This window comes from Marinobacter sp. X15-166B, assembly GCF_001752365.1.
Lineage (GTDB): Bacteria > Pseudomonadota > Gammaproteobacteria > Pseudomonadales > Oleiphilaceae > Marinobacter.
In genome coordinates this window covers 819,673-876,419 of record NZ_MEIY01000001.1, presented here as the reverse complement: position 1 = coordinate 876,419, position 56,747 = coordinate 819,673, and the positions used below count along the sequence as shown (strand labels likewise).

Sequence of the window (56,747 nt, the reverse complement as noted above, 5' to 3'; positions counted from 1 at the left end):
GGGTTGCGGCTGACGCGGCCGGGTTATGAAACCCTGACTCTGGCTCCCTATAAGATTGTCGCAACCTCCGCCAGCGGCTCGACCGTGGTGGCCGAAACGGAGGCCGGGCGCCTGCAGCTGGAGGTGGCGCGCCAGGTGTGTAAAGACACCATGACCGGTATGAACTTCCCGTTTCAGGTACGGCTGACCCTGGATGACACCGGGATGGCGGGCTGCGGCGGTGATCCCGTGCGCTTGCTGCAGGGGGTGGAGTGGGTGGTCGAAGCTATCGGTGGAGCCGGTATCATTGACTCGTCCCGGGTCACCTTGAATTTTCTGCCGGAGGGCCGGGTGGCCGGGCGCGCTACCTGCAACCAGTTCATGGGCACCTATGCTGTGGGTGGCGAAGGGCTGGTCATCGAGCAGCCGGCGACTACCCTGATGGCGTGTGCGCCGGCGCTGATGCACCAGGAGCGCCGCTTTCTGGAGTTGCTGACCCGGGTGTCGGGCTTTGACATTGACCCGCAGGGGGCGCTGCAGCTGTACACCGATGATGGCACTGCCCTGAGGGCGGTGATGCATTAACCGCCATCGGTCGCAATCAGCGGACCGGAGGCCACCCGGTTGCGACCCGCAGCTTTGGCCCGGTACATGGCGTGGTCGGCTTCTGCCACCAGCTGTTCCAGAGTAAGCTGGCGGCCGTGGAAGGTGCTGATGCCAAAACTGGCGGTGCACTGCAGGCTGTGGGCGCCGGTGGTGACACGGTAATTTTCCACAGCCTGGCGCAGGCGCTCGGCCAGCCGCCGGGCGTCGTCCAGACCGGCGTTGTGCAGCAGAACGGCAAATTCCTCCCCGCCCAGGCGGGCAATAATGTCCGCATCACGGATCAGCGCGCGGGTAGCCCGGGCGATACCGGCCAGCACCTTGTCGCCGGACGCATGGCTGTACCGGTCGTTAATGCGCTTGAAACGGTCAATGTCGAACAGGATGACCGCCAGGGAATGGCCGGAACGGTGTGCCTGTTTGACCGTCTGTTCGCCCAGTGCAAAGAACGCCCGACGGTTGTTAAGTTGGGTGAGATCGTCGGTATTGGCGCGATTTTCGGCCAGCTGCACGGCCTGGCGTAGCTGCTCTTCCATGGCCTTGCGCTCGGTAATGTCCGTCGCCACTTCCAGACGCACCAGGCGACCGTCGGGCCAGAGAATGGCCTGATCGCGACACTGCAGCCAGCGGTTGGTCAGGGTGTTCTGAAACTCCCACACCTGTACGCCGGTGGGCATGCCCTCCGCATCCACCAGGTCGTGGTTGTTGCAAAAGCTGCAGGGGCCGCTCTGATTGGCCTGCAATACCTGCCAGCATTTTCTTCCCCGTGGCTCGCCCCAGTACTTGCGACCGTAAGCGTTGATATAAAGCAGTTCGTGGGTGTCCATGTCGGCGACGTAAACCAGCGCATCCAGGCTGTCGAGTATCTGCCCGATGGCTTCCAGGTACTGGCCCGTTGCTTCGATGGTCGTGTCATCCCCCATATGCGCCTATCCCGTCCGTGGCTGCTGAAGGCTTGCAGTATACGCGGGGGTGCGACATGTCGCCACCGTGGTCACACCTGGCGCCGCCGGGCTCGCCGGGTGCTTGACCTGCCCCCCCGGAATGGTCAGGCTTTGGACTTCCGGATTCGTCATGCCACCCACTCTCGACAACGAGGCAGTACCATGAAGCTCTACGAAACCCGCACCGCACCCAACCCTCGCCGCGTCAGAATGTTTCTGGCGGAAAAAGGCCTGCTCGACCAGGTGGAACTGGTGGAAATTGATCTGCAGAAGGGGGACAACCTGACCCCGGAATTTACCGCCATGAACCCCATGAAAAAGGTGCCGGTGCTGCAACTGGACGACGGCACCTGCATCGCCGAGACCATGGCCATCTGCCGCTATTTTGAAGAAGTTTTTCCGCAGCCGCCGCTGCTGGGCCGCACGCCCCTCGAAAAAGCCGGAATTGAACAGTGGCTGCGCTGGATCGATTATTATTTCATGATGCCGACCGGCATGTGTTTTCAGCACACCAGCGGCTACTTCGCAGACCGGATGACGCCAGTGCCCGCATGGGGCGAAGAGTGCCGCACCGATATTCAGAAGTTCCTGGGGTTCCTTGACCGGCATCTCGAGGGCCGTGAGTTTATTTACGGCGACCAGCTCACCGCGGCCGATCTCAATGCGTTTGCAACGGTCGAGTTCAATAAGGTCAATAAAATCCGTGTGGCCCCCGAGCAGGTCCACTTGCAGGCCTGGTACGAACGCATGAAGGCGCGGCCGTCGGCGGCGGTGTAACGCCGTCAGCGGGCCAACCGGGAGACCGGCGACGGCCGGGCTGGCGTATGATCCGCCAGGCCGTCGGGTTGTGGGGATCAGTCAAACAGCTCTTGCAGTTTTTGCCCCGGACTGGCGGCCCGCATAAAGGATTCGCCGATCAGAAACCCGAAGATGCCCCGATCCGTCATGCTGTCCACATCGGCGCGGCTGACAATGCCGCTTTCGGTGACGGTCAGGCGATCCGCCGGAATTTGCTGGTGCAGCTCAAAGGTGGTGTTCAGCGACACCTCAAAGGTGTGCAGGTTGCGGTTGTTGATGCCCACCAGGGGCGTGGACAGGGTCAGCGCATCCTCCAGTTCCTCGCCGTTGTGCACTTCCACCAGCACGTCCAGCCCGGTTTCGTGGGCGATGCCTTCCAGTTCCTGCATCTGGTCTCTGCTCAGGCAGGCGGCGATCAGCAGAATGCAGTCGGCATTGAGGGCGCGGCTCTCATAGATCTGGTAAGGCGCCACCATGAAATCCTTGCGAATCACCGGCAGCTCGCAGGCGTTGCGGGCGGCGGTCAGGAAGTCTTCATGACCCTGGAAAAAATCCCTGTCGGTCAATACCGACAGGCAGGCCGCACCGGCCCCGGCGTAGCTTTCGGCAATGGCCGCAGGCTCGAACGGGTCGCGCAGGATGCCTTTGCTGGGCGACGCCTTTTTGATTTCGGCAATCACTGCAGGCTGGCGCTGCTCAATACGCTGGCGCATGGCCTCGGCAAAGCCACGTGCGGGCGGCTGGTCGCCGGCACGGGCTTTCAGATCCGCCAGTGTTGCGGTGCGCTGGCGTTCATCAACTTCCTGCCATTTGCGGTCAACGATGTTGCGCAAGATGGTCGGAGTACGGTCGTTATGGGGGTTGCTCATACTATGGGTTCACAGGCAATAAATGGGGTTAGTCGAAACAGCGGCTGAAGTCGGACAGCTCCGACATCTTGCCGGCGGCCAGGCCGCTGCCGATGGCGTCCAGTGCGCGCTCGACGCCTTCACTCAGGGTGTCCGCCAGACCGGCGACATAAATGGCCGCACCGGCGTTCAGGGCGATCAGGTCGCGGGCTTTTTCCGCCATGTCATCGTGACCACGGCCAAAGGCGGCCTGGATCAGTTTGAGGGATTCCCCGGACGACGTCACGTCCAGACCGACCAGAGACTGGCTTTTGAGGCCGACATCTTCGGGCTTGATGGTGTACTCGCTGATTTCACCGTTTTTAAGTTCGGCCACATAGGTTTCGCTGGCCAGACTGATTTCGTCAAGACCGTCCTTGGAATGCACCACCATGATGTGTTCGCTACCCAGTCGAGAGAGTACTTCCGCCATCGGTCGGCACAGTTCCCGGGTGAACACTCCGATCAGCTGGCGTTTGACGCCGGCCGGGTTGGTCATGGGGCCGAGAATGTTGAACAGGGTGCGCATACCCAGTTCCCGGCGTGGCCCAACGGCGTGTTTCATGGCGCCATGATGGGCGGGCGCAAACATGAAACCGACTCCGATCTGCTCCACGCAGCGGGCCACCTGTTCCGGGGACAGGTTCAGGTTGATGCCGGCGTTTTCCAGTAAATCGGCACTGCCGCTTTTCGAAGACACCGCGCGATTGCCGTGCTTGGCGACATAGCCCCCCGCGGCCGCCACTACAAACGACGCGGCCGATGACACGTTGAACAGGTTGGCGCCGTCACCGCCGGTACCCACGATGTCGACCAGGGGTTCAGCGTCAATGCTGACGCCCGTTGCCAGCTCGCGCATCACTTCGGTGGCCCCGGTGATTTCATCGATGGTTTCGCTTTTGATGCGCAGCCCCATCAGCAAGGCACCAATCTGGGCATCGGTGGCCTCGCCGTTCATGACGATGCGCATCACGTCTTTCATTTCGTCGCGGGACAGATCCAGATTGGCGACGATCCGGTTGAGAGCTTGTTTGATGTCCATATACAGCCTATCGCGTCAAGAAGTTGCGGAACAGTTCATGGCCCTGTTCGGTCATGATGGATTCGGGATGAAACTGCACCCCCTCGATGTCGAGGGTTTTGTGACGGATCCCCATAATTTCTTCCACTGAGCCGTCGTCGTTGCAGGTCCAGGCGGTGATTTCCAGCTCGTCCGGGAGGGTGGCCTTGTCGATCGCCAGGCTGTGGTAGCGGGTGGCTTGCAAGGGGTTGTTGAGCCCGCTGAACACGCCGCCGTCTCGGTGATACACCGGCGATACCTTGCCATGCATGACGCGGCCGGCGCGGACGATGTGGCCGCCGTACACCTGAGCGATGGCCTGGTGGCCAAGGCACACCCCAAAATGGGGTAACCTGCCGGCGAAGTGACGTATGGCCGCCATGGAAATGCCGGCTTCGTTGGGGGTGCAGGGCCCGGGGGAAATCACCAAACGCTCCGGGTTCAGGGCCTCAATCTGCTCCACAGTAATTTCGTCATTGCGAAACACCTGCACCTGGGCACCCAGCTCCGCCAGATATTGCACGACGTTCCAGGTGAATGAGTCATAGTTGTCGATCATCAGTAACATGGGCGGCTCCGCGGTGTTTCCTGTAGGTCAGTGGTCAAAGTCGTTCAACGTCATGGCAACGGCTCTGAAGATGGCCCGGCCCTTGTTCATGGTTTCTTCCCACTCCAGGTGGGGAACCGAGTCGGCGACTATGCCGGCCCCGGCCTGAATGTGCAGGGTGTGGTTCTGGATGACCGCGGTGCGGATGGCGATCGCGGTGTCCATGTTGCCGTTCCACGACAGGTAACCGACCGCACCGCCGTACACACCGCGCTTCACCGGCTCCAGTTCGTCAATGATCTCCATGGCGCGGATTTTCGGCGCCCCGCTGAGGGTGCCGGCCGGCAGGGTGGCCCGTAACACATCGAGGCAGGACACCCCGGCCTTCAGTTGGCCGGTGACGTTGGACACGATGTGCATGACGTGGGAGTAACGCTCCACGATCATCTTGTCTGTCAGGGTGACGGAGCCCGTTTCCGACACCCGTCCGGCATCGTTGCGACCCAGGTCTATCAGCATCAGGTGCTCGGCGATTTCTTTGGGGTCGGCCAGCAGTTCTGCCTCCAGCGCCTGGTCTTCGGCTTCGCTGGCGCCGCGTTTGCGGGTCCCCGCGATGGGCCGTACGGTGACTTCGTTGTCTTCCACCCGGGCCAGAATCTCTGGCGAAGAGCCCACGATCTGAAAGTCGTCCAGGTTGAGAAAATACATGTAAGGCGATGGGTTGAGCACCCGCAGGGAGCGGTACAGGTTCAACGGGGGCGCTGCGAAGGGAATCGACATGCGCTGGGAAATCACCGTCTGCATGACGTCGCCGTCGAGCACGTATTGCTTGATCTTGCCAACGGCCGCTTCAAACTTCTCCTGGCTGAACCCGGAAACGAAATCCTCTTCGTTCACAGCCTGGCCGCTCAGGTGTGCGGGCGTCGTCGGGGCTCCGGCGGTGTGGTGATGCAGCTGCCGTTCGAGTTCGTCCAGACGCCGGTGGGCATAGGCCAGTGCGCCTTCGCTGGCGGGGTCCACGTGTACAATCAGGTGCAGTTTGCCGCGCAAGTTGTCGAACACCACCACTTCATCGGACACCATCAGCAGGATATCCGGGGTGCCGATCAGATCGGGCGGGCAGCTGTTGTTCAGCCGCGGCTCGATATAGCGCACCGTGTCGTAACCGAAATACCCCACCAGGCCACCGTTGAAACGCGGCAGCTCGGCGAGATCCGGCGCGTTAAAGCGGGCCTGATACTGTTCGACAAAGGTCAGCGGATCATCGTGACGGTGCTGTTCGATCAGTTCGCCGCCGCGGCGGATGCGAATCTCCTGGCCGTGAACGGTGAGGATTTCGCGGCTGGGCAGACCGATGATGGAATAACGGCCCCATTTTTCCCCCCCTTGCACCGACTCGAACAGATAGGTGTAGGGCCCGTTGGCCAGTTTGAGGTAGGTGCTCAGAGGCGTGTCCAGATCGGCCAATACTTCCCGGGAAACGGGAATACGGTTATAGCCGGAGCGGGCAAGCGCGGCAAACTGCTCGGGGGTCATGGGCATCATCCTGCGGTGATTAACGAACGGCTGATCTGCGTACCGATGCCCCGGAGGGGCATCGTCGGCGACGGTTTTAGAGGTGGCTCAACCGGTGCGCCATCGCCACCAGCGGGAGGCGCGGCAAGTCAGAACGCGGGGTGCGGCAGTCAGATTCCGTTCCTGCACGGCAGGAATCTCCCTAAAACAGGTAATTTGAATGTTATTAGTCACGAGGTTACAAAAGCTCTGCCAGCGAATCAACCACAATTTCGGCGCCCAGCGAATCGATGGGGGCACCAAAATTATACCCGTATCGGACCGCAACCACTGGCATGCCAGCGTTGCGGGCGGCAGTGATGTCGGTGACCGAGTCGCCCACCATGAGGGTGGTGGCGAGGCTGCCCCCCAGCTGCTCCATGGCGTGCAACAGGGGCTCCGGGGCGGGTTTTTTAACCGCCAGGGTGTCGCCACTGACGCTGACGTCGAACCAGTGCGCCAGCCCCATCTGTTCCAGCAGCGGGCCGGTAAACGCGCCCGGTTTGTTGGTGACCACGCCCATGCGGCAGCCCTGGTCGCTGAGGGCGTGCAGCAACGTCTCCACGCCGGGGTAAACGGTGGCGTACTGGCCGTTGATGTCGGTGTAAATACTCAAAAACAGCGACAGTGCCCGGGTAAACTCGGTCTCGTCAACGGCCGCATGGCTGAAATCGTGGTCCCCGGCCAACGCACGGCGCACCAGCACCGGCGTTCCGTTGCCCACCCATTGCCGCACCCGGGTTTCACCGGCGGGGGGGCGGCCCAAGGCGGTCAGCATCTGGTCGGTGGCTATGGTCAGATCCAGCGCACTGTCCACCAGGGTGCCGTCGAGATCAAACAGCACGGTGTGCGGGAATTGCTGCGCGAACAACTGGGTCAGTTTCATCGGACTTTGGCCAGCTCGGCTCGCATCTGGGCGATGGTAGCCTGGTAATCGTCGGTGTTGAAAATGGCGGAGCCGGCCACAAAGGTGTCGGCACCGGCGGCAGCGATCTCACGGATGTTGTCAATTTTGACCCCGCCGTCAATTTCCAGCCGGATGTTGTGTCCGCTGGCATCGATGCGCTGACGGGCCGCCCGCAGTTTGTCGAGGGTGCCGGGAATGAACTTCTGTCCCCCAAACCCGGGGTTGACCGACATCAGCAAAATCATGTCGAGCCGGTCCATGACATGGTCCAGGTGGTGCAGGGGGGTGGCCGGATTAAACACCAGCCCGGCCTTGCAGCCACCGTCCCGGATCAGCTGCAGGGAACGGTCAATATGCTGGGAGGCCTCCGGGTGAAAAGTGATATAAGTGGCGCCGGCGTCGATGAACATCCTGATCAGGTCGTCCACCGGTGACACCATCAGATGCACATCGATAGGGGCGGTGACGCCGTGCTTGCGCAAGGCTTCGCAGACCATTGGGCCAATGGTCAGGTTGGGGACGTAATGGTTATCCATCACGTCAAAGTGGACCATGTCCGCGCCGGCGGCCAGCACATTGTCGACTTCCTCGCCAAGGCGGGCAAAATCGGCAGACAGAATGGAGGGCGCAATCTGGAAAGGGTTCATGACAGCTCTCTCGTGGGTGCAATTATCAGGGGGCCATGCCCCTCAGGGTAACAGAGAAGGAGGCATTCTAGCAGGTTGTGACGGTGCCGCGTTACCGGCGCGCCCGCTGATACTTCTTGATCACCTCCCAGGCCTGCTGGTAACGCAGCAAACGCTCTTTAGCCAGTTCCTGTTCGCGGCCACTGAGGTCGCGTGCCAGTTTGTCCGGATGACATTCGGACACCCGTTTGCGGTAGGCTTTCTTGATGGTGTCCAGGGAGTCACGTCGGGTGACCCCGATGACTTCGCACGCCTGTTGGTAGCTCGAGGGTGGGGACGGATGCCGGGCTGGCTGCACCCACACCTTGCGGGCGTAACTGTCGAGGATGTCGTCGGCAATGCCCAGATCGAGGCCCAGCTGATCGATGGCGTCTTCCACCCGGTGGCGGCGGGAGGTGTTCGGTTTGCCGTGCAATTGGGCCGCGTGACACAGGGCGAAGCTGACCTTCAACGCCGGCGCGGGCCGCAGCCGGCTCGTCAGGCGTAGTGGTAACCCCTTGAGAACCGGCAGGTTACGGGTGTCTTTGCCGTGCTGGAAGCGGCTGATGGCGCGTCTGCGATGGCGCGGGCTCAAACGCAGGCATTGGATCAGAGTTTCGGCGAAGCCGATGTCGGCTTCGGTGACCCGGCCGCCGGCTTTGCCGATGTAACCAAGAAAGAAAAACAGCGTGCTGTGGCACCAGCCGGGCAGGCCGTTGCGCGCGATCAGCTCGCTGGCGTTGTGGCCGCAGGCGTTGAGCTCGGCCAGCAGCTCATCGAAAAGTTTTTCTGTCCGTGGTGGCAGCTGCATATCACGCAGTGGTGGTGCCATGGTGTTCTCCCTGAACGCCCCGCAGTAGTTGATCCAGCGCCTCTAACCGTTGGGGTGTGCCAATATCCATCCAGTGCCCCCGATGGTGCATCCCCTTTACCTGGCCGCGCTGCATGGCTGCGCGCAACAGCGGCGCCAGTGGCTGGTGGCCAGGTTCGAGGCCGTCAAACAGGGATGCGTGCAGCAGGCTGATACCGGTAAACGTCAGTCTGGGCTGGCCCGTCGCGCCCACCCGGCCGCAGGCGGACAGGAAAAAGTCGCCCTCGGGATTGTGGCAGGGGTTGTCCGTCAGCACCAGGAGCGCGCGGGTATCGGCCGCAGTGGCCGGTGCCGGGGGTGGTGTCAGCAACTGGCGCAGGTCAAAGTCGCACCAGATATCGCCATTGATCACCACAAACCAGCCCCGGTCACCGCTGGCGGTGTGATCGGGGGCGCACAGCAGCGGCAGCGCCTGTTGGATGCCCCCGGCCGTTTCCAGCGGGGTGGTCTCGGCGGAATAGACAATGGGGATGCCGTAACTGGCGCCGCTGCCCAGGGCCTGTTCCAGTTGCTCCCCCAGCCAGGCGTGGTTGATCACGGCCTTGCGAAAGCCCGCCGCCGCCAACCGTTCCAGGTGATAGCCGATCAGGGGTTTGCCCGCCGCCGGCAGCAAGGGTTTGGGGGTGGTCAGGGTCAGTGGCCGCATGCGCTCCCCTTTTCCGGCGGCCAGAATCATCGCGTTCATGGGGTGGGCATGCGCTGGTCGATCGCCGGCATGACCCGCTCCTGCAGCCAGTGGTGGAAAGAGCGCAGCGCTGCCTGGCGGGCGCTGGCCTCCAGCAGGTAGCCAACGGTGCGGGGAATATCCTGCAGGTAGCCGGTTTTGCCATCGCGGATGGCCAGGCGGGCAAAGATGCCCGCCGCTTTCAGGTGGCGCTGCATGCCCATCAGCTCAAACCACAAGCGAAAGGTGTCGGCATCCGCGCGGTGCAGACCGGCGTTCTGGCTGAGGGCGCGATAGTGCTCAAGCCAGGCGGCCAGGCGGGGCTCGGGCCAGCTGATGTAACAGTCCTTGAGCAGGGACACCAGATCGTACGTGACCGGTCCCAGGACCGCGTCCTGAAAATCAATCACCCCCAGCGCCGGGGCCTCGGCCTCCGCCAGTACCAGCAGATTGCGCGAATGGTAATCCCGGTGTACCGGCACCTGAGGTTGCGCCAGGGCCGATTCCCGCAGAAACGCGAAGGTGGTGTCCAGCAGCGCGTGCTCGGTGGTGGACAGGGTCAGCCCCAGCTGCCGGGTGACCAGCCAGTCGGGGAACAGCGCCATTTCCCGGTTGAGCAGGGCGGCGTCGTAGGGGGGCAGCGGGTGGCTGGGGGTGTCGCTGACCTGCTGGATGCGGAGCAGCTCGTCGATGGCCAGGCGGTAGAGGGCATTCGCCGATTCGGGATGGAGCTGACGCAGCATCAGTTGATCCCCGAAATCTTCGAGCAACAGAAAACCCTGCGACAGATCCTGCTGCAACACGTCCGGTACGCGAATGCCTTCCTCGCGCCAGTGCCGCGCCAGGGCCACAAACGGCTGGCAGGTTTCTTTGTCCGGGGGCGCATCCATCAGGATCAGATCGCCGGTATCGGCGTGAATGCGGAAGTAGCGCCGGAAGCTGGCGTCGCCGAACACCGGCACCAGATCGGCGCGCTCCAGTCCGCTAAACTGGCGCACCCATTGCGTAGCACTCTTTAAACGAATGTCCATAGGTGTGTCGTTCTGTCACTCACAGGCGGTGGGTTAATAGGGGAAGTTAGCAGATGCGCAGTATAAGGGTAAAACGGTTTCCGTTAACAAGGTAGGGCGGGGTGTGTAAACTAAGCCGCTGTTGCATCCCCTAAGTTACTGGACAGGACCCCTGCCACCGTGCGCGTTGCCTTCGAAACTTTGCTCAACCTGATTGCAGCCCGTCGCGCCCGTCGCGGATTGCTGATGGCAGCGGCCGTGGGGCTGACCCTGGTGCCCTTTGGGCCGGCGCTTGCCCGGCCCGGGGCAACGACCGCCGCCGAGATGGACTGGCGTCCCCGAGCCGAACTGCCCGTTGAGGTGCGCAACCGGCTGCCGGCATTTTGCGAAGGGGGTTATCTGCCGCTGACCGGTGAGGATGACCAGGCGACCGGCGCTGATGGTACGGAGTCTCCCGGCGAATTACCGCTCAACGCGAGTGGTCTTTATGCCCGTTACGAGATTGACAGTGAGCTGGTGTTGCGGGGCGGGGTTGAGCTCAGCCAGGGCGCGGTCACCATGAGTGGTGAAGAGGCCCGGTATAACCAGCGTACCGGGCATGTCCGTCTGACGGGGCCGCTGGTCAGCCGGGGGCAAGGCTTTTTGCTGACGGGCGAAGAGGCGGATTACGACGTCCATAGCGGTCAGCTCAACATCAATACGGCGTCCTTTCTGATGCACAGTGCGGAAATGCGCGGCGTCGCGACGTCCTTGTCACGGGTGGGGCCGAGTCAGGTGGACATCCGTCAGGGGCGCCTGACAACCTGCGCGCCCGACCGTAACGACTGGATGGTGGTGGCAACGGACATTCATCTGGACCGGGCGGAAGGGTTCGGAACAGCCAAACACGTGCGTCTGGAAGTCCAGGATGTACCGGTGTTTTACTGGCCCTACATCAGTTTCCCCATCGATGAGCGACGCAAGAGCGGATTTTTATACCCGGCATTTGGTACCGCCAATACCGGCAGTGGTCTGTACCTTGCCGCACCGTATTACCTCAATCTGGCGCCCCACTATGACGCCACCGTGACCCCGCAATATATGCACGGCCGGGGTTTGCTTACCGAACTGGAGGGGCGCTACCTCAGTTCCCTCGGGCAGACCTCCCTGCAGTTGGGCTACATTGACCGCGACCGCGCGTACGCGCGGGCACACCCCGGTGACAACGGCCAGCGCTGGGCGCTGGATTTCGATACCCGGGCCCGGTTCGGCCACGGCTGGAGCGGCTACGGGGAGTACTCCGTGGTGTCTGACGGTGATTACCTGAGCGACCTCAACCGGTCTCTGGACATCAGTGAAGCGACCCACCTGCAACGCCGCGGCGGGGTACGTTATTTCGGCAATGGCCAGTATTTCGAATTGTACGCCAACGGCTATCAGACCCTTGCGGATCGCATTGCCGAGCGCAACAAACCCTACAGCCAGCTGCCGGAGGCCGTGTACGGCATTTCCAGGGAACTGGGGGCAGTGGAAACCTCGCTCACCGCCCAGTACACCCATTTCTACCGGGACAACGACACCCTGAGCGGGCGCGACCGGGCGAACGGGCAGCGGCTGAGGGTGTTGCCGCAGGTGGCGCTGCCCCTGCGCGCCCTGTGGGGCTACACGCGGCCGGCCGTTACCCTGGATCATACGGAATACCGGCTGACAGACTACACCCCCGAAAATCAGCGCATAGGGCGCACCGTGCCGGTGTTCGAATGGGATTCGGGGTTGTATTTCGATCGCCAGTCGAGCCTGTTTGCAGTGCCTTACAACCAAACGCTGGAGCCCCGGCTGTATTATGCCTGGGCCGACGCCGAGGCAGACCAGAACCGGATTCCGGTGTTCGACTCGGCGCTGCGCTCGTTCAGCTTTGATGAGTTGTTTCGCCGCAACCGCTTCAGTGGCGGCGACCGGGTGGGCGATGCCAATCAACTGACGGTGGCGCTGACCAGCCGTTACAATGACCTGCTCAGCGGGGCCGAACGGTTCCGGTGGAGTCTGGGGCAGGTTTATTATTACGCCGACCGTGAGGTAACGCTGGATGGTCTGGGGGCGGAAACGCGCAGTGATTCGCCGCTGGCGGGGGAGGCCGTTTTGCGGCCACTGGACGGGCTGGAGTTGCGGACCTCGTTGTTGTGGGATGCGCGCACCCGTCACACCGAAGAAAGCCGCAGCCAGCTGGTGTTCCATTCCCCCGGCTACCGGTACCTGGCCAGTCTTGGTCACACCTACAGTCGGGGCCAGTTTGAACAGTCCGATGTCGGTGCGGTGGTGCCGGTGACCGACAAAATCAGTCTGATCGGTCGCTGGGTGTACGACACCCAGCTGGACAGAACAGTCGGCACGCTGGCGGGATTTGAATACAATAACTGCTGCTGGAGTGTGCAGCTGGTCAGTCAGAACTACCTGACCAGCGCGCAACAGCTCGATAACCGCATTTTGTTTCAGATCCAGCTGAAAGGGCTGGGTGGAAGCGGCGGGGCCTCGAGTAAAATTGCTGAAGCCATTCATGGGTTCGAGGAACGGGAAAGTCTCCGCTACGGTACCCGCTAGAATTTTCCGGGTAACGCCGGTTACTGCCCAGCCAAACAGAGGTGAATATGAAGTCCAATCTGCGCCAGTGCGTAACCCTGATCCTGTTCACGTTGACGCTGATCGCAACGTCCCTTGCCAGCGCCGCGCGACAGCCCCTGGATCGAGTGGTGGCGATTGTCGATGACGGGGTCATCCTGCAAACCGAACTGGAGGCGCGGGTCCGCACCATTGTGGCGCGTCTGAGCGCTCAGGGAACCAGTCTGCCACCCCGAACTGTCCTCCAGGAACGGGTGCTGGAACAGCTGATTACCGACTCGATCCAGCTGCAAGCCGCCGAGAAGATGGGCATCCGGGTCAATGACAATGAGCTCAACGACACCATGCAGGCGATCGTCAGTCGCAATAACATGACCCTGGAACAGTTCGAACAGCAACTGCTGCAGGAAGGGCTTACCTATCGGGAAGCCCGTGAACAGATTCGCCAGGAAATGCTGATCAGCCGGGCCCAGCAGCGGCGCGTGGGCAGTCGCATCCGGGTTACCGAGCGTGAGGTGGAAAATTATCTGGAGGCGCAACACAGCCAGGGCGCGGACGGTGCCGAGTATGAGCTGGCGCATATCCTGATCGGGGTCGGTAACTTTAACGATCAGGCGCAGGTGGCTCAGGCGCGGGCCAGGGTCGAGCGTTTGCTGGAGGAGATTCGTGCCGGTCGTGATTTCCGCTCAGCAGCGGTGGCCGAGTCCGATGCCAGCAACGCCCTGGAGGGGGGCGTGCTGGGCTGGCGTCCGGAGGGTCAGTTGCCAGTACTGCTGGCCGATGTGGTGCCGGGGCTGGCGGTGGGAGAAACTTCCGGGATTCTCCAAAGTGGCAGTGGCTTCCATCTGGTGACCGTACTGGATAAACGCGGCAAGGGTGAACAGCTGGTCGAACAGTCCAGGGTCAGGCACATCCTGATCCGGCCCACCGCGGCGGTGAGTGAGGCCCAGGCCGAGGCCCGCATCCGGCAGATCTATCGGTCACTCCAGGACGGCGCTGATTTTGCTGAACTGGCGAAAACCGCGTCCGACGACGCGGTCTCCGGGTCGGACGGTGGCAATCTGGGTTGGGTCGGCCGCGGCGAGATGGTGCCGGAGTTTGAGCGCGCCATGCTGGCGGCCGACCTTGGTGAACTGGCGGGCCCGTTCCGCTCCCAGTTTGGCTGGCACATTCTGCAGGTGCAGGAACGCCGTCACAAAGACATCAGCAGCGAGCTGCAGGCGTCCGAAGCCCGGCAGGCGATATACAGCCGCAAGTTTGAGGTCGAGCTGCAAAACTGGTTGCGGGAAATCCGCGATGAAGCCTTTGTTGAAATCAAGACGGACGAGGTTGCCGGTGCCTGATCCCGTTGTATTGGCCCTGACCGCCGGTGAGCCGGCAGGCATCGGCCCTGATCTGTGTCTGCAGCTGGCGCGGCAACCCCGCACCGAACACCTGGTGGTGGTTGCCAGTAAGGCGCTGCTGGCGGCGCGGGCGCGCACCCTCGGGGTGCAGGTCGAGTTGCTGCCCTGGCAGCCGGGCGACACGCCGGTCACGGCTGCCGGACAACTGTCGGTGTGCGAGGTGAGCGGCGCTGAGCACGCGGTGGCGGGCACCCTTGACCCGGCCAACAGCCGCTACGTGGTAGACACCCTGAGCGCGGCCGCCAACGGCTGTCTGGAGGGACGCTTTGATGGCATGGTGACTGCTCCCGTCCACAAGGGCGTCATCAACGACGCCGGCATCGCCTTCAGCGGCCACACCGAGTTTTTTGCAGCAACTGTGTGGCGTCGAACGGGTGGTGATGATGCTTGCCACCGACGTCTTGCGCGTCGCGCTGGTGACCACGCACCTGCCGCTGAAAGACGTGGCTGCGGCGATCACCCCGGAGCGGTTGACCCAGGTGGCCCGGATTCTCCGCCAGGACCTGCACACTTTCTTTGGCTGCAGCAACCCGCGCATTCTGGTGGCGGGGCTGAACCCTCACGCCGGCGAAGGGGGGCATCTGGGACGGGAAGAAATTGAGGTCATTGAACCGACCCTGGCCACCTTGCGCGGCGAAGGCATGGATCTGATCGGTCCGCTGCCGGCGGATACCTTATTCACACCCCAGTGGCTGGACGGAGCCGATGCGGTCCTGGCGATGTACCACGATCAGGGGCTGCCGGTGCTGAAATACCAGGGGTTTGGCCGGGCCGTTAATGTTACTCTGGGACTGCCGATTGTCCGAACCTCCGTGGACCACGGCACCGCGCTCGATCTGGCCGGTACCGGCAAGGCCGATGCCGGCAGTCTGCACACCGCCATCACCGTTGGCGCACAAATGGCGCGCAGTCGCCGAATTCATCAGTCCGGAGACACCCCATGAGCCGTAAACCCGGACATCAGGCCCGCAAACGTTTTGGCCAGAATTTTTTGCACGACCCCGGGGTCATCGAGCGTATTGTCCGCTCGATCAACCCGCAACCCGATGACGCCATGGTGGAAATTGGCCCCGGCCTGGGAGCGTTAACAGAAGAATTGTTGGCGGCCACACCGAATCTGAGTGTCGTGGAACTCGACCGCGACCTGATCCCGGTACTGCGCACCAAGTTTTTCAACTACCCCGGTCTTACCATCCATGAGGCCGACGCCCTCCAGTTCGATTTCCGTCAACTGGTGACCGACGGGCGGCCGTTGCGGATCGTCGGTAATCTGCCCTATAACATCTCCACACCACTGATTTTCCACCTGCTGAGTCAGGCGGGGGTGGTGCAGGACATGCACTTCATGCTGCAAAAAGAAGTGGTGCAACGGCTGGCGGCCGTCAGTGGTGATAACCACTACGGCCGGCTGGGCATCATGACCCAGTATTTCTGCAAGGTGCAGCCGTTGTTTGAAGTCGGGCCCGGGGCCTTCCGGCCGGCGCCGAAAGTGGATTCGGCCATCGTCCGCCTGCTGCCCCACAAGGTGTTGCCACACCCGGCGAAGGACCTGATAACCCTGCAAACGGTGGTGCGCACCGCGTTCAATGCCCGCCGCAAGACCTTGCGTAAGGCACTGGGCGGGCTGGTGTCCGTGGCCCAGCTGCAACATCTGGGCATCGACGACAATTTGCGTCCGGAAAAACTGACCCTGGCCCAATATGTGGCGATAGCCGACCATCTGGTCGCGGAGGGTGCGGCGGGGTCCGGCGTTCCGGTGGCGGGTGGTGAGGGCTGATTATGGCTGATTACGCCATAGGGGACATACAGGGCTGTTTTGACCGATTGCAGGCGGTATTGGCGCAAGCGGGGTTTTCACCGTCCCGGGACTCCCTGTGGGTGGCGGGCGATCTGATCAACCGCGGTCCGGCGTCGCTGGCGACCCTGCGCTATCTTGCCAGTCTGCAGGGCTCGGTCACCACGGTGCTGGGCAACCACGATCTGCATCTGCTGGCGGTAGCGCTGGGTGGTCATCGGGTGAAGAAGAAGGATACCTTGAGCGATATCCTTGAGGCCCCGGATTGCGCCCACTTGATTGCCTGGCTGCAACACCAGAACATCAGCGTGTACGACGCCCGGCGCAATGTCTTCATGGCCCACGCCGGGCTGCCCCACATCTGGAGTGTTGCCCGTGCCCGGGAACTCAGCCGGGAGCTGGAAGCGGTCATACGCGGCCCCGACGCCGCGGAGTACTTTGCCGGCATGTACGGTAATGAACCGGCCTGTTGGCACGACGGGTTACAGGGTATGATGCGGTGGCGTGCGATTACTAACTACTTCACCCGTATGCGCTTTATTGCCCGGGACGGGGAATTGGAGTTAACCGCGAAAGCGTCGGCCAGCGACGCCCCGGAAGGATTTGCCCCCTGGTTCTGTTTCCCCCGCGGAGACGACGTGCAGGTGATATTCGGACACTGGGCGGCGCTGGAGGGGAGTACCGGCAGCGAGCGCTTTATCGGGCTGGACACAGGCTGTGTCTGGGGCGGGGCCCTGACGATGATGAATCTGGATACCGGTGAGAGAATTCATTGTGACTGTTAACCCGTCGCCTGTCCTGCGCCTGCCTCTGGCGCTGGGGGCCACGGCGGCCCTGTTGGCGGTGATGGCGGGCGCGTTTGGCGCGCACCGGCTCAGGGGCGTGCTTGATCCCCGCGGGCTGGAGGTGTTCCAGACGGCGGTCACTTATCAGATGTACCACGCCCTGGCATTGATATTGGTGGCGGTGCTGGCCGGTCTGGGGTGCTCACGGCGCCTGCTGTCCCTGGCAGCGGGGTGTTTCGTCCTCGGGATCCTGTTGTTCAGCGGCAGCCTGTATCTGCTGGTGCTTGCCAAACTCTTGGTGTTGGCCCCGGTCACGCCGCTGGGAGGACTCTGTCTGATGCTGGGGTGGGGGTTGCTGATCGCCGCCGGGCTGTACAAAGGGCCCGTAAACAGTCAATAAAGTGGATTGGAGGTCATTGTGTCACACACAGATGCAATCGAAGAAACCATGCAGGTTGTTGTTAACGGAGAGACCATGACGCTTGCGCGTCACACCCGTCTGACCGAGTTGCTGGCCTCACTGCAGCTCGCGGGCCAACGCCTGGCCGTGGAAATCAATGAGGATATTATTCCCCGCAGCCGGCATGGGGAGACCCGGCTCGAGGCCGGCGACCGCATCGAAGTGGTTCATGCCATTGGTGGTGGTTAAGTTCGCCAGCGAACCTGTGCATCCGCAGGTTTACGACACCCATCCATTTACACATTTACATTCAGGTACCCAATGACCGAGCAAGGCACACCCCGGATTACTGCAGACACGCCCCTGGAATTTGCGGGCCGTACATTTAACTCACGGTTGCTGGTGGGCACCGGACAGTACCGTGACCTGCAACAGACGGCCGAAGCGATTGAAGCCAGTGGGGCCGAAATTGTCACCGTGGCCGTGCGGCGCACCAATCTCGGGCAAAACCCCGACGAGCCCAATCTGCTGGACGTCATATCGCCGGAACGCTACACCATACTGCCCAATACCGCCGGCTGTTACACCGCCAAAGACTCGGTGCGCACCTGCCGGCTGGCCCGCGAGCTGCTGGACGGTCGTAATCTGGTGAAGCTGGAAGTGCTGAGCGATCACAAGACCCTGTACCCCAATATGCCGGAAACCATGATCGCCGCCGAGGCGCTGATCAACGACGGTTTTGACGTCATGGTGTATTGCTCCGATGATCCGTTGCTGGCCATGCGCCTGGAAGAAATGGGTTGTGTGGCGGTGATGCCGTTGGGGGCCCCCATTGGCTCCGGTCTGGGGATCCAGAACCGTTACAACATCCGTCTGATCGTTGAAAATGCCAAGGTTCCTATCCTGGTGGATGCCGGCGTCGGTACCGCCTCGGATGCGGCGATCGCCATGGAGCTGGGATGTGACGGGGTACTGATGAACACCGCCATTGCCCAGGCCGGCGACCCGTTGCGCATGGCGCGCGCCATGCGCCTGTCGGTGCAGGCCGGCCGTGATGCCTACCTGGCAGGCCGCATGCCCAAGCGCATGTACGCCAATGCGTCTTCACCTCTGGATGGATTGATTTTCTGACCCTGCTATGAGCACAAACAATACTCAGGTTCCCAGTCGGCAGGAGGCTATCCTGCTGGCGCTGGCGGGCTTGCTGGAAACGGACCCCGGCAGCAAAATCACCACGGCCAATCTGGCGCGCGCCGTCGGTGTGACCGAGGCCGCGTTGTACCGCCATTTTCCCAGCAAACGCAAAATGTTCGAAGGCTTGATCGACTTCGCCGAAGAGGCGGTCTTCAGCCGGTGCCAGCAAATACTGAACGAACAGGGGGATGCACGGGTGCGGCTGTCCCAACTGACCTCGCTGATGCTGGTGTTCGCGGACCGTAACCCCGGGCTGTGTCGGGTGCTGACCGGCGAGGCGCTAACCGGCGAAGATGATGTGCTGCGCCGGCGCGCCTCGCAGTTTTTCGAACGTCTGGAAACCCAGCTGCGTCAGGTCATCAAGGAGGGCGAAATCCGTCAGGGGTTGCGGGTCGGGACGAGTTCGACCCGTGCTGCGGCCTGGCTGATGGTGTTTGTGGAAGGGCGCATTCAGCGGTTTGTACGCTCCACGTTCAAGCATCGGCCGGCGCAGGATTTTGATGAAAGCTGGGCGTTGCTGACGGCCACCCTGTGGTCTGACCAGCCCGGCTGATCAGCCGGTGCTGGCCTGCCGCAGGATCTGCTGGATGGCAGAGAATAGCTGCGGTGTGGTCACCAGAATGTCCTGCCCCCAGAGGTCAACCGGATAGCCGGCGGGGGGCTCGCTGAAATGTCCCGCCTCAGCCCCCGCTTCGGTGGCAATCAGCCGGGCGGCGGCGAAGTCCCAGGGGCTGACGGTTTCATAGTAGATGTCCAGCCGGCCGCAGGCCACCCAGCAGATATCCAGGGCCGCTGAGCCAATACGGCGCAGGTCGCGGCACTGGTGGATCATGGCGTTTAGCCGATTCACCAGCGGCTCCAGTTGGTCCTTGGTGTAGGGGAAGCCGGTGGCGAACAGCGCTTCCCGGGGCACGCTGGCACCGCTGTGGCTGATGGGGGTGCCGTTGAGCGTGGCACCCTGGCCGCGCACCGCCTGGAAGGTCTCCCCGGCAAAGGGCGCATGCACCACGCCCGCCTGCACCTGGCCCTTTTCCGCGTACGCAATGGAGACCGCGACCTGGGGGTGGCCGTAGGCGTAGTTCACCGTGCCGTCAATGGGGTCCACCACCCACAGTGGAGTGTCCAGTTCTTCCGCCTGGGTCAGATCCGGCATCGACTCCTCTGATAAAATACGATGCTGCGGGTACCGCGCTCGTATGGCGTTGGTGATGAATTCATCGGCCATCAGGTCGGCGTGGGTGACCAGCTCGGTCTGGTGTTTGTAATCGGTCCGCAGGGTGTTGTTGTCCCGCTCCCGCTGGATGAGCTCCCCGGCGTCGCGGGCCAGTTGTTCGGTAAAGCGGGCAAGGTCTGAGATCGACAAGGTGCTTCTCCCTGTAAGTACGGTTACCGGCTCTGACAAAGGCGCGGTCTGGAGCACTTATGGAACCACCCCGCCAACGGCTCTGCAAGTGTGGCGCTGTCCAGGCGGGCCACCGGGCTGCGGCTCAGAGGTTGCCCAACCAGGTTTCCAGCTTGTCCATGGCCAGCACCAGGCGCGGGCAGGCTTGCTTGACGAACGCTTCATCCAGTTGCTGGTCGGCGTAGTCGTTGGCAGCCAGCTCCAGAGCGCCCGCGCCATCAAAGTCCACGAACGCCAGTCGGGCCGCCAGATGATCGGGCATAAAGCCGAAATCACTGGCGGGCAGCACCGCAATGCCGGTGTCTTCCAGCAACGCGGTGCACAGGGCGGCGCTGGTTTTGATGTCGTGTTTGGCCAGGGCGTCGCGGAATTTGGAGAACTCCGGAAACAGATAGAACGCACCTTCGGGCTGTTGGGCCGTGGCCCCGGCAAAGGTCAGACGCAGGTGCAGGTAGTCGCCAATGGCCTGCAGGATCCGGCGGGAATGGGTTAAATAGGCATCGATCTCCGCTCCGCCATCAAACGCGGTAATGGCGGCATATTGCGTCGGGGCACTGGTGGAGGTGTAGGTCTCGCTGGCGATGATGGCCATGGCATCCTGCAAGGGGCGCAATTCCGACGGGAAAATAAAGGTACCCAGCCGCCAGCCGCCGGCCCCGGCCCACTTGCTCAGGCCGGTGCTGATGATGGTGCCTTCGGGGTAATAGCGGGCAATCGATTTGTGCTGCCCCTTGAAGTGCATTTCGCCGTATATTTCATCCGACAACAAGATCAGTTTGTACTTGCGGGCCACATTGGCGATGGCCAGCAGCTGTTCGTCGGTGTAGGTGCAGCCGGTTGGGTTGGACGGGTAGTTCAGAATCAGGATGCGCGGCCGGGTGGCGTCGTCACGACAGACGATGTCCAGTTCTTCCGCCGTGAGCTGCCAGTTGTTTCTGGCGTGGGTTGGCAGCCAGTGGACGGAGCGGCCGATGATGCGCGCCTGTGGGGCGTAGGACACCCAGCTGGGACGCGGAATCAGCAGGTCCCCGTAATAGGCCAGCTGCAGAATAAACAACAGTTCTTTGGACCCCGGGCCAATCAGTACGTCTTCCCAGGTGCAGCGCATGCGCTCGCTGCGATTGATGTAGCCAGCGATGGATTCGCGCAGGGCGCGCAGCCCTTTGACCGGCAGATAGTCTTTCTCATGGGCGTGTTCCCGCATGGCGGCCACTATGCTCTCCGGGACTGGAAACGGCGATTGCCCCAGACCCAGTTTGATGATGTCCCGGCCTTCCCGGCGCAGCTGGTTGCTGAGCTCGTTGATGCGCAGGGTGGCGGAAGGCTGGATGCCGCGAACGTTCAGGTTGATTGCAACGTGGTGATCGTGGGGAATATTCATGGGGTCCATCTGCAGCTAGTGGTCAGTGTCCCCCGAGTATAGGAAACCCGCGGTGGCCGCGGGGTAGGCATTTGCCGAGGGGCGAGGCTCAGGGTTTCACCCAGACTTCAACCCGGCCGTTGCGGCTGGCACCGTTAACCCCGCCGGCACTGCCAACCGGCAGGTAGTGGCCGTAACCGGTGTATGCCACGGCGGTGGCGCCCTCCTGACGCAGCGCCTTGCTGACCGACAGGGCACGGAGTTCCGAGATCATCTGGGCCCGCAACTCGTCGTTCTGCTGGTCTGCAAAGCCAATCAGCAGCAGGTCTGCGCTGCTCTTGTTGTGTTGCTGAAGGTAATTTACCACCCGCCGCAGATCGCGCTTTGCCTTGTTGTCGAGTTGAGTGCGGCCGCGGGCGAAGCGGAAGTTCACGCTCAGGCGCAGGTAGTTGCGGGTCAGTGACTGAAAGGACGGGGGCACGCGGTCATCGTGAGTCGCAGGGAACGCGACCGGGGTCTGCGCAATAAAGCCGGACTGGGCCACCAGCCGCTGGCCGGCATCACTCTGGCTGAACTCGATGAAGTCCGTCACCAGTTTGTCCGGGTGCTGGCCGGAGGTGTACAAATACAGGCGCCGCGCCAGCGGGTAGTCTTCACTGGCCAGGGTGAGCTGGTTGGGGATCAGCGCCGGAGCCATGCCGTCAGACACTGCCGCCAGTTTGCTGTTGCCTACCGAAGCCAGTCCGACAAAACCAATGCCCGCAGGGTCGCGGCTGACGTCGTCGGACAACCGGTCATTGGCTGAATATCGCAATGCCTGCTCATGCAGCGCGTAGCGGTCGCCCAGCACCAGACTTTGGAAGGTGTCCCAGGTGCCGGAATGCTCGTCCCGGGCGTACAGCCGGATGGCACGGTCCGGTCCGCCCAGGCTGGCCCAGTTGCTGATCTGCCCGGAAAAAATCCGCGCCAGGGTGTCCATGCTGAACTGCGCTACGGGATTGGACGGGTGCACCACAATGGCCAGGCCATCAATGGCGAGTATGTGTTCGCTGACCGGCGAGGACAGGTCTGCCCTGTGGGCGAGTGCGGCAATTTCGCGGGCGTTGACCGGCCGGGAGGACGCCCAGACATCCGCGTCCTCTGCAGCGAGGGCGTGAAATCCGGTGCTGGAGCCGCGGGCGGCCACCAACACCGAGACCGGCTGACCGTCGATGCGGGTGGATAAGTGATGTTCGTTGCGGTGCGTCCGCGGCCGGCTGGTGACCGGCTGGCCGCCCCGGTGTTGCAGAAAAGCGCTCACCAGCCGGGGGGTCCAGCGTGGCACCGACGGTGTTGGAGCCATGAATGGTCAGGTCATGGGCGCCAGCAAGCCCGGGCAGCACAAGACTGAAGAGCCAGAAACGGCTGGCGCGACGGAATACGGATAGCATCGAGTGTCCTTACGAGTCGTCTGGGAGCATGCCGCCAGCATGCGACAGTTGTATGACAGTAAGGTTGCAGCCGGGTAATAAGTTACGGGTGGTCGCTGAAACGGTGGGGTTGCAGTTCCATGTGCTCGATGCGTTGCCCCAGCATGATGACCTGGCCGACGTAGCGCTCCTCGCCGGTGGAGGTGAAATCGAACAGAAAGCGCCGCCACACCCGCCATTGCCCCTGCGGGTCGCGTTTTACCCAGATGCCCCGCAGGTACACGGCATCGTCCAGCAGCATGACGTCCATCTTCTTGCAGTATGCTTTGGCGGCCGTTCTGACAAAGTCCTGAATGGCTTTGGCCCGCCACCAGTACCAGATCACGAAGCCGGAAACGAAGAGCCAGAAAAGGGTGCCGAGAGTCACGGTAACAAAGCGCCAAGGTTGCTGCTGGAACCCCAAGCCTACACCATTCTGCCCGCCACCAACATCCAGCCCGCCGGGCGAAGCGGGACCGAGCCCCGCCCCGCCGAGCGCCCCGACTTAAACGCCGGGGCGCGCGGCGGGATGGGCGTGTGCGTCGGGGGCAGTGCCCGTGTGCAAGTCAGGGCGGTGTTGCCGTGCCAGCAGAATGTAGAACGCGGGCAGCACGAACAGGGTGAACAGGGTCCCTATGCCCAGTCCGGCGGTAATGGTGAGCCCGATGGCAAAGCGGCTTTCGGCACCGGGGCCTGTGGCGATCAGCAACGGCACCATGGCGAAAATCAGCGCCAGGGAGGTCATGACGATAGGACGCAACCGGATCGCCGACGCTTCGATGACCGCGTCGCGCTTGCTCAACCCGCGGGTTCGCTGCAGTTGATTGGCGAACTCGACAATCAGTATGCCGTTTTTGGACACCACCCCGATCAGGGTGATCAGACCCACCTGGGTGTAGATGTTCATGGTGGCGAAACCAAGCACGATGAACACCATGGCACCGGCAACCGACATGGGCACGGACACCAGAATGATCAGCGGATCCCGCCAGCTTTCGAATTGCGCCGCCAGCACCAGATAAATCACCAGCAGGGACAGGAAGAAGGTTGCCAGCAACACATTGCCCTGGGAGGCCAGCTGGCGGGATGCGCCGGTGTAGTCGTAACTGAACCCGGGTGGCAGGGCCTCGGCGGCGGTGCGCTCCATGTACGCCATTGCATCACCGGCGGCGACGCCGGGCATCACCACACCCTGCAGGGTGACGGAGTTTTGCTGGTTGAACTGGGTGCGTTGAGACGGCTCCACCAGGTGCTCGAAGCTGATGACGCTGCTCAGGGGCACCAGGGCACCGGTGTCGGTGCGGATGCGGTAATCGTCCAGAGCCGCGGCGGTCAGGCGGAAGTCCCGCTCGACCTGCGGCACCACCTGATAGGAGCGGCCTTCCATGCTGAACCAGTTGATGTAACCGCCGCCCAGCATGCTCGCCATGGTCTGCCCGATGTCTTGCATCGACAAGCCCAGATCGGCCACCCGGTCGCGATCCACTCTGATGCGGGTAACCGGCCGGTCAAAGTTGATCGATTTCTGCAGGAACAGGAAGTTGCCGCTGGCCATGGCCCGGCCGATCATGTCGTTGGCGACCTGATCCAGCTGGTCGTAATCGGCACCGGTGGTGATCACAAACTGGAACGGCAGGCCGCCGCCGGAGGCCGGCAGGGCCGGGGGAGGGAACACCGCTGTCTGCAGCCCGGTGACCTGACTCAGTTCGCGTTGCAGCATCGGCTGCACGTCAAACAGGGTGATCTCCCGCTCGCTCCAGGGCGCCATCTTGAAACCACCAAACACCGCATTGGGGCTGGTGATGCCGATGATCATGAAGTCTTCATGGTAGCCGTCCACGGTGGCCATGCGCGCCTGCACCTCGTCGCCATGTTCCTGCAGGTAGTCCAGCGTGGCGGTTTGTGGGCCCAGCCCCTGATAGAACAGAATGCCCTGATCTTCGGTGGGCGCCAGTTCGGATTGGCTCATCATCACCATAAAATAGATCGACAGCAGCACCACGGTGGCGAAAAACACCACCACGGAGATGGTTTGCATGGTGCTGGACAACAGGTATTGGTAGCCGCGGGCGAGGCGGGTGAACGTGAGCTCGACCCAGCCTTCGAATTTACCCGGGTTGCCATGGGGTTTGAGCACCTTGGCCGACAGCATGGGGGACAGGGTCAGGGCGACGATGCCGGAGATGATGACGGTTCCCGCCAGGGTGAAGGCGAACTCGGTAAACAGCGCGCCCACCAGCCCACCCATGAACCCGATGGGGGCGTACACCGCCACCAGGGTGGTGGTCATGGCGATGATGGGGACGGCCACTTCGCGCGCCCCGTTGATGGCCGCCTCGAAGCGGGATTCACCCGCCTCGATATGGCGGTGGACGTTTTCCACCATGATGATGGCATCGTCCACCACCAGGCCGATGGCGAGCACCATGGACAGCAGGGTCAGCAAATTCAGCGAAAACCCCATCAGCAGCATGAAGAACGCTCCCCCGATGAGGGACAGCGGCACCGCCACGGAGGGGACAATCGCGGCGCGCAGGGAGCCCAGGGTCAGAAACACCACCACCAGCACAATGGCCAGCGCTTCGAGCAGGGTTTTGATGACCTCGCTGATGGAATCGTCAATGAAATCCGAGGCATCGTAAGCCAGCCGCACATTCAGCCCCTGAGGCAGCTGGCGCTCGATGTCTGGCAGTTCGTCCTTCACCAACCGGGCCACGGTCAGCGGGTTGGCTCCCGGTGACAGTTCTATGGCCACATACGTGGCCGGTTGCCCCTTATACAGCGCCAGCTGGTCATAGGATTCAGCACCCAGCTCGACCCGGGCAATGTCCTGCAGGCGAATCAGTGCGCCGTTTTGCTCTTTGACCACCAGACGCTTGAACTGGTCCGGATCGCCCACGTCGGTATCGCTGGTCATGCTGATTTTGGTGTACCTGCCCTCGGTGTTGCCCACGGCGGCCTGATAGTTGTTGCGCAGCAATACATTGACCACTTCCTGGGCAGTCATATCCACCGCCGCCAGACGGTCCGGATCGAGCCACACCCGCAACGCAAACTTGCGGCCAAGCAGGGCGGCTTTGCCCACCCCGGCCAGGGCCTGCAGCTTGGGCTGCACCACCCGGGTCAGGTAATCGGTAATCTGCGGCACCTGCAGATCCGCGCTGTAAAAGGCGATATACATGAGCGCCGTAGAATCACCGGTGGTGGAGGTGATCACGGGGTCCCGGGCACTGGCAGGCAGGACGTTGCGCTGGCTGGCGACTTTGGCCTGGATCTCCGAGAGCGCCGCATTGGCGTCGTAATTTAGCTCCATCTTGGCCTGAATGGTGGACATCCCCTGGGCGCTGGTGGAAATCAGGTAATCGATGCCTTTGGCTTCGGCGATGGCCTGTTGAATGGGGGTGGTGATGAATCCCTTGACCAGCTCCGAACTGGCGCCGGGGTAGGCGGTGGTCACGGTGACGGTGGTGCTCTCCACCAACGGGTATTGGCGGATTTCCATATCCATGGCGGCGCGGGCACCGAGCAACAGGATCAACAGGCTGACCACGGTGGCCAGCACGGGGCGATGGATGAAAATGTCGGTGAAACGCATCACTGGACCGCCTCTTCAACAGCCGACACCGCCGCGGGCGGGGCCTGAATGCTGACCCGCTGGCCGGCCCGCAGCCGCAACAGTCCCTTGGCGACCACCTGATCGTCGACCTGCAGGCCCTCGGTCACTGCGACCCGGCCGTCGCGGACTTCCCCGGTCGTCACCGCCGCGCGGTTTACCACCAGCTCGCCCTGGTCGTCTTCTTCAATCCTGAACACGTAGTCGCCGTAAGTGTTGTAGGAAATGGCCGTCTGCGGCAGGGTCACCACCTCGCGCTGCTCTGGCTGGCGGGTCAGCACGGTGGCAAACATACCGGGTTTCAGGGCCTTGTCCGGGTTGGCCAGGGTTGCCCGGACGCGCACGGTACGGGTTTCGGGGTTGACCGACGTGTTGATGGCACTCACCTTGCCGGTAAAGGGCTGTCCGGGCAGCGCAGCGACGGTCACCACCACGTCATAACCGGTGCGCACCAGCCCCAGATCCTTCTCCGACAGGGTGTAATCGACATAAATGGGGTCGAGCATGTTGATTTCGACAATGGCGGTGCCAGTCGGCAGGTACTGGCCCCGGTCCACCATGCGCAGCCCCAGGGTGCCGTCGAAGGGGGCGCGGATGATTTTTTTGCTCAGCTGGGCTTCGGATTCGTTCACCCGCGCCTGGGCGGCGTCGAAATTGGCCTTGGCTTCATCGAACTGGGATTGCGACACCGCCCGTTTGGGCAGCAGGTTGGCAATGCGCTGGTATTCCTGCTGCGCGAGCACGGCTTCTGCTTTGCGGGTGCTCAGCGAGGCCTCGTCAATAGCGGCGTCCAGACGCAACAACACGTCGCCCTGGCGCACGACATCGCCGGATTCGAAGTGCACCGATTCGACCACCCCGGGCACTTCGTTGGCCACCTCAATGCCGTTGAAGGCTTTCACGCTGCCCACGGCTTTTTTGGCCGGTTGCCAGCGTTCGGCGGTCGCCCGGGTGGCGGACACGACGACCGGGGGCTGCGGTTGCGCGAATTGGGCTTTCAGCTGGCCAAACTGATAAAATTTGTAGCCGAAAATGCCCCCGAACACCACGCCAAGAAACACAAAAACCAGTAAAAAACGGGAGGCTGTTCGCATAGTCGGGGGTCCTGGAGCCGGGTTGAATGAAGCGTGGGGCATCACACCGGGTGTTGCCCGTCGGCGTGGCATGCTACACGCCGACAACCGGGAGCGCCACTGGTAGCGCTGCCAAATCGCGAGGACGGGCGCGGGTATCCCGATGAAAAGTGGCCGCTGCGGCTGAACGGTTGCCGTTTTTGCCCGCCGGTTATGTCAATATAGCAGCGGCGTGTACAGGTGAAAGAAACTCTCATTACGAAAAGGCAGGTTCATGCATTGGATTTTAGGTATCGGGCTGACGATTCTGGTGTTTGTTGTTCTCAAGCGCTGGGGCTCGCTGACCGCCGAGCAGCGCAAACGCACCGTGTGGCAAACGGGGCTTGCGATTGCGGGGGGCGCACTGCTGATCATGGTGCTGACCGGCCGCGTGCACGTGTTGACCGCCGGGGTGGCAGCATTGCTGCCGCTGCTGCGCAAACTTCCGGCGCTGTTGCGCCACTGGCCCACCCTGAGTCGGTTGCTGGGGCAGGGCAACGCGGGGGCGCACCGGGAGCAGTCCCCGGCGCAAACCGCAGCGGGCATGCCCGTGCCGGAAGCCTGTGAAATACTGGGGGTTGACGCCGGCTGTTCGGACGCCGAAGTGGTCGCCGCCCATCGCCGTCTGATCCAGAAGCTCCACCCCGACCGGGGCGGTAATACCTATCTGGCGGCCCGTGTGAATGAAGCCCGGGACGTACTGTTGGGCCGCACCGGCTGAGGCACGTTTACAGCAGGTCGACCCGAACCTGCAACGACCGGTTTTCCCGGTGGTTGCCGCCGGTGCGGTACACCAGGCCCGAGCTGCTTGCGTGGTCCGCCGTCTGCACACTGCCCATGGGCACCCATTCTCCGGGGCTGACCCGGCGGGTGGTCATCAGCGCTTCGGATTCCAGCCCCGGGGCGTCGAGTTCGGGAATGTTGTCGAACGCCAGGATGTTGAGTTCGACTTGTCGCGGCGATATCACCATGGGTTGCACCACAAAGCCACGGCGCACGTCCACGAGATGATACAAGGCTGCGGGGTGTAATCCCCCCTGAACCACCACCGGCAGCCTGCGTATCCGTCCGGCGCTGATATGGGCCAGCTGGCCGTCCTGCATGATCAGCTGTTGTTGATGATTGCGCTGGGTGGCGATGGTTTTTTGGTGGACCTGTACCCCTGGCTGGGTGTTTCTCAGGGTAACCCCTGCCTGCTGGCGTGCGCCCTGCACCTGATGGCTGGTGCGTACCGTGATGCGCAACTGCAGGGGCGCTACATCCATGGTTTCGATCAGCCGTCCCATTTCGTCCAACACCGACGGTTCAGCACGCACCACCAGTTGTTGCCGATGGGCGGTGATGGACGCCTCGGTCGAGGGGTACAGCTGACGAAGCTGGGCCGCCAGGTCGCCGGCCGCACGCTTGTTGAGCTGATAGGTGCGCGCTTCGGGGGCGGCGGCCAGCGGTCCGCCAATACCCATGCTGATCAGCAATAAAAGCCAGACATAGCGCTTGGCCATCAGACCCTCCGAATAAAATAAACCGCGAACCGCTTGCAAACCACGAAGCGTGGGGGATATATTGGTGAGCATGAAGACTGCACACACGCCCTGTCAATTGAATGTTACAACAGCAATCGCAAACCCGATCGCTGCAGGCGCTGGTGTGTTTTTTTGGTGGTTTGGTTATGGCTTTTACTTTAGCCAGAGCCCGGGCCGCCCATAAGCTTTTATCGACCGAACAACGAGGAAGGCAGCCCGGAGCAACATCCAGGCTGCCATCGGAATCAAGAAGCCCCGACTGGTAGCCCAGCCGGGGCTTTTTTGATTCTGACACAGGGAAATGGAACCACTGACCATGAACATGCCATTGAATGTTGACACGCTGGAGGGCGCAAACAGTGCTGCACACACGGGACAGGACGCCGGGATGGTGATGCTGCCGACCCCGGCCGAGTTGCGCCAGCAACTGCCGTTGCCGGCCGCTCTGCAATTGCAAATTCAGCAGCAGCGCCAGGCCGTACGCAACATCCTGGACGGGCAGGACCCGCGTACGCTGATTGTGATCGGCCCGTGTTCGGTACACGATGAGGTCGCCGCGCTGGAGTATGGGAAAAAGCTGGCGGCGCTGGCGGAAGAGGTCAGTGACCGGTTTTTGCTGGTGATGCGTGCCTATCTGGAAAAACCCCGTACCACCGTTGGCTGGAAAGGGTTGCTGTACGATCCGGAACGCAGCGGCCAGGGCGATGTGCATCAGGGGCTGGTGCGCTCCCGGCGCCTGCTGCTGAATCTGGCCAGTCTGGGGTTGCCGCTGGCGACCGAAGCGTTGAGCCCGATGGCCATGGATTACCTGCAGGATCTGGTGAGCTGGACCGCGGTGGGCGCCCGAACCACGGAATCCCAGATTCACCGGGAAATGGTCAGTGGTCTGGCCATGCCGACGGGGTTCAAGAACGGCACCGATGGCGGCATTGAGGTGGCCATCAATGCGATGAAATCTGCCGCCCATGGCCATCACCGGCTGGGCCACAGCGCCGACGGCCGTCCCGCGATGATCACCACCACCGGCAACGCCAACACCCATCTGGTGCTGCGGGGTGGGCGCGGACTCACCAACTACGACGCCGCCAGTATTGACCAGGCCGTAGCCGCGCTGAGCGCCCGTGGCGTGTCGACCGCGATCATGGTCGACTGCAGCCACGACAATGCGCGCAAACAGGCCGAGCGTCAGGTCGACATAGCCCGCGAAGTCATGGCGCAGAAATACGCGGGCAACACCAGCATTCGCGCGCTCATGCTGGAAAGTTTCCTGGAACCGGGGCGTCAGGATGATCATGATGATTTGCTCTATGGCTGCTCCATCACCGACCCTTGCATTGGCTGGGCGCAGACCGAGGCGTTGCTGCGCAGCCTGTGACGGGCCCCGCGGGACGCTCCTGACATGGGGCCTGCCGTCGACCCCCTTCCCTGGGGGGCTATCAGCTGCAGAACCGGCTTGCCGGGCGACGGAGTTCACCGTCGCTGCTGCCGGTAGCGTACCCTGGATCGACCCATGCACCCTTCTGGAACAGCGCCAGGGTGCGACTCTTCGCCGGTTGCAGGTCCAAATCCGGAAAACTGCGCATCAACCGGCGGGCACCTCAGGGGTTGCCGTCAGATTCTCCCGCCACCGTGGACAGCAGCAGCTGCCCCGCGAGAAGCAGCAGTACTCCGCCCATGATCCGGTCGAGCCAGTGACCAAAGCGATTAAATCCACGCCGTATCTGAGGCAAGGTGAAGAAACTGGCCACCAGTAAAAACCACAGACAGGTCGCCAGCGTCATGTAGAGGCCATAGGCGGCCTGTATCAGGATCGGCGTGGCCGGACTGATGATGACGGAGAACAGGGAGACAAAAAACAGCGTGGCTTTCGGGTTCAGGGCGTTGGTCAGGAACCCGAGCCGGAAGGCGGCCAGCGGCGTTTGTTGCGGCCCCTCGTGCGCTGCTACGTAGATACCTCCGGGTTTGGCCCGAAAGCATTGCAGCGCAATCCAGGTCAGGTACAGCGCCCCCACCGTTTTGAGAATGCTGAACAGCAACAGCGATTGCTGGATGATCAGCCCGATGCCCAGCAGGGAATAACCAATGTGTACCAGCAAACCGACGCTGATGCCGGTCGCCGTCAGATAGGCATTGCGCCGGCTCTGATAGAGCGCCTGCCGGATCATGACGGCAAAATCCGGCCCCGGGCTGGCCACCGCCAGCAAATGAACAACGACGACGGTTAAAAACTCTGGCCAATAACTTTGCATGATCGACGGGGCTCTATACTGAAAACGGTAAGGATAAAGCCCACCGACGCAATTGTCGCGCGAAAAAACGGTCTCCGGCGACTTTTAGGGAAAAATAATCGCAAGGATAGTTATTGTAAAATTTAACTATAGGTGAGGTTTCGATATGGTTTGCATATCGAAACGCAAGCCATGAACCGAAGGAATCAAACATGCTGGCATCTTCAGAAGGTAAGCAAGTCCCCCAAGTCACCTTTCCCATTCGCCGTGACAACGAGTGGCGCAAGATAACCACTGACGAACTGTTTGCACAGCAAACGGTGGTGTTGTTTGCGCTGCCGGGGGCGTTCACGCCCACCTGTTCGAGCACCCACCTGCCCCGTTACAACGAGCTGGCGCCGGTGTTCAAAGAGCTGGGCGTAGACCGGGTGATCTGTCTGTCGGTGAACGATCCCTTTGTGATGCAGTCCTGGGCGGAAGATCAGCACGCAGACAACATCGAGTTTATTCCCGATGGCAATGGTGAATTTTCACGGGCCATGGGCATGCTGGTCAACAAGCAGGAGCTGGGGTTTGGTGACCGCAGCTGGCGCTACTCCATGCTGGTGAGTAATGGCACCATTGAAAAAATGTTCATCGAGCCGGACCAGCCAGGCGATCCGTTCGAAGTATCGGACGCCGATACCATGCTGCACTACATCAAGCCGGATGTGTCCCTGCCGGCGCGGGTGAGTCTGTTCACCAAACCGGGCTGCCCCCATTGTGCCCGGGCCAAAACGCTGTTGCAGGATCGGGGTTATCGGTTTGAGGAAATCAAACTGGGTGCCGGCGGGCTGTCCTACAGCACCTTGCAGGCGGTCACCGGACAGGGCACCACCCCTCAGGTCTTTATCGATGGCCAGCGGGTGGGCGGTGCTGACGAGCTGGAAGCCTTGTTGGCCGGCCGGTGATTCGCCGGCCACCGGTCACGGACGGGGTCAAGCGGCCCTTCACGGGGAGGTAAGCATGGACAAAAGAACGGTTGATGTCGCAATAATCGGGGCCGGAACGGCCGGGATGGGCGCTTACCGGGCCGCCCGCCGCTACACCGACAATCTGGTGATCATTGAAGGTGGCGCCTACGGCACCACCTGCGCCCGGGTGGGGTGCATGCCCAGCAAGTTGCTGATCGCCGCGGCCGATGCCGCCCACGGCATGGACCGGGCCGAGGTGTTCGGCGTGACCGCCGGGAAGGTTAGCGTCGACGGCCGGGCGGTGATGGCGCGGGTCAGGCGCGAGCGGGACCGGTTCGTCGGCTTTGTGCTGGACGCGGTGGAAGACTTTCCAGCCGCGCACCGGGTCCGGGGGCAGGTGCGCTTTCTTGACAGCCAGCGGTTGCTGGTGGACGAGCGCCTGGAGATTCAAGCCGAACGCGTGGTCATTGCCACCGGCTCGCGCCCCCACATTCCGGATGCCCTCACGGGGGCCGGCGACCGCCTGATAGTCAATGACGACATTTTTGAGTGGGATGACCTGCCAGCGTCCGTGGCCGTGTTCGGCCCCGGGGCCATTGGCCTCGAACTGGGGCAGGCATTGAGTCGGCTGGGGGTAAGGGTGCGGATGTTCGGCGTGGGCGGTGCCGTGGGGCCGATCCGGGACCCCGCCGTTCGTGACTGCGCGCTGCAAGCCTTCAATGAAGAGTTCCCGCTGGACCCGGACGCCAAGGTCAACCAGATCCGCCGGACCGCGAAGGGGGTGGAAATCACCTTCGAGGATCGGGAACAAGGAGAACGGAGCGAAACCTTCGATTATGTGCTGGCGGCCACCGGACGTCGCCCCAACGTGGACAGCCTCGACCTTCACAAGGCAGACCTGCCGCTGGATGAACGGGGGGCGCCCCGATTCGACCGGTACACCATGCGCTGCGGTGATCGCCCGGTGTTTATCGCCGGCGACGCCAACAACGAACTGCCGCTGTTACATGAAGCGGCGGACGAGGGCCGTATTGCCGGCACCAATGCGGGCAAATACCCGGAGGTCCGCGCCGGTCTGCGCCGCACGCCCCTCGGGGTGGTGTTTACCGACCCGCAGATGGCGACGGTCGGCCTGAGTCTTGAGGAAGTCGATGCACGCTGCCGAGGCTGTTTTGCGGTCGGCGAAGTGTCCTTTGAAGACCAGGGGCGCAGCCGGGTCATCGGCAAAAACAAAGGGTTGCTGCGGGTTTACGGCGAGCAGGGCAGCGGTTTGTTTCTGGGCGCCGAAATGTTTGGCCCCGCGGCGGAACATATCGGTCACCTGCTGGCCTGGGCGGCGCAACAGCGTATGACGGTCAGCGAGATGCTGGACATGCCGTTCTATCACCCGGTGATCGAAGAAGGCGTGCGCACCGCGTTGCGCGCTCTCAACCATAACCTGAATATCGGCCCCGAGCTGGTCGAACGCTGTCTGGATTGCGGCCCGGGGGCCTGATTCCAAGACAGACAAGACGAACCTGTACACTGGTAAAACCGTCAAGGAGACACACCTCATGAGTACCAATTTTATCGGTCTGGACACTGCCAAAACCCGACAGCTGGCGGATGCACTGAATGAGTTATTGTCGAACTATCAGGTGTTCTACATGAACGTGCGCGGTTATCACTGGAACATCAAAGGTGAGAACTTTTTCGAACTGCACGATAAATTTGAAGAGTTGTACAACGACTTACTGCTCAAAATAGATGAGATCGCCGAGCGTGTGCTGACCCTCGGACACCGCCCGGCGCACGCCTACAGCAGCTACATTGACGCATCGGACATTCCCGAGCGGAAAGATGTGTCCGAGGGGCGCACGGCGGTGGAAAACATCACCGACAGCTTTGCCAAACTGATTGGCAAGCAACGGGCGTTGCTGACATTGGCGGGTGACGCCAACGATGAAGGCACCGTGGCCCTGATGAGCGAGTACATCTCGCAGCAAGAGAAAACCGTGTGGATGTACCGGAGCTTTTTGGGGCAGTAACGGACGCTCTGCAACCGATGGAAACACAACGACGGCGACCTGAGAGTCGCCGTCGTTGTGTGACGCCCTGCGGGTGAGCGCGCGGGAACAAAAAAACGCCCCCCTCCGGGCGACGGGCCCACAGAGGGGGACGGATTCAACTGCTCATGCCGAACCAGGACGGGAAGATAAAGAGCATCAACACCACCACCACCTGCAACAGGATGAATGGCATCACCCCGCGATAGATGTCGCTGGTGGCGACGCTGGGCGGCGATACCCCCTTCAGGTAAAACAGGCTGAAGCCAAACGGCGGAGTCAGAAAGCTGGTCTGCAAATTCATCGCGATCAGGATGGCAAACCACAGCATGTTGATGCCCAGAGCCTCCGCCACCGGGGCCAGGATAGGCACAACGATGAACGAGATCTCGACAAAATCGATAAAGAACCCGAGGATCAGAATCACCAGCATGGCGAGAATCAAAAAGCCCCACTTTTCACCCGGCAGTTGCAGCATCCATTCTTCCAGCAGGTAGTCGCCCCCACTGTAGCTGAACACCATCGAGAAGGCGGTGGCACCGATGAGAATGGCGAACACCATGGCGGTGACCTTGACCGTGTCCCGGGCGCTGTCCCACATCATCTGGAAGCTGAACTGGCGGTAGGCAATCGCCAGTACCAGCGCGCCAATGCCGCCGAGCGCGGAGGATTCGGTGGGTGTGGCAATGCCGGTGAATATAGACCCCAACACAATCACAATCAGTGCCAGGGGGGGAATGATCGCCAGCAGAGCCGAGGCTATCTGTTGTTTGCGGCTGACGTCCAACTCTTCTTCCATGGCGGGCGCCATGTCCGGTTTCAGCCGGGTGAGCACCAGAATATACACGATATAGAGGGCAATCAGCACGATGCCGGGCATGACGGCTGCCTTGAACAGGTCGCCCACCGGCAACCCCAGCACGTCTCCGAGTATGATGAGAATGATGGAGGGCGGGACTATCTGCCCGAGGGTCCCGGAGGCACAGATGGTGCCGCAGGCCAGCCGCTTGTCGTACCGATGGGCCAGCATCACCGGCAGTGAAATCAGCCCCATGGCGACCACACTGGCACCGACCACACCGGTGGAGGCGGCCAGCAGGGCACCCACCAGAATGGTGGAGATGGCCAGCCCGCCGGGCAGCCCGCCAAACAAACGCCCCATGGAGGTCAGCAACTGCTCGGCCAGCTTGGTGCGTTGCAGCACCACGCCCATGAAGATAAACAGCGGCACCGCCATCATTACCGTATTCTGCATGATGCTCATAATGCGAAAGGGCATGAAGGCAAACAGGTCAGGGCCTTCGGCGATCAGGCCAAACACCAGGGCGACGCCCCCGAAGGTAAAGGCCACCGGAAACCCCCACATCAACATCAGCAGGGCGGCGCCGAACATAATGATTCCGATCATGCCAGACCCCCTTTGCTGGTTTCGCTGTCGTAGGTTTTTTCACCGCTGAGTACGCGGATGGCGTAAGTTGCCATGCCCAGGCCACTGGTGGCAATAAACGCTGCCGAGATCGGGATCAGGGATTTGATGATCCAGCGGTAGGGCAGCCCACCAGGGTCGCCGCTGCCCTCCTGCAGAGCGTAGGACTCCAGGGTAAAACCGTAGCCGTAATAACCGATGAGCCAGGCAAACGGGATCACGAAACAGAGCCCGCCCACCAGATTGATCCACGCCTTGGTGGGGCTGGTCCAGCGGTCATAAAAGACATCCACACGCACGTGACCGTCGGTACGCAGGGCGTAGGGGATGCCCAGCAAAAATACCGTGGCGTAGAGGTGCCACTCCATTTCCTGCATCGCAATGGACACGTCATTGAACAGGTAACGGGCCACCACGTCATAGAACACATTGAACAACATCAACAACATGGCCGCGCAGGCGAACCAGCCGCAAAAAGTGGACAAGCGGGCCAGGCCGTTATCCAGTTTGATGATCCAATACATCGAGCATCCTTTGGCTGGGGCAGTATCAGCCGTTTTGAAGTTGGGTTAACTACAAGACCGGAACCGCTTGGGGAGCGGCTCCGGTCTGATAAGCCAGAATGTATTTACTGTAATTCCGCCATCGTGTCCAGGTAGGCCCGGTCAGCAATGTTGGTGTAAGTGCGGGCATCTTTGAGGTATTGGGCCTGGGAGTCAACAATACGTTTGGCGAGGTCGTCCCGTTCAGCCGCCTCGGCCAGCAGTTTCCGGTTCGCCTCCGCCATGGCCTCAATGACATCGTCCGGGAAGGTTTTTACCTTGATGTTGGGGTGTTCCTGCTGGATCGACGCCCAGGCTTTGGCGTTTTCATGCATCGACATCATCAGCATGTCGTATGCCGCGGTGCGCATGGCGACCCGCAGAATTTCCTGTAAATCCGCCGGCAGCTTGTCCCAGACCTTTTGGTTCACCAAAAATTGCAACTCCGTGGCCGGTTCGTGCCAGCCGGTGTAATAGTAATCGGCTATTTGCTGGAAGCCCAAACGCAGATCCAGCGCCGGACCTACCCATTCGACGGCATCGATGGTGCCCCGTTCGAGCGCGGTATACAACTCGCCGGGGGGAATGTTGGTGGGGTTGACGCCCACGCCGGCGAATACCTCACCGGCAAATCCCGGAATGCGCATTTTCAGACCCTGCAGATCCTCCAGTGAGTTGATTTCCTCGCGGAACCAGCCCCCCATCTGAATGCCGGTGTTGCCACCGGGAAACGACAGCATATTGTGGGGTTGATAGACCTCCTGCATGAGCTCCATGCCACCGCCGTAATAGAACCACGCGTACTGTTCCTGAGCGGTCATGCCAAAAGGCATGCTGGTGAAAAACAGGGTGTTCGGAACCTTGCCCTTCCAGTAATAAGAGGCCGAGTGCCCCATGTCGTACTGACCGGCTTTGACCATATCAAACACCCCGAAAGGCGCCTTGTGCTTGTTGGCCGAATCGATCCGGATGGTGAGCCGGCCATCGGACATGGTGTTGACCATGGTCGCCAGACTTTTGGTGGTGTCGCCAAAAATCGGAAAGTTGGGTCCCCAGGTCTCCGCGAGACGGAGCGTGAATTTATCCTGGGCGAATGCCTGCGGGCTGGACAGGGCGGCCACCAGAACCCAGGTTGCGGTGGCTAACGCGATACGAATATTCATTGCTGAGTCATCCTCGGTGGTTGTTGTCAAACGCCAGACCGAAATGCAATATGGTCAAGAAGTGTGCAGTTTGGGCTGCCTTCTCTATGGTTTAGTTTGCTTTGCTACATTAATCCAGACTGTGGTGCGGAGCTCAGGCGCCTGAGGTATTCATCAACCCCGCAAAGAAAAGGACAAAACCATGCGTACGTTCGTGGTGACAATGAGCGGATTAATGTGTCTGGCGCCCTTGGCGGGAGCTTCGGAGGGCGTGGTGTCCATCCCCAGTCCATACAGCGTCAGCGCGACCGCAGACCGGCTGGAGGGCAAGCTGAAAGAGCAAGGCATGACCGTGTTTGCCCGGGTGAGGCATTCACAGGGGGCGAAAGATGCGGGTCTGACCCTGCGCCCCACCGAGCTGGTGTTGTTTGGCAACCCCAAGGTAGGCACACCCCTGATGCAGTGTCAGCAACAGATCGCGATAGACCTGCCGCAGAAAGCACTGATCTGGGAAGACGCTGACGGGAAGGTCTGGTTCAGCTATAACGATCCGGAGTATTTGGTGCGCCGCCATGGTGTGCAGGGGTGTGACGAGGTGGTGGGTAAAGTGCGGGGTGCGCTCGGCCGGTTTGCCGAGGCCGCCACTGCCAGGTAGCGCAGCCCCGGGTTGCACGATTGATCCCTGCCGGCGCCCTGTGATCAGTGACCGGGTTTCGGCTCAGGCGCGCCAGGTGCCGGAGCGGTTGCGGCGGTCTGTCCGGAGGCTTCCGGTGCCTTCTGGGAAGGTTTGGGTGCGGGCGCGGCCGCAGGTGCGGTGTGCTTGGCGGCCTTCGGCGCGGACACCGGGTTTGGTGCCTTGTTTTCTACCGGGGAGGGCGCAGTGACGGCGGCTTGTGGACCACTGCCCCCGGTCTTCGGTGCGCGCGTTATCGCTTGGGACGCACTTGGGGCGCTCTGTGGGGAACGGGTTGGCGCTTTCGGGGTGCTGGGGGCGCTTTGCGGTGCGGTTGCCGCCGCTTGGGCAGGACTTTTGGCGGATTTGGGGGCGGATTTCCTGGTCGCGCGCTTGGTGGTTTTAGGCGTTTTTGCGCTGCCTTTTGGCTTGGTGGCTGGCGCCTTGGGGGTGTCGCTGGCGGGGATGCTCAGTGCAAGCTGGGGCTGCACCGCTTCGCCGGCGGTCACCTGAGGAGCGGACCACAGACGGCTGGCCTCGGCACTGGCGGCAACCACTTTGATGGCCAGACTGCTGACCAAAGCGGTCTGCAGATTCAGCGCCTCTGCCCAGTCCCTTTGCGCGGCCAGTTGTTGGGCGTAAGTCAGGCTCTCGCCGACCATGTCAGCCACGAGCGCAGTGTGCTGTTTGTGCAATTGGTTCAGCAGGTGCGCCTGGCAGGCGAACAGCTGGTTGGCAGAGTGCAAGGATTCGCGGTACTGATCGGTCATGGTGGTAAGCATGGGCGGTGTCCCTTGGATATTGGGTTAACGGAAGCCTGGTGCTGGCAATGCTGTGGCGCAGCAATTCACATGGTTCATAGTAAATACTGACAGGGGAAGCTGCAAGGTGGATTTGCTGCCTCGCAGCAGTAGTGGGTGGCCCCGGTTGCCGCTGGAGCCTCAGAGTCGGCGGTCGTCTGCTGTACAATTCAGCGAAGGTTGCCCGTCGGTTCGCTCACTGGGCTGCCGTGTGGCGCAGGGGAACAAACGGTTTGACTGCCTCGCCCACGTTGGCCTGAACTTCTGCAATCAGGGTGTTGGCGGTCTTGCTGGCGGCAACCAGCGTGTTCTGGACCTCGCCGGCATACGCTTTTTGCACGTTGACGACCCCGGGAAGGTCTGTTTGGGCGGTCAGGGACCGGGTGCAGGCAACGCTTGCGTTCACAAGGTCCGCGAACCACTGGGTTTGCTGCTCGGCCGCCTGCACCAATACGCTGGCGTTTTTGGCGACCAGCTCATTCACCGGGTTGAGTGACTGCTGAAGCTGCTCGGTCATTGTGTCAAACATGGTAAGGGATCCTCTAGCTGGACGCGGTAGTTGATTGCGCAGTATTGTTGCATTGCAGCAATTTGTGTCCGCTCATGCTAGAGGAGAAGGCGGGCGGGCGCAAGCGTTTTTTTGTTGCGCCGCAGCAAGGTGTGTTTTATTTGTCCCGGGATTCGTCGTCCGGGGTGCCGTCCGGGCGGTTGAAGCGGTTCCAGGCCTCAATATTCTGTTCGACCATTTTTCCGAACAGACCCAGCGGCCCAGCCGCGACCAGGTCTTTCATCATGCCGCGCATTTTTTCCTGCTGGCTGAGGAAACGGGTGAGGCTGTCTTCCAGATACTGGGGGACAAAGCTCTGCATGTCACTGCCGTAAAAACAGATCAGCTGTTTCAGCAAGGTGTCGGTCAGAAGCGATTGCGACTGGGACGTTTCCGATTCGCTGATGATCTGCAACAGCACACTCTTGGTCAGATCTTCGCCGCTTTTGGAGTCCACCACCTGAAAATCGCGATGTTCAAGGATCAACTGGCGTATGTATTCCAGGTTGACGTACTTGCTCTGGGACGTGTCGTACAGGCGCCGGTTGGGGTATTTCTTAATCACTACGGGTTGCGTGGTATCCAAGGTGGCCTCATCTGCTCAGGTTCGATGTGGGCCCAGTATAACCCGTTTGGCGCATCAACTCTGCCCACATCCTGAGACCCCGACCTGTTTCCGCCTGGCGGAAACAGGTGGAACAACGGAGGGTTGACCATTCGCGTGGTCAGACCCGTTTGCGCACGTAGCTGCCCGGTGCCGGTTCCAGCTCTGGGTAGTCCGCCGTGTTGCCGACCTGGCGGGCGCTGGTCATGTCAGCGCTGCTGGGGGCAAAATGTTGCTGGGCCCAGGCAAACCAGTCCGGCCACCAGGAACCGGTTTGCTCGTCGGCCGCTGCAAACCACGCGGCGGCCGATCCGGTTGTATCGGGGTTGGTGCGATGGCCGTATTTGCCCCCCTTTTCCGGGTTGATAACCCCCGCCAGATGGCCGGATTCGGCCAGTACGAACCGAATGGGGGCCGATGACAGGGCCTGCATGCTCTGATAAGCCGCTTCCCAGAGCACTATGTGGTCCGCCCGGGTGGCCAGCACGTACACCGGCACATCGATGGACGATACATCGATCGGCGTGCCGTCAATTTCAACGGCACCGGGTTCGATCAGGCGGTTGTGCAGGTAGGTGTTTTCCAGGTATTCAATGTAATTGGTGGCCGGTATGTGGGTGTTGTCACTGTTCCAATACAGTATGTCGAACGCCTGAGGGGTCTTTCCTTTCAGGTAGTTGTTGATCACATAGGGCCAGAACAGCTGGTTTTCACGCAGCAGGTTAAAGCCCAGGGCCACGCTGCGGCCGTCCATGTAACCGGTGTTCTGAACCTCTTGCTTCAGCCGTGGCCAGGTCGACTCCGAGAGGAAATGGCCCACTTCGCCGGGGTTGGAGAAGTCGAGCAAGGTGGTCAGTAAGGTCAACGATGCCAGATGGTCCTTACCCTGTGCCTTAAGCAGTGCCGCCGTCAGACTGGAAATGGTGCCGCCCACGCAATAGCCAACCAGGCTGACTTTGTCTTCGCCGGTGATGTCGCGCACTACCTCAAGGGCTTCGACCGGCCCCTGGGTGACATAGTCGCTGAAGCTCTTGTGGGCAAGTTCCGCCCCCGGATTGACCCAGGAAATCATGAACACCGTAAAACCTTTGCCAACCAGCCAGCGCACCAGGGATTTCTTCTCATCCAGATCCATCACATAGTACTTGTTGATGTAAGGCGGGGTGATCAGAAGTGGCGTCGCGTACACCTGCTTGGTGGTCGGCGCATACTGAATCAACTGCATGATCTCGTTTTGATAGACCACGCTGCCCGGAGTGGTCGCCAGGGTTTCACCGACCACGAAGCCCGATTCGTCCGTCTGGGTCAGTTTCAGCGCAGAGCGGGAGCTCTGTTGCAGATCCGAAAACAGATTGGTCAGCCCCTTGTGCACACTTTCGCCATTGGTTTCCAGGGCGGTGCGGTACACCTCGGGGTTGGCGAGCAGGGTATTGCTCGGGCTGACGGCATTGATGTATTGGCGCAGCAGAAATTTCAGTTTGTCGCTTTGGGAATCATCCTTGAACTCGACGCTGTCGAGCATATCCGTCAGCAGCCGGCTGTTGAGCAGGTAGGACTGTTTGATAAAGCTGAACAACGGGTTGGTGGACCAGTCTTCATCGCCGAAGCGCCGGTCGCCCTTGTCTTCCGACACGACCGGCTCACTGGCACCGCCGTGCATGGCCCGGCCCATGGACTGCCAGAGTTCCAGCTGTTTGCCCAGATAGGCGAACTGGTGCCGGATCAGTTTGTCCGTATCGATACGCGCGTCGGTGAGTCCCGACGGCGTGGGCTGACCAGCTGAGTCGCTGTCCGCCGGCGTGCCTCCGGAGGTTATTAATTCGTTCATAAAACGCGAGTATTGCTGGAACAGCCGCTGGGTATAATCCTTATAATCGGTCGTCATCGTTATCCCTGATTGACTTGAAGGTGGCTCTTGTTACGCACTTGTCAGCGTATTGTTATAAGTGTGTAAAATAGTGTAACCCGCAATGGAGTTTCGGTCTATAAACAACCCGGATGGGCAACGGACCGGTCCTCTGGCGTATTTGCTACGGGCTGATTTATATGGTCGTTATTTTCTATTGCAGATTAACTGTGTAGATAGATATCGACCGGTTGGTGCGCGGGGTAATAACTGCAATATAATCACTTATAAAATAAAGCTATATAGATAGCGTGTATTCAATGGCCCGCGCGGGCCGGTGGGAACCGGTTGTCAGTGCGTTGGCCGCCCATCAGGTGGTTACCTTTGGCTGGCGATGGGTTAATCTTTGCGCCCATCAACAGATCTTCGAGCAGAATATGCAGAGCCGCTATGCACACTGAATTGGGGGTAATCGAGGGATTTTACGGTCCCCAATGGAGCTGGGCTGAGCGCGAACAGGTGATGACTGCGCTGGCGCCCCACGATTATGGGTTTTATATCTACGCCCCCAAGGCCGACGCCTGGTTGCGACGGCGCTGGGATGAGGAACCGTCACCTGGCTGGTCGCAGGCAGTGGGCCGGTTCGCCCAACGCTGTCGTCAGCAGGGGGTGCGTTTCGGGATCGGCTTGAGTCCGTTCGAGGTGTTCAACAATTTCGACGATCGTGCCCGGGAGGCGCTGATCCGCAAACTGGCCCTGTTTGACCGGCTCGGGGTGCAGGAGCTGGCCATACTGTTTGACGATATGCGCAGTGAAGTACCGGATCTGGCGGCCCGGCAAGCCGATATTGCCCACTGGATCAGGGCCCGAACCGGTGCCGAGCGCGTGAGCATCTGCCCCACTTACTATTCTGCGGACCCGGTGCTGGACCGGGTGTTCGGGCCGCGCCCCGAGTCTTATCTGCAGACCCTGGGGGCGGAACTGGATCCGTCTATCAACGTGTTCTGGACCGGAGAAGAAGTGTGCTCCCGGGAGATTTCACCGGGGCATCTCAAACGCGTCGCCGCAGCGTTAGGGCGCAAACCCGTGTTGTGGGACAACTATCCGGTAAACGATGGCGATCGCATGTCCCGGCACCTGCACCTGCGGGGCTTCAGCGGGCGCCCGGCCGTTAATGCCGCGCACCTGACCGGCCACGCCATCAACCCCGCCCTGCAACCGGTGCTCACGCTGATCCCCGCGCTGACCCTGGCGCAAAGCTACGCGCAGGGCGACGATTACCAGTATGGGGAAGCGTTCTGGCGGGCAGCCCTGGCCGTACTGGGCGAACCACTGGCCAGGCAGGTGCAGGCCGACTTGCTGTTGCTGCAGGACGCCGGGTTGCAGCGGCTCAGTGAAGCGCGCAAAGCCAGTCTGGCGCAAACCTACGGCCACTTTGACCACCCTGCCGCGGGGGAAATTGTACGTTGGTTGGCAGGGGATTATCAGGTCACCGATGAGATGGTGCAGACCCAGTAGCGTGTCTGTCCGGGCCACCCGCGCCAGAGCGCCTACTCTGCCGGGGCACTCCGGTCGCAAGGCCGCGCCGCGGCTTTGGCAAACTGCTGCTGCCATGATTTCTGGCGGCGCACGGGGTCCAGGTAAGCCTCGGGCAGGGTGGTGATGAAGTACACGTAATCGCCTTGGGCCCGATGTTCCGCTGACAAGTGTATCGGTTCTCCGGGCGTGACTTGTATCGGGCTGATGACGCTCACCCGGAGGTCGGGCTGTCGCGCGCGCAGTGCCGCGACGGTGCCCAGATACGCTTCACTGTGAAAGGTGCCGGTGGTGTGGAGGACCTGCCCTTCCGGGTGTGCTGCCAAAGCGTGGAGAATGCGCTCTGCCATGGTGTTATCCCGTAACAGTTGCGCAAGGTAACTGTTGTGCAGCCGGTCGCGCCGGCCCTCATTGTGGCTGCGTCCATCAGCCGGGCCGTGCTGCTCCATGTGTGCGAAAAACTTGCGTTGATACGGGGCGGTGCCGTAAAACGGCGCGGCCGGCAAGGCCTGACGGGCCGACTCGGGCAGGCGGTCAAGGTAGCTGGCGCCCTGACGGCCGACGCAGCGCACGGTGTGCGCGGGGGCATTGGCTGCAATCACCGGCAGGCGATGATACCTGGCGTACTCAATCAGGGGGCGGTAGGAGCCGGGGTAGTTGGGCCAGGCGTGGGCGTCTTCGCGCAATTCCATTTCCCCGGTGTCGCCGGCCAGATATTCATCAAGGGCCGCCTGATGATCAAGATTGAACTGTTCCATGCTGAGCACCTGCGCGGGTCTGATCCGGTGCAGGCTGCCCTGCAACCGGGCCTGCAGCAAATGACTGCCCTGATGGCCATGAATTTCGCCGACAATGACGACATCGGCGGATGCCAGTTCGGCAGCCAATTGCGCCACCGTCAGGGGCGCGAGGGTGCGGGTATTGAACAGCCGGCTGTCATAGGGCGACACCAGCGGGCGGGTATCCCCCGGCGTGGCGGCCGGCAGGGTGGTGCAACCCGCCAGGCCGAGCACCAGCGCCGCCAGCAGGGCAGAAAGCCATCGAATCATAACGTTAGTCCTGTTGTTCAGCCGTTGTGCCCCATGGATGAGGCGGGGCGCCGTGCTACAGTGTCAAACCCATGTCCTGAAGGAATCCGGTTGCATGTTGCCACTGCGCTTTGTTGATCGTGTCAAGTTTATGGTGGAACGCCAGTTCGTCAAAGGGGCGATGTTTCAACTGTTGGTGGTTGCCCTGGTGATCGGCTTGATTGCCCTGGTCGGCGGTCTGCTCGTGGTTCCGGTGAATGATTCGTTTGCCGATTGGGGGGCGGCCATCTGGTGGGCGTTTTTGCGGCTGACGGACCCCGGTTATCTGGGCGATGACGTCGGCACCTGGCAGCGATTTGTCTCCACCTTGCTCACGATCAGCGGCTATGTGGTATTTCTGGGTGCACTGGTGGCAATTCTGACGCGCTGGTTGATTGCCCTGATGACCGATCTTGAGCGGGGCTTGACCCCTGTGGCGCTGAAAAACCACATAGTGGTGCTGGGCTGGAGCAATCAGACCTTTCCCCTGCTGGCGGAGTTGCTGGGCTCGTCCGGGCGAATGCGCCGGTTTCTGCAACGCCACGATGCCCGCCGTTTACGGCTGGTGGTGCTGGCGGAAGAAGTATCGGCCGCCCAGGTCAGTGAGCTGAAAAGCGAGCCGGGAATCGGCCCGCGGGCGCGCCAGGTGATCCTGCGTTCCGGGTTGCCTATCCAGCCCGACGCGCTGCAGCGGGTGGCCTGTCTGGAGGCCGCTGCGGTGATCATTCCCCGTTCACCTCATCAGGGTGACAGCCCGGTCACCTCGGATGTTGAAACCGTGAAAGCCTTGCTGTCCATCGCGGTGCAGGCCCGCCATCTGGGGCGGCCCCTGCCTTACGTGGTCGCCGAAATTCAGGATTTACGCAAACAACCCCTCATCGAGCGGGCGTACTCCGGCGCGGTGGAAGTGGTGGCCGGGGATGCCCTGATCAGCCGGTTGCTGGTGCAGAATGTCCTGCACCCCGGTTTGTCAGAGCTCTACAACGAGTTGCTGACGGCGGGTGACGGCAATGAAATTTACATCCGCGGGGGCGAACATTTCACCGGCATGACTCTGGCGGAGGTTGCCAGTTTGCGGCCCAACGCCATAGTGCTCGGGGTGATCCGGCACGGCCAGGTACAACTGGCCTGTGCTACGGAAGGGGTGATTGCCAGTGAAGACCGCCTTATTCTGATGGCACGGGATTACCGCCAGACCGAGCCGCAGCCTCAACTGGCGCCATTGCCCGCGGTCCGGCGAGCGCCCGGGGTGGTCCGTGGACGTCAAGGGGGACCGCAGACGCACCGGGTGCTGGTGCTGGGCTGGAGCCGGCGGCTGCCCTCGTTGCTGGCGGAATTCGACAGCTATGCCGGTCACTCTTTCAGTGTCGATGTGGTTTCGGAAAAGCCCGGTGGTGAGCGCGAGCGCAGCATGCGCCGCCATCAGTATGGTTACCGGCAGGTGGAATACCGCCACATCGACGCGGACTACGTGATGGAACGTGAATTGCGCCGGGTGAACCCCGCGTCCTACGACACCATTTTACTGTTGAGCAGCGATCATCTGGCGTCCGGCGAAGAAGCGGACGCCCGCACCATCATGGGCTACCTGCAACTTGAAGAGGTGCTGGCCGAGTCTGCACACCGGCCCCACCTGATCATGGAGTTAACGGATCCCGACAACCGGTTGTTGCTCAGCAGTGACAATGCCGAAGTGATGATCAGTTCGATGATTCTCAGCCACGTGCTGGCCCAGGTAGCCTTGCGCCGTGAGTTGCGCATGGTGCTGGACGAGCTGTTTACCGCCGGTGGCGCTGAGTTGCAGTTCCGCTCGCCGGAGGCCTACCCGCTGATGCCCGATGCAGATTTTCACACTCTGGAACAAACCGTGGCTGCCCACGGCGAGATCGGGCTGGGGGTGTTGCGCGCGCGCCCCGACGCGGCGGGCCGGTCGGTGCACTTGAATATGGATCGCAACCGGTTATTGAATTTGCAGCCGGGTGACCAGTTGGTGGTGCTCGGTCTCACCGACCCGCTGGAAAACCCCGCACCACTATTCACGTAAGAAATGATGGGCATACATGATATAAATTTCATTTATAAAAATTTATAGACTAAAGTAGCACCAATACCGACGTACAGACGGCTGCACTGCCAGCCACTGCAACGCGCACCTCACCCACTTATTACGAGACAGGACTGAGACCATGCCATACGCAAAACAAGTAGACACCCTTAGCTCATTGATCAAGCAGCATCCGACCTGGAAGGCGATCAAGCCCGAGCACGCTGCCCGCATGCGTGCCCAGAACAAGTTCCAGACCGGGCTGGATATTGCGCGCTACACCGCCAAGATCATGCGCGAAGACATGGCTAATTACGACAAGGATTCGTCTCTGTACACTCAGTCACTGGGTTGCTGGCACGGTTTTATCGGTCAGCAGAAGATGATTTCGATCAAGAAACACTTCAACAGCACCAAGCGCCGTTACCTGTACCTGTCCGGCTGGATGGTGGCCGCGTTGCGGTCCGAGTTTGGGCCACTGCCCGACCAGTCCATGCACGAGAAGACCGCGGTTCCTGCGCTGATCGAGGAACTCTACACTTTCCTGCGTCAGGCTGACGCCTGGGAACTCAACCACCTGTTCCGTGATCTGGAAGCGGCCCAGGAGGCGGGGGATACCGCCAAAGCCAAAGAGATCGAAGCCCAGATCGACAACCACGAAACCCACGTTGTGCCGATCATTGCGGACATCGACGCGGGCTTTGGTAACGATGAAGCGACCTACCTGCTGGCCAAGAAGATGATTGAAGCCGGCGCGTGCGCAATCCAGATTGAGAACCAGGTGTCTGACGAGAAGCAGTGCGGTCACCAGGACGGCAAAGTAACGGTTCCTCACGCCGATTTTCTGTCCAAGATCAACGCCGTACGGCTGGCGTTCCTCGAATTGGGCGTGGATGACGGGGTGATCGTGGCGCGTACCGATTCCCTGGGTGCCGGCTTGACCAAGCAGATCGCAGTGACCAACGAGCCCGGTGATCTGGGTGACCAGTACAACAGCTTCATCGACGGGGACGTGATTACCAGTGCCGACGACATCAACAACGGTGACGTGGTGATCAAGCAGAACGGCAAACTGGTTAAGCCCAAACGTCTGGCTTCCGGGCTGTTCCAGTTCAAGGAAGGTTCGGGTGAAGACCGCGTGGTGCTGGACTGTATCGCCAGTCTGCAGAACGGTGCCGATCTGTTGTGGATCGAAACCGAGAAACCCCACGTTGGACAGATCGCGGCCATGGTCAACCGCATCAAGGCAGAAGTGCCGGATGCCAAGCTGGTGTACAACAACAGCCCGTCGTTCAACTGGACGCTGAACTTCCGCCAGCAGGTGTTCGATGCCTGGGTCGAAGAGGGTAAAGACGTCTCGGCCTACGATCGCGACCGCCTGATGAGCGCTGAATACGACGGTTCCGAGCTGGCGGAAGTGGCCGACGAGTGGACCCGGAACTTCCAGCGTGACGCAGCACGGGAAGCGGGTGTCTTCCATCACCTGATCACCCTGCCGACCTACCACACCGCGGCGCTGTCGACCGACAACCTGGCGAAAGGCTACTTCGGCGATGAAGGCATGCTGGCGTACGTAGCCGGTGTCCAGCGGGAGGAGATCCGTCAGGGTATCGCCACGGTGAAACACCAGGATATGGCCGGCTCGAACATTGGTGATGACCACAAGGAATTCTTTGCCGGTGAAGCCGCCCTGCTGGCTGGTGGTAAAGACAATACCATGGGACAGTTCGAGGACATCTGACCGCAAGCGGTCAATCGTTGATGGCACGAGGCGGCTCCGATACAGGAGCCGCCTTTTTTTATGGAGGCGCCATCGCCGGGCATCCGGTGGTGGTCCCCCCGATCGCTGCAGGGATGCGCACCACCGCAGGGTGCCAGCTCAGGAGGAGCGCCTGCCGGACCGGCGGTGGGTGGTATGGTGCTTTTCCATCAAGCGGTACAGGGACACCCGGGAGATGTTCAGCAGACGGGCGGCGGCCGCCACATTGTTGTTGGTCAGGGCCAGGGTGGAGGTCAGAGCCTGTTTTTCCGCACGGGCGCGAAACTGTTCAAGGCTCAGACCCGTGGTGCTGCCATCACGGGTGGGAGTGAACCCCAACTCGCGCGCCGTGATGGTTTCCTGGTTGCTGAGCAACACCGCTTGCCGTAACCGGTTATCCAGCTCACGGAGGTTGCCCGGCCAGGTGTGGGTGAGCAGGCACCGCATGGCATCTTCCGTCAGGCACCGGGGCTGTTCCGGCGATATGCGTCTGAGGTATTCACGGGTCAGCAGGGGGATGTCCTCAAGGCGCTGATGCAGTTCTGGCAGGGCGACCCTGAGGCCACCCAACCGGTAATACACATCGCCGCGAAACTGATTATTGGCCACCAGTTCCTGCAGGGGGCGTGAGCTGGTCACGATCACCCGCGGCCGTGCCGCCTGCATCTGGTGCCCGCCGACCCGGTCTACCATGCCTTCCTGCAGGAAACGCAACAATGCCGACTGTTGCTCCGCCAACAGCTCATCAATTCCCATCAGCAGCAGTGAACCGCCCCGGGCGGCGGTTGTCCGACCGGAACGCTCCCCAGCAACACCGGCAATCGCATCTTTGTCATGGCCGAGCAATTCGCTTTGGGTAAAAGAAGGGGGCAGTGCAGCGCAGTTGATGGCGATGAACGGGCCATTGCTCACCGGCGAGTGGGCGTGCACAAAGCGCGCTGCGGCCTCCTTGCCGGTTCCGCTTTGACCGCAGATCAGCACCGGCTCCATGGTGCTGGCGAAGCGACGTAACAAGCTGCGCGTCTGCCGGATGGCCATCGAATTTCCTGACAGGGCCTGGTGCTGCAGCGGCAAGGCCTGAGACTGGTGCAGGCGCGCCTGCAGGTTGGCCATCCCCCATAAGTGGCCAAGCACGTTATTCAGCCGCAACGGGTCCAGCGGCAGGGTGTGATAGTCCGCACAGTAGGTGCTGATCAGGTGATTGAGTGGGGGCGCCGCGGCCGGCAGGGCGGGCGTCAGCGCCACCCAGGAAACCGGACTGAGCAGGTCCAGCCAGTGCTCCAGGTGGGGGTGGGTCGGGGTGGCGCTGTCAGTGAGGTCGATGACCCCCACGCGAATGTGGTGCGCGCTGCGCAAGGGCGCGGGTGGCTGATTGATCTGCACCGGCAGCACCTCCCAGCGGGGGCTCAGTGGCCGGTGGAGTTTTCCGCTGAGCGTGGGCGCCAGCCACAATAGTGTCCTTTTCGCTTCCATGATGTGACTCCCGGGCAAAGCAGTGTGCGGAGTGAACGCTGGAGAACATCCGGGCACCCTCGGAACCGCCTGTATCACGGGAGTGACGTTCAAGCTGATGGCATGCCCAGAAAGGCAGCAGCATATATGCCATTGGTAGGCCAAAAGGCAGGAAAACAGCGGTTTACTGCAGCAGAGTCAGAGCTTGACGGGCATGGGTTGTAAAAAGATTCGACATCTGCACGGGTCAGGGGGAACCTGGTGACTGGAAGTGGGGCCGGGACAGGTAATCGTCGATGTGGCCGGCCAACGCCACGCCGGTTTCGTTCATGGTGAGGTAGGCTTCGTTGGCGCCGGCGTCTTTGATCTGTTCGGCTTCGTCGGCATACATCGTGTGGGCAATGATGTAGCCGAGGAACCCGCGCTGGCGCAGCATGCGGGCGGCGATCAGTTTGCTTTCGATATCGCTCATGGCCAACACCACGGCCTGCAACCGGGGCATGTGAAGCTGCTGCCAGAAACCGGTGTCTTCGCCATCGGCAAACACCACATTACGTCCCGCCTTCAGATGCATCAGCGCCTTGGACGGATCGGAATCCAGTCCCATGATCCGCGGGTCGGAATCGAGCAGGCGGTCGTAGGCGGCGGTGCCGGTGCGCCCCATGCCCATGACCAGAATGCGGGTCTCGCCCAGGGAAACCGGCTGCTCGTCCGGGTGGCGCCGGTTGCCTTCCATGGGGGCCAGGCGGTGGGCATAGCGTTCGTAAAGCGCGTGGGATATGCGGTTGATCGGTGCCGAGATGATAAACGACAGGGACACCGACAGCGCCAGGGGAACCAGCCATTGAGGCAGCGCCACACTGGCGACGATCAACCCGAACTCACTGTAATTGGTGAGTGCCAGACTGGTCAGAAAACTGCTGCGGGAGCGCAGCCGGAATACCAGCAGCAAACCGAAAAACAGCAGGCCCTTGAGGGGCAGCGCCAGAGCTGCGAGTACTGCAAACACCATGGCAGAGGCGTCGGGAAGACCGCCAATGCCAATCTGCAGGAAAAAACCGACCAGAAACACCTCTTTAACCGCCCACAGGGATTTGGACAGCTCCACCGCGCGGGGGTGTTTGGCCAGCATGGAGCCAAACACCAGCGCGCCCAGTTCCGAGCTGAGCCCCAAGGATTCGAACCCCACCCCGCCGAGAACCAGGGCCAGCATCAGCCCCAGCAACACCAGCAGCTCTTCATGGCCACAGACATCCAGTAACCGGTACAGCAGCGGACGCAGTAAGGGCAATAAAAACAACAGCAGCGCCCAGGGGGACGGGGAGTCGCCCACCGCCAGACTCATGACCAGCAGGGCAATCAGATCCTGCATGACCAGAATGCCGATGGTGACCCGGCCGTGAAACGCCCGCAGCTCACGCTTGTTTTCCAGAACCTTGGCGGCCAGGACCGTGCTTGAAAACGACAGGGCAATGGCCAGCAGTAACGCCGCCTGCCAGGTGAGTCCGAGCAGCAGGTACAGGCCCGGCGCAAAAACGATGGTGGTAATGAGAAAGTGGAGCAGGCTGCCGCCGATCACTTCGGGGCTGAGTATCGAGCGCAGCTTCAGTTTGAGTCCGACGGTGAACAGCAGCAGCAGGACCCCGACGTGGGCGATGTGGTTGAGCACGTCGGTGCTCTCGATGGGTTCCTGAGTGAAGGCGCTGAGTCCGCTGAGGGTGAATCCGGCGGCGAGATAACCAACCAGCGGGGGCAGTCCCGCGCCTTTCACCAGCAGCCCCAGGGCAAATGCGAACGTGATCCAGAGAGCTTCGGGCATCGCCAGCGCCTGTTGGTTGGTTGGCGTTAATGGGCAAGCGGCTCAGCCATGGGGCGGGCCGCTTGCCGCACACATCGGCTCAGGTTTCGCGGGCGATCGCCCGGTAGGCGATGTCGGTGCGATAGAACGCCCCCTGCCACTGCACCTGTTGAGCCAGATCGTAGGCCCGCTGCTGGGCTTCCGTGACCGTATGGCCCAAGGCGGTCACGCACAGCACCCGGCCACCGTTGGTGACCACCTCGTCATTGCGCAGGGCGGTGCCCGCGTGGAACACCTTGGCCTCCTGACTGTCCTGCTGCGGCAGACCCGAAATGACGTCCCCCTTACGGTAGTCAGCCGGGTAACCTCCGGCGGCCATCACCACCCCAACCGCCGCACGCTCGTCCCAAAGGGAGTCGCACTCATCCAGCTTGCCGTCAATGGCCGCGTCGCACAGGGCCACCAGATCGGATTGCATGCGCATCACGATGGGCTGGGTTTCCGGGTCACCAAAACGGCAGTTGAATTCGATGACTTTCGGACAACCGGTGTCATCAATCATCAGGCCGGCATACAGGAAACCGGTGTACGGGTGTCCTTCGGCGGCCATCCCCCGGACGGTGGGGTAAATGACCTCATCCATAATGCGCTGATGAATGTCCGGAGTGACCACCGGGGCGGGGGAGTAGGCTCCCATGCCGCCGGTGTTGGGACCGGTGTCGCCGTCGCCGACCCGCTTGTGGTCCTGTGAGGTGGCCATGGCGAGCACATTTTTACCGTCCACCATGACGATAAAACTGGCTTCTTCGCCCACCAGAAATTCTTCGATCACCACGCGGCTGCCCGCGTCGCCAAAAGCGTTGTCGGACAGCATGTCACGGATTGCGGTTTCCGCTTCCTCCAGGGTCATGGCCACAATCACGCCTTTGCCGGCCGCCAGGCCGTCGGCTTTGACGACAATGGGGGCGCCTTGCTGGCGAACGTAGGCCAGGGCGTCGTCCACGTCGGTAAAGTTGGCGTAGGCCGCCGTCGGTATCTGCTGACGGGCCAGGAAATCCTTGCTGAATGCTTTCGAACCTTCCAGTTGGGCGGCACCGGCGGTGGGACCGTACACCCGCAAGCCGCGTTCCTGAAACAGGTCAACGATGCCGGCGACCAGCGGGGCTTCGGGGCCGACGATGGTCAGGCCTACCTGGTTGCTGGCGGCAAAATCGGCCAGAGCAGGCAGATCCATCGCGTCGATATCGACGTTCTCCAGCCCGGGTTCGCGCGCGGTGCCTGCGTTGCCCGGCGCCACGAATACGCGCTCCGCCTGCGGCGATTGCGCCGCTTTCCATGCCAGGGCGTGCTCACGTCCGCCACTGCCGATCACAAGAATGTTCATGAGGTTTTCCCAATGTTGAATGTCTGTCTCTGCCTTGCAGACAGAGCAAAACCATACCAAGTCCGGTGCAACCCTCCAGGGTGCACCGGCGCCAATTGCGGGTGTTCTCAGCGGAGGGAGCGACGCCTAATGGCGGAAATGCCGCATGCCGGTAAACACCATGGCGATGCCGTGTTCGTTGGCGGCATCAATCACCTCCTGGTCACGCATGGAGCCACCCGGTTGGATAACCGCCACGATGCCTGCCGCGGCGGCCGCGTCAATGCCATCGCGGAACGGGAAGAAGGCGTCAGACGCCATCACCGAACCCTTAACTTCCAGACCCTCGTCAGCGGCCTTGATGCCGGCTATTTTGGCGCTGTATACCCGACTCATCTGGCCGGCACCAATGCCGATGGTGCGTCCGGCCTTGGTGTACACAATTGCGTTGGACTTGACGTACTTGGCAACTTCCCAGGCGAACAGCAGGTCATTGAGTTCCGCCTCGGTCGGGTGACGCTCGGTAACCACCTTGACGTCTTCCATGGCGACCATGCCGAGATCACGGTCCTGTACCAGCAGGCCACCGGTGACCCGCTTGTAGTCCAGCGCCTTGGCACGCTCGCCGTTGAGGTCGCCGCAGGCCAGCAGGCGCACGTTTTTCTTGGCCGCCACCAGTTCGGCCGCCTCGGCGGTGACCGAGGGTGCGATGATGACTTCGACAAACTGACGGTCGACGATGGCTTTGGCGGTGGTGGCGTCCAGCTCGCGGTTAAAGGCAATGATGCCACCAAACGCGGAGGTGGGGTCGGTGGCGAAGGCCAGTTCGTAAGCCTGCAGAATGTCGGCGCCGATGGCTACGCCACAGGGATTGGCGTGCTTGACGATCACACAGGCGGGGTCTGCAAACGGTTTGACGCACTCCAGCGCGGCATCGGTGTCGGCCACATTGTTGAACGACAGGGCTTTGCCCTGCAACTGGGTGGCGGTGGCGACACTGGCTTCCTGCGGGTGACGCTCGGCGTAAAAGGCTGCACGCTGGTGCGGATTTTCCCCGTAACGCATGTCCTGCACCTTCACGAACTGGGTGTTGAAGGTGCGCGGGAACAAGGGGTTCTGGTTGTCGCTGGTGCGCCCACCCAGATAGTTGGCGATGGCACCGTCGTACCCGGCGGTGTGTTCGAACGCTTTCACCGCCAGATCAAACCGGGTGTCGTAGCCCAGTTGGCCGCCGCTCTGCTCCAGTTCCGCCAGAATACGGCCGTAATCCGAAGAATTCACCACAATGGCCACGTCGTTGTGGTTTTTGGCCGCCGCGCGCACCATGGTCGGGCCGCCAATATCAATGTGTTCGATGGCGGTTGCCAGATCGCAATCCGGGTTGGCAACGGTGGACTCGAACGGGTAGAGGTTGACCACCACCATATCGATCGGGTTGATCTGGTGCGTGCTCATGACATCGTCGTCGGTGCCCCGCCGGCCCAGGATGCCGCCGTGGATTTTGGGGTGCAGGGTTTTGACGCGGCCGTCCATCATCTCCGGGAAGCCGGTGTAGTCGCTGACCTCGGTCACCTGAATCTGATTGTCTTGCAGTAAACGGAAGGTGCCTCCGGTGGACAGCAATTCGACGCCGAGCTGAGTCAGGGCGCGTGCGAATTCGACGATGCCGGTTTTGTCGGAGACGCTGATGAGCGCGCGCCGGACGGGGGTATTAGCCTGATTTGCCATGAGTCACATTTATTCGGTTGGTAAGAGTTAGAAGGCCTGCCGGGTGAGGGTCGACAGGCGTTCGCGTCAGCCTGGATGACTGAAATTATAGCAGACCGTACTGCTTTAGCTTTTTGCGCAAGGTGCCCCGGTTCAGCCCCAGCATGGTGGAGGCTTTGGTCTGGTTGTTGCGGGTGTATTTCATCACCTGTTCCAGCAGCGGTGCCTCCACTTCCGAGAGCACCAGCTGGTAAACGTCCGTTACCGGGGCGCCGTCGAGCTGGGCGATGTAGTTTTTCAGTGCAACTTCAACGCTGTCGCGCAGAGTGACGGTGGTGCCACTCGTGCTCACCGTCTGCAACTGATGAGCGTCGTCATTGGCCGGCTGCGCCAGAGAATCATTTGCCAGTGTTTCAGCGGTCATGCTGCGAATACCTCTCCATTTCGTAAGCCTGAAAAATACTGTTGAATACTGTCTAGTTGTTCCTGCGCCAGTTCAAGGGCATTGAAACTGCGTCTGAACGTTCGTTCGTGATCGTGGGACTGCAAATACCAACCCACATGTTTGCGGGCTATTTTCGGCCCCATGTGGTCGCCGTAGAACGCGTGCAAGGCGGTCATATGGCCGGTGAGGATCGCTTCGACTTCGTCCAGACCCGGTGGGGGCAGGTGTTCCCCGGTTTCCAGAAAATGCAGAATTTCCCGGAATATCCACGGGCGGCCCTGGGCGGCGCGACCGATGAGCAGGCCGTCCGCGCCGGTGTAATCAAGCACCTCGCGAGCTTTTTCCGGCGAGCTGATATCACCGTTGGCAAACACCGGGATGTTGACCCGGGATTTGACCTCGGCGATGGTGTCGTACTCCGCCTCGCCTTTATACCCGTCCGTCCGGGTGCGGCCATGGATGGCCAGCGCCTGGATGCCCGCATCTTCTGCCAGCCGGGCGATCAGCAGCGCGTTGCGGTTGTCCCGGTCCCACCCGGTACGGATCTTCAAGGTGACCGGAATGTCCACCGCAGCCACCACCGCCACAAGAATGTCGCGCACCAGGGGGACGTCTTTCATTAACGCCGAACCCGCTGCTTTGTTACATACTTTCTTCGCCGGGCAACCCATATTGATGTCAATGATCTGGGCGCCGTACTCGGCGTTCAGTCTGGCGGCATGGGCCAGCATCTCCGGGTCACCGCCGGCGATCTGCACCGACCGGGGACCGGGTTCGCCCTGATGGTCCAGCCGCAGCCGGGACTTTCGGGTATGCCACAGCTTGCTGTCGGCGATCACCATTTCAGACACCGCCAACCCCGCGCCGAGCTGCCGGCACAACAAGCGGAACGGGCGATCGGTGACACCCGCCATGGGTGCAACGATCAAGGGGTTGGGCAAAGTGTACGGCCCGATTTTTGCCGAAGGCAGCATGATCTGAGTCCGTGTCACAGGGAATATACGGTGTTCGGATGGCCCGGGCGGGTCGGTGCCCGGGCGCTGTATCCGAGGGGCGGTAATTCTACCGCTGAGTATGACGCGATTGAAGAGGCAAAACAGCGAAAAAGTTGATTATTTTTCACTCTTTCTGATTGACTTTTGTTCTAAATGGCAAAACCCCCTCGAGTCAGAGCGTTTGCGGCAACGCTTTGAATGCGATGTTGTAATTCACCGCGTCCCGGCCGGGATCGCGAATGCTGATCGCTACCCTCACCGGCGTGCCGGGGGGCATGGCGGCTAACGTCTTGCCCTCGCCGAGCAGGTAGGTGTCGGGGGGGAATAGACTTTGTGCCACCACGTCACCGTTCAGATTGGAGAACGTCAGGGCGATGGCGGGGAATGGCTGAGAAAAGTCGGCCCGGTTGACGATGACCGCGTCAACGATGAGGGTGTCGCGATTGGCCGGATCGGTGCGCACCACCAGTTTCCGGCTCTGTATCCGGCTGACATCAATGAGCGGTTTCAGCTCACAGCCGGCGAGCTCGCACCCTTTCTCGTAAAAAGGCCGCAGTTCGGGGATGGCGGCCAACCGGTCGAACTGATAATAAACGGCTTGCGCCACCAGGGTGGCCGACAGGGCGACAATAACCAGCAGCCACAGCAGTGTGCGC

The 56,747-nt window shown here is 61.4% G+C and carries 52 protein-coding genes and 1 pseudogene (2 of these 53 only partly in view); 20 read left to right on the top strand and 33 right to left on the bottom strand.

Features of this window, described 5'->3' with window-relative positions; all coding sequences use genetic code 11:
• A protein-coding gene (locus BG841_RS04165) for an META domain-containing protein (RefSeq protein ID WP_070056500.1) crosses the window boundary here: on the top strand, positions 1-564 show its 3' portion. Its footprint begins 396 nt before the window's first position; 564 of the gene's 960 nt are visible here — the last part of the coding sequence; its start codon lies beyond the left edge, outside the window; its stop codon occupies positions 562-564.
• On the opposite strand, the gene BG841_RS04160 is transcribed toward BG841_RS04165, so the two are convergent.
• On the bottom strand, positions 561-1,505 hold the full coding sequence (locus tag BG841_RS04160; RefSeq protein WP_070056499.1) for a GGDEF domain-containing protein: 945 nt from the start codon (positions 1,503-1,505) through the stop codon (positions 561-563). The two genes, BG841_RS04165 and BG841_RS04160, sit on opposite strands and share 4 nt — an antisense overlap.
• Positions 1,506-1,688: 183 nt before the next feature.
• Between BG841_RS04160 and BG841_RS04155 the strand changes: the two genes are divergently transcribed.
• Entirely contained in the window at positions 1,689-2,303 is a 615-nt protein-coding gene (locus tag BG841_RS04155; protein ID WP_070056498.1) for a glutathione S-transferase family protein, read from the top strand.
• Between the two features lie 77 nt (positions 2,304-2,380).
• Here BG841_RS04155 and trpC read toward each other — a convergent pair whose 3' ends face one another.
• The 9 genes from trpC to BG841_RS04110 form a co-directional block, all read right to left on the bottom strand.
• On the bottom strand, positions 2,381-3,193 hold the full coding sequence (gene trpC / locus BG841_RS04150; RefSeq protein ID WP_070056497.1) for an indole-3-glycerol phosphate synthase TrpC: 813 nt from the start codon (positions 3,191-3,193) through the stop codon (positions 2,381-2,383).
• Between the two features lie 28 nt (positions 3,194-3,221).
• Positions 3,222-4,253, bottom strand: coding sequence for an anthranilate phosphoribosyltransferase (gene trpD, locus BG841_RS04145; protein ID WP_070056496.1), 1,032 nt, complete (start codon positions 4,251-4,253; stop codon positions 3,222-3,224).
• Between the two features lie 7 nt (positions 4,254-4,260).
• Entirely contained in the window at positions 4,261-4,839 is a 579-nt protein-coding gene (locus tag BG841_RS04140) for an aminodeoxychorismate/anthranilate synthase component II (protein ID WP_070056495.1), read from the bottom strand.
• Between the two features lie 27 nt (positions 4,840-4,866).
• Positions 4,867-6,354, bottom strand: a complete 1,488-nt coding sequence (trpE, locus tag BG841_RS04135; RefSeq protein WP_070056494.1) for an anthranilate synthase component I — start codon at positions 6,352-6,354, stop codon at positions 4,867-4,869.
• A gap of 217 nt (positions 6,355-6,571) precedes the next feature.
• Entirely contained in the window at positions 6,572-7,258 is a 687-nt protein-coding gene (locus BG841_RS04130) for a phosphoglycolate phosphatase (RefSeq protein WP_070056493.1), read from the bottom strand.
• Entirely contained in the window at positions 7,255-7,926 is a 672-nt protein-coding gene (gene rpe / locus BG841_RS04125; RefSeq protein WP_070056492.1) for a ribulose-phosphate 3-epimerase, read from the bottom strand. Before rpe ends, BG841_RS04130 begins: the two co-directional genes overlap by 4 nt.
• 91 nt (positions 7,927-8,017) lie before the next feature.
• Positions 8,018-8,776, bottom strand: a complete 759-nt coding sequence (locus tag BG841_RS04120; protein WP_070056491.1) for a DnaJ domain-containing protein — start codon at positions 8,774-8,776, stop codon at positions 8,018-8,020.
• On the bottom strand, positions 8,757-9,500 hold the full coding sequence (gene murU, locus BG841_RS04115) for an N-acetylmuramate alpha-1-phosphate uridylyltransferase MurU (RefSeq protein WP_070056490.1): 744 nt from the start codon (positions 9,498-9,500) through the stop codon (positions 8,757-8,759). The genes BG841_RS04120 and murU overlap by 20 nt, the downstream gene beginning before the upstream one ends.
• Positions 9,497-10,510 carry an aminoglycoside phosphotransferase family protein gene (locus BG841_RS04110; protein ID WP_070056489.1) on the bottom strand — a complete coding sequence of 338 codons (1,014 nt, stop codon included), beginning with the start codon at positions 10,508-10,510 and terminating at the stop codon, positions 9,497-9,499. Before BG841_RS04110 ends, murU begins: the two co-directional genes overlap by 4 nt.
• 225 nt (positions 10,511-10,735) lie before the next feature.
• On the opposite strand from BG841_RS04110, the gene BG841_RS04105 reads away from it, so the two are divergent.
• The 9 genes and pseudogenes from BG841_RS04105 to slmA all read left to right on the top strand — a co-directional run bounded on the left by BG841_RS04105 (position 10,736) and on the right by slmA (position 19,214).
• Positions 10,736-13,066, top strand: coding sequence for an LPS-assembly protein LptD (locus tag BG841_RS04105; protein ID WP_070058678.1), 2,331 nt, complete (start codon positions 10,736-10,738; stop codon positions 13,064-13,066).
• Positions 13,067-13,113: 47 nt separating this feature from the next.
• Positions 13,114-14,427: a peptidylprolyl isomerase gene (locus BG841_RS04100; protein ID WP_070056488.1), complete on the top strand. Its 1,314-nt coding sequence runs from the start codon at positions 13,114-13,116 to the stop codon at positions 14,425-14,427.
• Positions 14,420-15,431, top strand: a pseudogene (gene pdxA / locus BG841_RS04095) (4-hydroxythreonine-4-phosphate dehydrogenase PdxA). Before BG841_RS04100 ends, pdxA begins: the two are co-directional and overlap by 8 nt.
• On the top strand, positions 15,428-16,264 hold the full coding sequence (gene rsmA, locus BG841_RS04090; protein WP_070056487.1) for a 16S rRNA (adenine(1518)-N(6)/adenine(1519)-N(6))-dimethyltransferase RsmA: 837 nt from the start codon (positions 15,428-15,430) through the stop codon (positions 16,262-16,264). Before pdxA ends, rsmA begins: the two are co-directional and overlap by 4 nt.
• A 2-nt stretch (positions 16,265-16,266) precedes the next feature.
• Entirely contained in the window at positions 16,267-17,067 is an 801-nt protein-coding gene (locus BG841_RS04085) for a symmetrical bis(5'-nucleosyl)-tetraphosphatase (RefSeq protein ID WP_070056486.1), read from the top strand.
• A 61-nt stretch (positions 17,068-17,128) separates the two neighbouring features.
• Positions 17,129-17,467, top strand: coding sequence for a DUF423 domain-containing protein (locus BG841_RS04080; RefSeq protein WP_083260306.1), 339 nt, complete (start codon positions 17,129-17,131; stop codon positions 17,465-17,467).
• 48 nt (positions 17,468-17,515) lie between these two features.
• Positions 17,516-17,716, top strand: coding sequence for a sulfur carrier protein ThiS (thiS, locus tag BG841_RS04075; protein ID WP_070058676.1), 201 nt, complete (start codon positions 17,516-17,518; stop codon positions 17,714-17,716).
• A gap of 72 nt (positions 17,717-17,788) precedes the next feature.
• Complete coding sequence (locus BG841_RS04070; RefSeq protein WP_070056485.1) at positions 17,789-18,598, top strand: thiazole synthase; 810 nt, start codon at positions 17,789-17,791, stop codon at positions 18,596-18,598.
• 7 nt (positions 18,599-18,605) lie between these two features.
• Positions 18,606-19,214 carry a nucleoid occlusion factor SlmA gene (slmA, locus tag BG841_RS04065; RefSeq protein WP_070056484.1) on the top strand — a complete coding sequence of 203 codons (609 nt, stop codon included), beginning with the start codon at positions 18,606-18,608 and terminating at the stop codon, positions 19,212-19,214.
• Here slmA and BG841_RS04060 read toward each other — a convergent pair whose 3' ends face one another.
• From BG841_RS04060 to BG841_RS04035, 6 genes are all read right to left on the bottom strand, one after another.
• Positions 19,215-20,024, bottom strand: a complete 810-nt coding sequence (locus BG841_RS04060; RefSeq protein WP_228141592.1) for an inositol monophosphatase family protein — start codon at positions 20,022-20,024, stop codon at positions 19,215-19,217. It lies immediately after the preceding gene.
• Positions 20,025-20,148: 124 nt separating this feature from the next.
• Entirely contained in the window at positions 20,149-21,444 is a 1,296-nt protein-coding gene (locus BG841_RS04055; protein WP_070058675.1) for a pyridoxal phosphate-dependent aminotransferase, read from the bottom strand.
• Positions 21,445-21,532: 88 nt separating this feature from the next.
• Positions 21,533-22,765 (bottom strand): substrate-binding domain-containing protein, encoded by a 1,233-nt coding sequence (locus BG841_RS04050; RefSeq protein WP_228141591.1) that lies wholly within the window; start codon positions 22,763-22,765, stop codon positions 21,533-21,535.
• Between the two features lie 170 nt (positions 22,766-22,935).
• Positions 22,936-23,259, bottom strand: a complete 324-nt coding sequence (locus tag BG841_RS04045; protein ID WP_070058674.1) for a DUF3301 domain-containing protein — start codon at positions 23,257-23,259, stop codon at positions 22,936-22,938.
• Positions 23,260-23,376: 117 nt separating this feature from the next.
• Positions 23,377-26,466, bottom strand: coding sequence for an efflux RND transporter permease subunit (locus tag BG841_RS04040; RefSeq protein WP_070056482.1), 3,090 nt, complete (start codon positions 26,464-26,466; stop codon positions 23,377-23,379).
• On the bottom strand, positions 26,466-27,578 hold the full coding sequence (locus tag BG841_RS04035; RefSeq protein WP_070056481.1) for an efflux RND transporter periplasmic adaptor subunit: 1,113 nt from the start codon (positions 27,576-27,578) through the stop codon (positions 26,466-26,468). Before BG841_RS04035 ends, BG841_RS04040 begins: the two co-directional genes overlap by 1 nt.
• A gap of 253 nt (positions 27,579-27,831) precedes the next feature.
• On the opposite strand from BG841_RS04035, the gene BG841_RS04030 reads away from it, so the two are divergent.
• Positions 27,832-28,317 (top strand): molecular chaperone DnaJ, encoded by a 486-nt coding sequence (locus BG841_RS04030; protein ID WP_070056480.1) that lies wholly within the window; start codon positions 27,832-27,834, stop codon positions 28,315-28,317.
• A gap of 7 nt (positions 28,318-28,324) precedes the next feature.
• Here the strand turns inward: BG841_RS04030 and BG841_RS04025 are convergent, their stop codons facing one another.
• A complete protein-coding gene (locus BG841_RS04025; protein ID WP_070056479.1) occupies positions 28,325-29,098 on the bottom strand; it encodes a secretin N-terminal domain-containing protein in 774 nt (257 codons plus the stop codon).
• Positions 29,099-29,435: 337 nt separating this feature from the next.
• Between BG841_RS04025 and BG841_RS04020 the strand changes: the two genes are divergently transcribed.
• Positions 29,436-30,494: a 3-deoxy-7-phosphoheptulonate synthase gene (locus tag BG841_RS04020; protein ID WP_070058673.1), complete on the top strand. Its 1,059-nt coding sequence runs from the start codon at positions 29,436-29,438 to the stop codon at positions 30,492-30,494.
• Between the two features lie 223 nt (positions 30,495-30,717).
• Here BG841_RS04020 and BG841_RS04015 read toward each other — a convergent pair whose 3' ends face one another.
• Entirely contained in the window at positions 30,718-31,368 is a 651-nt protein-coding gene (locus BG841_RS04015) for a LysE family transporter (RefSeq protein ID WP_070056478.1), read from the bottom strand.
• A 191-nt stretch (positions 31,369-31,559) separates the two neighbouring features.
• On the opposite strand from BG841_RS04015, the gene BG841_RS04010 reads away from it, so the two are divergent.
• The 3 genes from BG841_RS04010 to BG841_RS04000 are packed head-to-tail and all read left to right on the top strand — an operon-like array spanning position 31,560 to position 34,327.
• Entirely contained in the window at positions 31,560-32,297 is a 738-nt protein-coding gene (locus BG841_RS04010) for a glutathione peroxidase (protein ID WP_070056477.1), read from the top strand.
• A 55-nt stretch (positions 32,298-32,352) separates the two neighbouring features.
• The gene (locus tag BG841_RS04005) at positions 32,353-33,795 is read left to right on the top strand and encodes a dihydrolipoyl dehydrogenase (RefSeq protein WP_070056476.1); all 1,443 of its coding nucleotides are present in this window, start codon (positions 32,353-32,355) and stop codon (positions 33,793-33,795) included.
• 58 nt (positions 33,796-33,853) lie between these two features.
• Positions 33,854-34,327 (top strand): Dps family protein, encoded by a 474-nt coding sequence (locus BG841_RS04000; protein WP_070056475.1) that lies wholly within the window; start codon positions 33,854-33,856, stop codon positions 34,325-34,327.
• Positions 34,328-34,463: 136 nt separating this feature from the next.
• Here the strand turns inward: BG841_RS04000 and BG841_RS03995 are convergent, their stop codons facing one another.
• The 3 genes from BG841_RS03995 to BG841_RS03985 all read right to left on the bottom strand — a co-directional run bounded on the left by BG841_RS03995 (position 34,464) and on the right by BG841_RS03985 (position 37,476).
• Positions 34,464-35,753, bottom strand: coding sequence for a TRAP transporter large permease (locus BG841_RS03995; RefSeq protein WP_070056474.1), 1,290 nt, complete (start codon positions 35,751-35,753; stop codon positions 34,464-34,466).
• Entirely contained in the window at positions 35,750-36,295 is a 546-nt protein-coding gene (locus BG841_RS03990; RefSeq protein ID WP_070056473.1) for a TRAP transporter small permease subunit, read from the bottom strand. Before BG841_RS03990 ends, BG841_RS03995 begins: the two co-directional genes overlap by 4 nt.
• Before the next feature lie 104 nt (positions 36,296-36,399).
• Positions 36,400-37,476, bottom strand: coding sequence for a TRAP transporter substrate-binding protein (locus BG841_RS03985; RefSeq protein WP_070056472.1), 1,077 nt, complete (start codon positions 37,474-37,476; stop codon positions 36,400-36,402).
• Between the two features lie 181 nt (positions 37,477-37,657).
• On the opposite strand from BG841_RS03985, the gene BG841_RS03980 reads away from it, so the two are divergent.
• The gene (locus BG841_RS03980; protein WP_070056471.1) at positions 37,658-38,110 is read left to right on the top strand and encodes a DUF302 domain-containing protein; all 453 of its coding nucleotides are present in this window, start codon (positions 37,658-37,660) and stop codon (positions 38,108-38,110) included.
• Positions 38,111-38,154: 44 nt separating this feature from the next.
• Here the strand turns inward: BG841_RS03980 and BG841_RS03975 are convergent, their stop codons facing one another.
• The 4 genes from BG841_RS03975 to BG841_RS03960 all read right to left on the bottom strand — a co-directional run bounded on the left by BG841_RS03975 (position 38,155) and on the right by BG841_RS03960 (position 41,964).
• Positions 38,155-38,910, bottom strand: coding sequence for a phasin family protein (locus tag BG841_RS03975; RefSeq protein WP_070056470.1), 756 nt, complete (start codon positions 38,908-38,910; stop codon positions 38,155-38,157).
• A 214-nt stretch (positions 38,911-39,124) separates the two neighbouring features.
• Positions 39,125-39,457, bottom strand: a complete 333-nt coding sequence (locus BG841_RS03970; RefSeq protein WP_070056469.1) for a phasin family protein — start codon at positions 39,455-39,457, stop codon at positions 39,125-39,127.
• A gap of 136 nt (positions 39,458-39,593) precedes the next feature.
• A complete protein-coding gene (phaR, locus tag BG841_RS03965) occupies positions 39,594-40,061 on the bottom strand; it encodes a polyhydroxyalkanoate synthesis repressor PhaR (protein WP_070056468.1) in 468 nt (155 codons plus the stop codon).
• A gap of 139 nt (positions 40,062-40,200) precedes the next feature.
• Positions 40,201-41,964 carry a PHA/PHB synthase family protein gene (locus BG841_RS03960; protein WP_070056467.1) on the bottom strand — a complete coding sequence of 588 codons (1,764 nt, stop codon included), beginning with the start codon at positions 41,962-41,964 and terminating at the stop codon, positions 40,201-40,203.
• Positions 41,965-42,375: 411 nt separating this feature from the next.
• Between BG841_RS03960 and BG841_RS03955 the strand changes: the two genes are divergently transcribed.
• Positions 42,376-43,443, top strand: coding sequence for a beta-N-acetylglucosaminidase domain-containing protein (locus BG841_RS03955; protein WP_070056466.1), 1,068 nt, complete (start codon positions 42,376-42,378; stop codon positions 43,441-43,443).
• Positions 43,444-43,475: 32 nt separating this feature from the next.
• Here BG841_RS03955 and BG841_RS03950 read toward each other — a convergent pair whose 3' ends face one another.
• Positions 43,476-44,510 (bottom strand): ChaN family lipoprotein, encoded by a 1,035-nt coding sequence (locus BG841_RS03950; RefSeq protein ID WP_083260171.1) that lies wholly within the window; start codon positions 44,508-44,510, stop codon positions 43,476-43,478.
• A 94-nt stretch (positions 44,511-44,604) separates the two neighbouring features.
• Between BG841_RS03950 and BG841_RS03945 the strand changes: the two genes are divergently transcribed.
• Both BG841_RS03945 and BG841_RS03940 read left to right on the top strand, forming a co-directional pair.
• Positions 44,605-46,572, top strand: a complete 1,968-nt coding sequence (locus BG841_RS03945) for a CASTOR/POLLUX-related putative ion channel (protein ID WP_070056465.1) — start codon at positions 44,605-44,607, stop codon at positions 46,570-46,572.
• Positions 46,573-46,714: 142 nt separating this feature from the next.
• Positions 46,715-48,313 carry an isocitrate lyase gene (locus BG841_RS03940; RefSeq protein WP_070056464.1) on the top strand — a complete coding sequence of 533 codons (1,599 nt, stop codon included), beginning with the start codon at positions 46,715-46,717 and terminating at the stop codon, positions 48,311-48,313.
• A 138-nt stretch (positions 48,314-48,451) separates the two neighbouring features.
• On the opposite strand, the gene BG841_RS03935 is transcribed toward BG841_RS03940, so the two are convergent.
• The 7 genes from BG841_RS03935 to BG841_RS17285 form a co-directional block, all read right to left on the bottom strand.
• Entirely contained in the window at positions 48,452-49,804 is a 1,353-nt protein-coding gene (locus tag BG841_RS03935; RefSeq protein WP_074454283.1) for a sigma-54-dependent transcriptional regulator, read from the bottom strand.
• Positions 49,805-50,030: 226 nt separating this feature from the next.
• On the bottom strand, positions 50,031-51,602 hold the full coding sequence (locus BG841_RS03930) for a cation:proton antiporter family protein (RefSeq protein ID WP_070056462.1): 1,572 nt from the start codon (positions 51,600-51,602) through the stop codon (positions 50,031-50,033).
• 79 nt (positions 51,603-51,681) lie between these two features.
• Positions 51,682-52,965, bottom strand: coding sequence for a phosphoribosylamine--glycine ligase (gene purD, locus BG841_RS03925; RefSeq protein WP_070056461.1), 1,284 nt, complete (start codon positions 52,963-52,965; stop codon positions 51,682-51,684).
• A gap of 126 nt (positions 52,966-53,091) precedes the next feature.
• The gene (gene purH, locus BG841_RS03920; protein ID WP_070056460.1) at positions 53,092-54,672 is read right to left on the bottom strand and encodes a bifunctional phosphoribosylaminoimidazolecarboxamide formyltransferase/IMP cyclohydrolase; all 1,581 of its coding nucleotides are present in this window, start codon (positions 54,670-54,672) and stop codon (positions 53,092-53,094) included.
• 85 nt (positions 54,673-54,757) lie between these two features.
• Positions 54,758-55,075 (bottom strand): DNA-binding transcriptional regulator Fis, encoded by a 318-nt coding sequence (gene fis, locus BG841_RS03915; protein WP_070056459.1) that lies wholly within the window; start codon positions 55,073-55,075, stop codon positions 54,758-54,760.
• Positions 55,072-56,067: a tRNA dihydrouridine synthase DusB gene (dusB, locus tag BG841_RS03910; RefSeq protein ID WP_228141708.1), complete on the bottom strand. Its 996-nt coding sequence runs from the start codon at positions 56,065-56,067 to the stop codon at positions 55,072-55,074. The genes fis and dusB overlap by 4 nt, the downstream gene beginning before the upstream one ends.
• A gap of 196 nt (positions 56,068-56,263) precedes the next feature.
• Positions 56,264-56,747 carry the 3' portion of a DUF3426 domain-containing protein gene (locus BG841_RS17285; protein WP_228141590.1) on the bottom strand. Its footprint extends 92 nt past the window's final position, so 484 of the gene's 576 nt are visible here — the last part of the coding sequence; the start codon falls outside the window, past its right edge; its stop codon occupies positions 56,264-56,266.

What these genes read in the sequence shown, in the direction of transcription:
- BG841_RS04160 (WP_070056499.1), bottom strand. Translation starts at nt 1,505, where the DNA reads ATGGGGGATGACACGACCATCGAAGCAACGGGCCAGTACCTGGAAGCC.
- BG841_RS04155 (WP_070056498.1), top strand. Translation starts at nt 1,689, where the DNA reads ATGAAGCTCTACGAAACCCGCACCGCACCCAACCCTCGCCGCGTCAGA.
- trpC (WP_070056497.1), bottom strand. Translation starts at nt 3,193, where the DNA reads ATGAGCAACCCCCATAACGACCGTACTCCGACCATCTTGCGCAACATC.
- trpD (WP_070056496.1), bottom strand. Translation starts at nt 4,253, where the DNA reads ATGGACATCAAACAAGCTCTCAACCGGATCGTCGCCAATCTGGATCTG.
- BG841_RS04140 (WP_070056495.1), bottom strand. Translation starts at nt 4,839, where the DNA reads ATGTTACTGATGATCGACAACTATGACTCATTCACCTGGAACGTCGTG.
- trpE (WP_070056494.1), bottom strand. Translation starts at nt 6,354, where the DNA reads ATGACCCCCGAGCAGTTTGCCGCGCTTGCCCGCTCCGGCTATAACCGT.
- BG841_RS04130 (WP_070056493.1), bottom strand. Translation starts at nt 7,258, where the DNA reads ATGAAACTGACCCAGTTGTTCGCGCAGCAATTCCCGCACACCGTGCTG.
- rpe (WP_070056492.1), bottom strand. Translation starts at nt 7,926, where the DNA reads ATGAACCCTTTCCAGATTGCGCCCTCCATTCTGTCTGCCGATTTTGCC.
- BG841_RS04120 (WP_070056491.1), bottom strand. Translation starts at nt 8,776, where the DNA reads ATGGCACCACCACTGCGTGATATGCAGCTGCCACCACGGACAGAAAAA.
- murU (WP_070056490.1), bottom strand. Translation starts at nt 9,500, where the DNA reads ATGAACGCGATGATTCTGGCCGCCGGAAAAGGGGAGCGCATGCGGCCA.
- BG841_RS04110 (WP_070056489.1), bottom strand. Translation starts at nt 10,510, where the DNA reads ATGGACATTCGTTTAAAGAGTGCTACGCAATGGGTGCGCCAGTTTAGC.
- BG841_RS04105 (WP_070058678.1), top strand. Translation starts at nt 10,736, where the DNA reads ATGGCAGCGGCCGTGGGGCTGACCCTGGTGCCCTTTGGGCCGGCGCTT.
- BG841_RS04100 (WP_070056488.1), top strand. Translation starts at nt 13,114, where the DNA reads ATGAAGTCCAATCTGCGCCAGTGCGTAACCCTGATCCTGTTCACGTTG.
- rsmA (WP_070056487.1), top strand. Translation starts at nt 15,428, where the DNA reads ATGAGCCGTAAACCCGGACATCAGGCCCGCAAACGTTTTGGCCAGAAT.
- BG841_RS04085 (WP_070056486.1), top strand. Translation starts at nt 16,267, where the DNA reads ATGGCTGATTACGCCATAGGGGACATACAGGGCTGTTTTGACCGATTG.
- BG841_RS04080 (WP_083260306.1), top strand. Translation starts at nt 17,129, where the DNA reads ATGGCGGGCGCGTTTGGCGCGCACCGGCTCAGGGGCGTGCTTGATCCC.
- thiS (WP_070058676.1), top strand. Translation starts at nt 17,516, where the DNA reads ATGCAGGTTGTTGTTAACGGAGAGACCATGACGCTTGCGCGTCACACC.
- BG841_RS04070 (WP_070056485.1), top strand. Translation starts at nt 17,789, where the DNA reads ATGACCGAGCAAGGCACACCCCGGATTACTGCAGACACGCCCCTGGAA.
- slmA (WP_070056484.1), top strand. Translation starts at nt 18,606, where the DNA reads ATGAGCACAAACAATACTCAGGTTCCCAGTCGGCAGGAGGCTATCCTG.
- BG841_RS04055 (WP_070058675.1), bottom strand. Translation starts at nt 21,444, where the DNA reads ATGAATATTCCCCACGATCACCACGTTGCAATCAACCTGAACGTTCGC.
- BG841_RS04050 (WP_228141591.1), bottom strand. Translation starts at nt 22,765, where the DNA reads ATGGCTCCAACACCGTCGGTGCCACGCTGGACCCCCCGGCTGGTGAGC.
- BG841_RS04040 (WP_070056482.1), bottom strand. Translation starts at nt 26,466, where the DNA reads ATGCGTTTCACCGACATTTTCATCCATCGCCCCGTGCTGGCCACCGTG.
- BG841_RS04035 (WP_070056481.1), bottom strand. Translation starts at nt 27,578, where the DNA reads ATGCGAACAGCCTCCCGTTTTTTACTGGTTTTTGTGTTTCTTGGCGTG.
- BG841_RS04030 (WP_070056480.1), top strand. Translation starts at nt 27,832, where the DNA reads ATGCATTGGATTTTAGGTATCGGGCTGACGATTCTGGTGTTTGTTGTT.
- BG841_RS04025 (WP_070056479.1), bottom strand. Translation starts at nt 29,098, where the DNA reads ATGGCCAAGCGCTATGTCTGGCTTTTATTGCTGATCAGCATGGGTATT.
- BG841_RS04020 (WP_070058673.1), top strand. Translation starts at nt 29,436, where the DNA reads ATGAACATGCCATTGAATGTTGACACGCTGGAGGGCGCAAACAGTGCT.
- BG841_RS04015 (WP_070056478.1), bottom strand. Translation starts at nt 31,368, where the DNA reads ATGCAAAGTTATTGGCCAGAGTTTTTAACCGTCGTCGTTGTTCATTTG.
- BG841_RS04010 (WP_070056477.1), top strand. Translation starts at nt 31,560, where the DNA reads ATGCTGGCATCTTCAGAAGGTAAGCAAGTCCCCCAAGTCACCTTTCCC.
- BG841_RS04005 (WP_070056476.1), top strand. Translation starts at nt 32,353, where the DNA reads ATGGACAAAAGAACGGTTGATGTCGCAATAATCGGGGCCGGAACGGCC.
- BG841_RS04000 (WP_070056475.1), top strand. Translation starts at nt 33,854, where the DNA reads ATGAGTACCAATTTTATCGGTCTGGACACTGCCAAAACCCGACAGCTG.
- BG841_RS03995 (WP_070056474.1), bottom strand. Translation starts at nt 35,753, where the DNA reads ATGATCGGAATCATTATGTTCGGCGCCGCCCTGCTGATGTTGATGTGG.
- BG841_RS03990 (WP_070056473.1), bottom strand. Translation starts at nt 36,295, where the DNA reads ATGTATTGGATCATCAAACTGGATAACGGCCTGGCCCGCTTGTCCACT.
- BG841_RS03985 (WP_070056472.1), bottom strand. Translation starts at nt 37,476, where the DNA reads ATGAATATTCGTATCGCGTTAGCCACCGCAACCTGGGTTCTGGTGGCC.
- BG841_RS03980 (WP_070056471.1), top strand. Translation starts at nt 37,658, where the DNA reads ATGCGTACGTTCGTGGTGACAATGAGCGGATTAATGTGTCTGGCGCCC.
- BG841_RS03975 (WP_070056470.1), bottom strand. Translation starts at nt 38,910, where the DNA reads ATGCTTACCACCATGACCGATCAGTACCGCGAATCCTTGCACTCTGCC.
- BG841_RS03970 (WP_070056469.1), bottom strand. Translation starts at nt 39,457, where the DNA reads ATGTTTGACACAATGACCGAGCAGCTTCAGCAGTCACTCAACCCGGTG.
- BG841_RS03960 (WP_070056467.1), bottom strand. Translation starts at nt 41,964, where the DNA reads ATGACGACCGATTATAAGGATTATACCCAGCGGCTGTTCCAGCAATAC.
- BG841_RS03955 (WP_070056466.1), top strand. Translation starts at nt 42,376, where the DNA reads ATGCACACTGAATTGGGGGTAATCGAGGGATTTTACGGTCCCCAATGG.
- BG841_RS03950 (WP_083260171.1), bottom strand. Translation starts at nt 44,510, where the DNA reads ATGATTCGATGGCTTTCTGCCCTGCTGGCGGCGCTGGTGCTCGGCCTG.
- BG841_RS03945 (WP_070056465.1), top strand. Translation starts at nt 44,605, where the DNA reads ATGTTGCCACTGCGCTTTGTTGATCGTGTCAAGTTTATGGTGGAACGC.
- BG841_RS03940 (WP_070056464.1), top strand. Translation starts at nt 46,715, where the DNA reads ATGCCATACGCAAAACAAGTAGACACCCTTAGCTCATTGATCAAGCAG.
- BG841_RS03935 (WP_074454283.1), bottom strand. Translation starts at nt 49,804, where the DNA reads ATGGAAGCGAAAAGGACACTATTGTGGCTGGCGCCCACGCTCAGCGGA.
- BG841_RS03930 (WP_070056462.1), bottom strand. Translation starts at nt 51,602, where the DNA reads ATGCCCGAAGCTCTCTGGATCACGTTCGCATTTGCCCTGGGGCTGCTG.
- purD (WP_070056461.1), bottom strand. Translation starts at nt 52,965, where the DNA reads ATGAACATTCTTGTGATCGGCAGTGGCGGACGTGAGCACGCCCTGGCA.
- purH (WP_070056460.1), bottom strand. Translation starts at nt 54,672, where the DNA reads ATGGCAAATCAGGCTAATACCCCCGTCCGGCGCGCGCTCATCAGCGTC.
- fis (WP_070056459.1), bottom strand. Translation starts at nt 55,075, where the DNA reads ATGACCGCTGAAACACTGGCAAATGATTCTCTGGCGCAGCCGGCCAAT.